This window comes from Paracoccus sp. pheM1, assembly GCF_018499825.1.
Lineage (GTDB): Bacteria > Pseudomonadota > Alphaproteobacteria > Rhodobacterales > Rhodobacteraceae > Paracoccus > Paracoccus versutus.
The window spans coordinates 2,106,571-2,161,959 of record NZ_JAGXCX010000001.1 but is presented as its reverse complement, the minus strand read 5'-3'; the positions used below and the strand labels follow the sequence as shown (position 1 = coordinate 2,161,959).

General features: G+C 68.9%; 51 protein-coding genes (2 of these 51 cut by a window edge). 16 read left to right on the top strand and 35 right to left on the bottom strand.

All coding sequences use genetic code 11. The annotated features are described in order from the left end of the window. From KF941_RS11010 to KF941_RS10985, 6 genes are all read right to left on the bottom strand, one after another. Window positions 1–131 carry the beginning of an RNA pyrophosphohydrolase gene (locus tag KF941_RS11010; RefSeq protein WP_214273335.1) on the bottom strand. It extends 361 nt beyond the left edge of the window, so 131 of the gene's 492 nt are visible here — the first part of the coding sequence; the start codon lies at window positions 129–131; the stop codon falls past the left edge of the window. Further along, the gene (locus tag KF941_RS11005) at window positions 128–1,543 is read right to left on the bottom strand and encodes a S41 family peptidase (RefSeq protein WP_072461102.1); all 1,416 of its coding nucleotides are present in this window, start codon (window positions 1,541–1,543) and stop codon (window positions 128–130) included. Before KF941_RS11005 ends, KF941_RS11010 begins: the two co-directional genes overlap by 4 nt. Continuing rightward, window positions 1,540–2,775 carry a peptidoglycan DD-metalloendopeptidase family protein gene (locus KF941_RS11000; protein ID WP_036752022.1) on the bottom strand — a complete coding sequence of 412 codons (1,236 nt, stop codon included), beginning with the start codon at window positions 2,773–2,775 and terminating at the stop codon, window positions 1,540–1,542. Before KF941_RS11000 ends, KF941_RS11005 begins: the two co-directional genes overlap by 4 nt. Next, window positions 2,772–4,295, bottom strand: a complete 1,524-nt coding sequence (gene gpmI / locus KF941_RS10995) for a 2,3-bisphosphoglycerate-independent phosphoglycerate mutase (protein WP_214273334.1) — start codon at window positions 4,293–4,295, stop codon at window positions 2,772–2,774. The genes KF941_RS11000 and gpmI overlap by 4 nt, the downstream gene beginning before the upstream one ends. 209 nt (window positions 4,296–4,504) lie before the next feature. Further along, a complete protein-coding gene (gene rlmN / locus KF941_RS10990) occupies window positions 4,505–5,701 on the bottom strand; it encodes a 23S rRNA (adenine(2503)-C(2))-methyltransferase RlmN (RefSeq protein WP_072461099.1) in 1,197 nt (398 codons plus the stop codon). 110 nt (window positions 5,702–5,811) lie between these two features. Continuing rightward, window positions 5,812–6,339 carry an invasion associated locus B family protein gene (locus KF941_RS10985; protein ID WP_036752013.1) on the bottom strand — a complete coding sequence of 176 codons (528 nt, stop codon included), beginning with the start codon at window positions 6,337–6,339 and terminating at the stop codon, window positions 5,812–5,814. A 151-nt stretch (window positions 6,340–6,490) separates the two neighbouring features. Between KF941_RS10985 and KF941_RS10980 the strand changes: the two genes are divergently transcribed. After that, window positions 6,491–7,477, top strand: a complete 987-nt coding sequence (locus KF941_RS10980; RefSeq protein ID WP_214273333.1) for an asparaginase — start codon at window positions 6,491–6,493, stop codon at window positions 7,475–7,477. A 219-nt stretch (window positions 7,478–7,696) separates the two neighbouring features. On the opposite strand, the gene KF941_RS10975 is transcribed toward KF941_RS10980, so the two are convergent. The 4 genes from KF941_RS10975 to fsa all read right to left on the bottom strand — a co-directional run bounded on the left by KF941_RS10975 (window position 7,697) and on the right by fsa (window position 10,880). Continuing rightward, window positions 7,697–8,455: a TSUP family transporter gene (locus KF941_RS10975; RefSeq protein ID WP_036752007.1), complete on the bottom strand. Its 759-nt coding sequence runs from the start codon at window positions 8,453–8,455 to the stop codon at window positions 7,697–7,699. A gap of 126 nt (window positions 8,456–8,581) precedes the next feature. Further along, window positions 8,582–9,520 carry a tyrosine recombinase XerC gene (locus KF941_RS10970; protein WP_214273332.1) on the bottom strand — a complete coding sequence of 313 codons (939 nt, stop codon included), beginning with the start codon at window positions 9,518–9,520 and terminating at the stop codon, window positions 8,582–8,584. Continuing rightward, entirely contained in the window at window positions 9,517–10,227 is a 711-nt protein-coding gene (locus tag KF941_RS10965; protein WP_214273331.1) for a DUF484 family protein, read from the bottom strand. Before KF941_RS10965 ends, KF941_RS10970 begins: the two co-directional genes overlap by 4 nt. Further along, window positions 10,227–10,880: a fructose-6-phosphate aldolase gene (gene fsa, locus KF941_RS10960; protein ID WP_036751998.1), complete on the bottom strand. Its 654-nt coding sequence runs from the start codon at window positions 10,878–10,880 to the stop codon at window positions 10,227–10,229. Before fsa ends, KF941_RS10965 begins: the two co-directional genes overlap by 1 nt. Before the next feature lie 251 nt (window positions 10,881–11,131). Here fsa and KF941_RS10955 point away from each other — a divergent pair, with 251 nt between their 5' ends. Further along, complete coding sequence (locus KF941_RS10955) at window positions 11,132–13,333, top strand: primosomal protein N' (RefSeq protein WP_214273330.1); 2,202 nt, start codon at window positions 11,132–11,134, stop codon at window positions 13,331–13,333. A 655-nt stretch (window positions 13,334–13,988) separates the two neighbouring features. Here the strand turns inward: KF941_RS10955 and katG are convergent. The 11 genes from katG to KF941_RS10900 all read right to left on the bottom strand — a co-directional run bounded on the left by katG (window position 13,989) and on the right by KF941_RS10900 (window position 25,395). Then, window positions 13,989–16,160, bottom strand: coding sequence for a catalase/peroxidase HPI (gene katG, locus KF941_RS10950; protein ID WP_214273329.1), 2,172 nt, complete (start codon window positions 16,158–16,160; stop codon window positions 13,989–13,991). A 254-nt stretch (window positions 16,161–16,414) separates the two neighbouring features. Beyond that, the gene (locus tag KF941_RS10945) at window positions 16,415–16,681 is read right to left on the bottom strand and encodes a hypothetical protein (RefSeq protein WP_036751990.1); all 267 of its coding nucleotides are present in this window, start codon (window positions 16,679–16,681) and stop codon (window positions 16,415–16,417) included. Then, window positions 16,638–18,092 (bottom strand): nitrite reductase, encoded by a 1,455-nt coding sequence (locus tag KF941_RS10940; RefSeq protein ID WP_214273328.1) that lies wholly within the window; start codon window positions 18,090–18,092, stop codon window positions 16,638–16,640. The genes KF941_RS10945 and KF941_RS10940 overlap by 44 nt, the downstream gene beginning before the upstream one ends. Beyond that, the gene (gene nirJ, locus KF941_RS10935) at window positions 18,067–19,290 is read right to left on the bottom strand and encodes a heme d1 biosynthesis radical SAM protein NirJ (protein WP_036751984.1); all 1,224 of its coding nucleotides are present in this window, start codon (window positions 19,288–19,290) and stop codon (window positions 18,067–18,069) included. The genes KF941_RS10940 and nirJ overlap by 26 nt, the downstream gene beginning before the upstream one ends. A gap of 12 nt (window positions 19,291–19,302) precedes the next feature. Continuing rightward, window positions 19,303–19,785 carry an AsnC family transcriptional regulator gene (locus tag KF941_RS10930; RefSeq protein ID WP_036751981.1) on the bottom strand — a complete coding sequence of 161 codons (483 nt, stop codon included), beginning with the start codon at window positions 19,783–19,785 and terminating at the stop codon, window positions 19,303–19,305. Beyond that, window positions 19,782–20,255, bottom strand: coding sequence for an AsnC family transcriptional regulator (locus tag KF941_RS10925; protein WP_214273327.1), 474 nt, complete (start codon window positions 20,253–20,255; stop codon window positions 19,782–19,784). Before KF941_RS10925 ends, KF941_RS10930 begins: the two co-directional genes overlap by 4 nt. After that, window positions 20,252–21,226 (bottom strand): AsnC family transcriptional regulator, encoded by a 975-nt coding sequence (locus KF941_RS10920; RefSeq protein WP_036751974.1) that lies wholly within the window; start codon window positions 21,224–21,226, stop codon window positions 20,252–20,254. The genes KF941_RS10925 and KF941_RS10920 overlap by 4 nt, the downstream gene beginning before the upstream one ends. Window position 21,227: 1 nt before the next feature. After that, window positions 21,228–22,379, bottom strand: coding sequence for a cytochrome D1 domain-containing protein (locus KF941_RS10915; protein WP_214273326.1), 1,152 nt, complete (start codon window positions 22,377–22,379; stop codon window positions 21,228–21,230). Further along, window positions 22,376–22,687, bottom strand: coding sequence for a cytochrome c (locus tag KF941_RS10910; RefSeq protein WP_036751969.1), 312 nt, complete (start codon window positions 22,685–22,687; stop codon window positions 22,376–22,378). The genes KF941_RS10915 and KF941_RS10910 overlap by 4 nt, the downstream gene beginning before the upstream one ends. Then, window positions 22,680–23,540: a uroporphyrinogen-III C-methyltransferase gene (gene cobA, locus KF941_RS10905; RefSeq protein WP_072461155.1), complete on the bottom strand. Its 861-nt coding sequence runs from the start codon at window positions 23,538–23,540 to the stop codon at window positions 22,680–22,682. Before cobA ends, KF941_RS10910 begins: the two co-directional genes overlap by 8 nt. Window positions 23,541–23,604: 64 nt before the next feature. Continuing rightward, on the bottom strand, window positions 23,605–25,395 hold the full coding sequence (locus KF941_RS10900; protein WP_072461088.1) for a nitrite reductase: 1,791 nt from the start codon (window positions 25,393–25,395) through the stop codon (window positions 23,605–23,607). Window positions 25,396–25,521: 126 nt separating this feature from the next. On the opposite strand from KF941_RS10900, the gene KF941_RS10895 reads away from it, so the two are divergent. The 8 genes from KF941_RS10895 to KF941_RS10860 all read left to right on the top strand — a co-directional run bounded on the left by KF941_RS10895 (window position 25,522) and on the right by KF941_RS10860 (window position 33,938). After that, entirely contained in the window at window positions 25,522–27,567 is a 2,046-nt protein-coding gene (locus KF941_RS10895) for a NosR/NirI family protein (RefSeq protein ID WP_214273325.1), read from the top strand. Further along, window positions 27,564–28,490: an FAD:protein FMN transferase gene (locus tag KF941_RS10890; protein ID WP_214273324.1), complete on the top strand. Its 927-nt coding sequence runs from the start codon at window positions 27,564–27,566 to the stop codon at window positions 28,488–28,490. Before KF941_RS10895 ends, KF941_RS10890 begins: the two co-directional genes overlap by 4 nt. 74 nt (window positions 28,491–28,564) lie before the next feature. Continuing rightward, window positions 28,565–29,017 (top strand): cytochrome c, encoded by a 453-nt coding sequence (locus KF941_RS10885; protein WP_036751962.1) that lies wholly within the window; start codon window positions 28,565–28,567, stop codon window positions 29,015–29,017. Window positions 29,018–29,029: 12 nt separating this feature from the next. Then, window positions 29,030–30,418: a cbb3-type cytochrome c oxidase subunit I gene (locus KF941_RS10880; protein ID WP_036751959.1), complete on the top strand. Its 1,389-nt coding sequence runs from the start codon at window positions 29,030–29,032 to the stop codon at window positions 30,416–30,418. A gap of 3 nt (window positions 30,419–30,421) precedes the next feature. Next, entirely contained in the window at window positions 30,422–31,234 is an 813-nt protein-coding gene (locus KF941_RS10875) for a CbbQ/NirQ/NorQ/GpvN family protein (RefSeq protein ID WP_036751956.1), read from the top strand. A 14-nt stretch (window positions 31,235–31,248) separates the two neighbouring features. Then, window positions 31,249–33,165, top strand: a complete 1,917-nt coding sequence (locus tag KF941_RS10870; RefSeq protein ID WP_214273323.1) for a nitric oxide reductase D protein — start codon at window positions 31,249–31,251, stop codon at window positions 33,163–33,165. Then, window positions 33,165–33,701, top strand: coding sequence for a cytochrome c oxidase subunit 3 (locus tag KF941_RS10865; protein ID WP_214273322.1), 537 nt, complete (start codon window positions 33,165–33,167; stop codon window positions 33,699–33,701). The genes KF941_RS10870 and KF941_RS10865 overlap by 1 nt, the downstream gene beginning before the upstream one ends. 3 nt (window positions 33,702–33,704) lie before the next feature. After that, window positions 33,705–33,938, top strand: a complete 234-nt coding sequence (locus tag KF941_RS10860) for a cytochrome C oxidase subunit IV family protein (RefSeq protein WP_036751948.1) — start codon at window positions 33,705–33,707, stop codon at window positions 33,936–33,938. Window positions 33,939–33,950: 12 nt separating this feature from the next. Here KF941_RS10860 and KF941_RS10855 read toward each other — a convergent pair whose 3' ends face one another. From KF941_RS10855 to KF941_RS10825, 7 genes are all read right to left on the bottom strand, one after another. Further along, a complete protein-coding gene (locus KF941_RS10855) occupies window positions 33,951–35,057 on the bottom strand; it encodes a helix-turn-helix transcriptional regulator (protein WP_214273321.1) in 1,107 nt (368 codons plus the stop codon). 198 nt (window positions 35,058–35,255) lie between these two features. Then, window positions 35,256–35,453, bottom strand: a complete 198-nt coding sequence (locus tag KF941_RS10850; RefSeq protein WP_214273320.1) for a hypothetical protein — start codon at window positions 35,451–35,453, stop codon at window positions 35,256–35,258. A gap of 571 nt (window positions 35,454–36,024) precedes the next feature. Continuing rightward, window positions 36,025–36,699 carry a Crp/Fnr family transcriptional regulator gene (locus KF941_RS10845; protein WP_036751943.1) on the bottom strand — a complete coding sequence of 225 codons (675 nt, stop codon included), beginning with the start codon at window positions 36,697–36,699 and terminating at the stop codon, window positions 36,025–36,027. Between the two features lie 93 nt (window positions 36,700–36,792). Next, entirely contained in the window at window positions 36,793–37,917 is a 1,125-nt protein-coding gene (gene nagA / locus KF941_RS10840; protein WP_214273319.1) for an N-acetylglucosamine-6-phosphate deacetylase, read from the bottom strand. Then, window positions 37,917–38,942 (bottom strand): SIS domain-containing protein, encoded by a 1,026-nt coding sequence (locus KF941_RS10835; protein ID WP_072461081.1) that lies wholly within the window; start codon window positions 38,940–38,942, stop codon window positions 37,917–37,919. Before KF941_RS10835 ends, nagA begins: the two co-directional genes overlap by 1 nt. Then, window positions 38,942–39,709 carry a GntR family transcriptional regulator gene (locus KF941_RS10830; RefSeq protein WP_214273318.1) on the bottom strand — a complete coding sequence of 256 codons (768 nt, stop codon included), beginning with the start codon at window positions 39,707–39,709 and terminating at the stop codon, window positions 38,942–38,944. Before KF941_RS10830 ends, KF941_RS10835 begins: the two co-directional genes overlap by 1 nt. Further along, the gene (locus tag KF941_RS10825) at window positions 39,709–40,542 is read right to left on the bottom strand and encodes a BadF/BadG/BcrA/BcrD ATPase family protein (protein ID WP_214273317.1); all 834 of its coding nucleotides are present in this window, start codon (window positions 40,540–40,542) and stop codon (window positions 39,709–39,711) included. The genes KF941_RS10830 and KF941_RS10825 overlap by 1 nt, the downstream gene beginning before the upstream one ends. Between KF941_RS10825 and KF941_RS10820 the strand changes: the two genes are divergently transcribed. From KF941_RS10820 to KF941_RS10795, 6 genes are all read left to right on the top strand, one after another. Next, window positions 40,541–40,699, top strand: coding sequence for a hypothetical protein (locus KF941_RS10820; RefSeq protein WP_214273316.1), 159 nt, complete (start codon window positions 40,541–40,543; stop codon window positions 40,697–40,699). The two genes, KF941_RS10825 and KF941_RS10820, sit on opposite strands and share 2 nt — an antisense overlap. Continuing rightward, window positions 40,696–41,574: an N-acetylmuramic acid 6-phosphate etherase gene (locus tag KF941_RS10815; protein WP_214273315.1), complete on the top strand. Its 879-nt coding sequence runs from the start codon at window positions 40,696–40,698 to the stop codon at window positions 41,572–41,574. Before KF941_RS10820 ends, KF941_RS10815 begins: the two co-directional genes overlap by 4 nt. A gap of 48 nt (window positions 41,575–41,622) precedes the next feature. Continuing rightward, the gene (locus KF941_RS10810; RefSeq protein ID WP_214273314.1) at window positions 41,623–42,882 is read left to right on the top strand and encodes an ABC transporter substrate-binding protein; all 1,260 of its coding nucleotides are present in this window, start codon (window positions 41,623–41,625) and stop codon (window positions 42,880–42,882) included. Between the two features lie 181 nt (window positions 42,883–43,063). Beyond that, window positions 43,064–43,981: a sugar ABC transporter permease gene (locus KF941_RS10805; RefSeq protein WP_036751925.1), complete on the top strand. Its 918-nt coding sequence runs from the start codon at window positions 43,064–43,066 to the stop codon at window positions 43,979–43,981. A gap of 10 nt (window positions 43,982–43,991) precedes the next feature. Then, window positions 43,992–44,831 carry a carbohydrate ABC transporter permease gene (locus tag KF941_RS10800; RefSeq protein WP_036751922.1) on the top strand — a complete coding sequence of 280 codons (840 nt, stop codon included), beginning with the start codon at window positions 43,992–43,994 and terminating at the stop codon, window positions 44,829–44,831. A 25-nt stretch (window positions 44,832–44,856) separates the two neighbouring features. Beyond that, entirely contained in the window at window positions 44,857–45,849 is a 993-nt protein-coding gene (locus tag KF941_RS10795) for an ATP-binding cassette domain-containing protein (protein ID WP_036751919.1), read from the top strand. Here the strand turns inward: KF941_RS10795 and KF941_RS10790 are convergent. The 7 genes from KF941_RS10790 to KF941_RS10760 all read right to left on the bottom strand — a co-directional run. After that, window positions 45,846–46,733 (bottom strand): cation diffusion facilitator family transporter, encoded by an 888-nt coding sequence (locus KF941_RS10790; protein ID WP_072461077.1) that lies wholly within the window; start codon window positions 46,731–46,733, stop codon window positions 45,846–45,848. The genes KF941_RS10795 and KF941_RS10790 overlap by 4 nt on opposite strands. 109 nt (window positions 46,734–46,842) lie before the next feature. After that, the gene (locus KF941_RS10785; protein ID WP_147304544.1) at window positions 46,843–47,100 is read right to left on the bottom strand and encodes a hypothetical protein; all 258 of its coding nucleotides are present in this window, start codon (window positions 47,098–47,100) and stop codon (window positions 46,843–46,845) included. Window positions 47,101–47,275: 175 nt separating this feature from the next. Beyond that, on the bottom strand, window positions 47,276–51,808 hold the full coding sequence (gltB, locus tag KF941_RS10780; protein WP_214273687.1) for a glutamate synthase large subunit: 4,533 nt from the start codon (window positions 51,806–51,808) through the stop codon (window positions 47,276–47,278). A 14-nt stretch (window positions 51,809–51,822) separates the two neighbouring features. Next, window positions 51,823–52,605: a hypothetical protein gene (locus KF941_RS10775; protein WP_240540282.1), complete on the bottom strand. Its 783-nt coding sequence runs from the start codon at window positions 52,603–52,605 to the stop codon at window positions 51,823–51,825. 9 nt (window positions 52,606–52,614) lie between these two features. Next, window positions 52,615–54,108 carry an NAD(P)-dependent oxidoreductase gene (locus tag KF941_RS10770; RefSeq protein WP_036751906.1) on the bottom strand — a complete coding sequence of 498 codons (1,494 nt, stop codon included), beginning with the start codon at window positions 54,106–54,108 and terminating at the stop codon, window positions 52,615–52,617. Window positions 54,109–54,258: 150 nt separating this feature from the next. Further along, the gene (locus KF941_RS10765; protein ID WP_175562306.1) at window positions 54,259–55,065 is read right to left on the bottom strand and encodes an undecaprenyl-diphosphate phosphatase; all 807 of its coding nucleotides are present in this window, start codon (window positions 55,063–55,065) and stop codon (window positions 54,259–54,261) included. Continuing rightward, window positions 55,062–55,389, bottom strand: the 3' end of a protein-coding gene (locus KF941_RS10760) for a complex I NDUFA9 subunit family protein (RefSeq protein WP_114535040.1). 665 nt of this gene lie beyond the right edge of the window; only the last 328 of its 993 coding nucleotides appear in the window; its start codon lies off the right edge, out of view; it ends in the stop codon at window positions 55,062–55,064. Before KF941_RS10760 ends, KF941_RS10765 begins: the two co-directional genes overlap by 4 nt.

The following is a 55,389-nucleotide window of genomic DNA, read 5'->3' as shown; positions in this document are numbered from 1 at the left end:
GGCATCTGCCAGGCCGGGCCGGGGTTGTCGATGCGCTGCCCGGCAAAGACCAGCCCGGCCGGGTTGATCAGCACCACCCCCGCGCAGGGGCGATAGGGCAGGCCCGAGGGGCCCAGCAGGTCCGCGCTCATTCCGCCTGCGCCCCCTGGGCCGCATCCTCGCCGGTGACGGCGGGCTTCGCGGCATCGGGCACGGCCTGGGCGTGATAGTCCACCGCCGCCAGGCCCTTGAGGATGTCCACCGCATAGGCCAGCTGGTAATCCTCCTCGCGCAGCTTGGCGGTGGCCTCGACCTGCTTGGCCTCTTCCTCGATCTGCTTGCGCTCTTCGTCGCTGATCGAATCGTTGTTCAGCGCGCCGCGCAGGTCGGCTTCCGAGTTCAGGAATTTCGAATCGGTCCGCGGCTGGCCGGCCTCTTCCTCGTCCTGGGGCTTGGGCGCGGGCTGTTCGACGATGATGTCGGGCTGGATGCCCAGCGACTGGATCGACCGGCCCGAGGGCGTGTAGTAGCGCGCCGTGGTCAGCCGGATGGCGCTGTCCGAGGTCACCGGCATCACCGTCTGCACCGAGCCCTTGCCGAAGCTCTTGGTGCCCACGACGATGGCGCGGCGATGGTCCTGCAGCGCGCCGGTGACGATCTCCGAGGCCGAGGCGGACCCGCCGTTGATCAGCGTCACCATGGGCTTGCCCTGCGCCAGGTCGCCGGGCTTGGCGTTCCAGCGCTCGCTTTCCTCGGGCTTGCGGCCGCGGGTCGAGACGATCTCGCCCTTGTCGAGGAAGGCGTCCGAGACCTCGATGGCCTGGTTCAGCAGCCCGCCCGGATTGTTGCGCAGGTCCAGCACGAAGCCCGTCACCTTGTCGATGCCGCCGGCCTCCTTGATCGCCTTGTCCATCTCGGTCTTCAGGGTCGAGAAGGTCTCGTCGTTGAAGGTGGTGACGCGCAGCACCACGGCATGGCCCTCGATGCGGGTCTTGACCACGGTCAGCTTGATCGTGTCGCGGGTGATGGTCAGGTCGAAGGGCTCCTTCTCGCCCTCGCGCAGGATGGTGATCTTGATCTCGGACCCGACGGGGCCGCGCATCTTCTCGACCGCCTCGTCCAGGTTCATGCCCATCAGCGATTCGCCGTTCACATGGGTGATGTAGTCGCCGGCCTTGACCCCGGCCTCGGCCGCCGGCGTGTCGTCGATGGGCGAGATCACCTTGACCAGCCCGTCCTCCTGCCCGACCTCGATCCCCAGCCCGCCGAAGCTGCCGCGGGTCTGGGTCTGCATGTCGTCGTAATCCTTGGCCGACAGGAACGAGCTGTGCGGGTCGAGCGAGGTCAGCATGCCGTTGATCGCCGCCTCGATCAGCTTCTTGTCGTCCACCTGCTCGACGTAATCGGCGCGCACCCGTTCGAACACGTTGCCGAACAGGTCCAGCTGCTCATAGACCGAGGCGTTCCTGCCCGATTCCTGCGCGACCAGCGGGCCGGCGAATTGGGTGGCGACGGTGATGCCCGCAAGCGTCCCGATCGCCCCTGCCAGAAGATAATGTTTCATTCAGCTCCGTCCTGCCCGGTTGCGTTGCGGCTTGTCCCGTCCGCGGCCTCTCCGACAATGGGATTCATCACGAACCACTCTGCCGGGTCCAGTGTTTCCTTGCCCTTGCGAAGTTCAACATACAGTGTCTCGCTCTGTCCAGCACCGCCCCCGGCCGCGGCATCGGCGACGAATTCGGCGCCGAACTCCTGCGCGGGCGGCTCTTGCCCGCCCATCAGCCCCACCGGCTCTCCTGCCGTCAGGACGTCGCCCGTCTCGCCGAAGACCTGCGCCAGACCGGCGAATATCATCAGATACCCCCGCGCGGGCTCAACGATCATCACATTGCCGTAATCAAGCAGCGGACCGCGATAGCGGATTGTCGCAGGCCAGGGCAACGTGACCAGCGCGGCGGGCGCGGTGGCGATGACCATGCCCGGCCGGCGCACCCCCGCGGCATCGGGCTCGTCATAGCGGCGCAGCACCCGGCCCAGGGCCGGCAGCGGCAGGCTGCCCTGCGCGCCTTCGAAATCGGCCATGGGCGCGCCCACGTCCTGCTCCATCCCGGCGATGCCCGAGGCGAAGGCGTCCAGCGTATCGGCCGATTCCACCAGCGCGGTCAGTTCCCTGGGATCCTCGCCGAAGCGCACCGGCAGGCTGGAGCGGTCCGTCACCGCCGAGGCCAGAAGCCGCCGCGCCTCCTGCACCTGCCCAAGCCCCTGCGCCAGCGTGTTCGCGGCGTTCAGCTGGATGGCGCGCACGGCGCGGATCTCCTCCAGCTTCTGCTGCATGTCGCGGGCCTCGGCCTCCAGCCCCGGCGCGACCGAGGACAGGATCATCCCCGCGCGGGCCGAGGATTCCGGCCCCGAGGGATGCAGCAGCAGCACGGTCTCGGGCGATTTCTGCATCGAGGTCATCACCCCCAGCACCCGGCCCAGCCGCTCGCGGCGGGCGTCGAACTCGGCCCGGATCTCCTGCTCGCGGATGCCGGCGCGGCGCAAACCCTCGCGCAGCGCGGCCATGCCCTGCTCATAGGCGCGGATCATCCGGGTCAGCGAGGCGACCTGGTCGTCCTCGGTCAGCGCCTCGTCCAGCTGGCCCACGGCGGCGCGCAGCATGTCGGCGGCCTCGGCCGCCTCCTGCGCGGCCAGGTCCAGGGGCGAATCGTCCTGCGCGGGCGTCGCCGGCTGCGCCGGGGCCATCGAGCCGATGGCAAGGGCCACCAGCACCGGCAAGAACAGCCTGGCTCTCATGCCCGCCCGATCAGCGAGGTGCCGGTCATCTCGGGCGGCAGGTCCAGGCCCATCAGGTCCAGCACCGTCGGCGCCACGTCGGCCAGCCGGCCGTTCCGCAGGCTCGCGCCCTCGGGCCCGCCGAAGACGATCACCGGAACCGGGTTGGTGGTGTGGGCGGTATGCGGGCCGCCGGTCTCGGGGTCGATGGTGGTTTCGCAATTGCCGTGGTCGGCGATGACCACCGCGGCGCCGCCGGCCTTTTCCAGCGCCGCCAGCATCATGCCCAGCCCCTTGTCCACCGCCTCGCAGGCGCGGATGGCGGCGGGCAGGCTGCCGGTATGCCCCACCATGTCCGGGTTGGCATAGTTCACCACGATCAGGTCGTAGCCCGCCTCGATGGTCTCGACCAGTTTTGCGCTGACCTCGGGCGCGGCCATCTCGGGCGCCAGGTCATAGGTCGCGACCTTGGGGCTGGCCGGCATGAAACGGTCCTCGCCCGGCTCGGGGGTTTCCTTGCCGCCGTTCAGGAAGAAGGTGACATGGGGATATTTCTCGGTCTCGGCCAGGCGGAACTGACGCAGACCCTTGGCCGCGACCCAGGCGCCCAGGGTGTTGACCACCTGCCGCTTGGGATAGGCGGCCTGCATGTATTCGTCATGGCTGGCCGAGTAATCGACCATGCCCAGAAGCGCCGCCCATTGCGGCCGCCTGCCGGTGTCGAAGGCGGCGAAATCCGGCTGGCCGATGGCGGCCAGGATCTCGCGCGCGCGGTCGGCGCGGAAATTGAGGCAGAAGAAGCCGTCGCCATCCCGCGCGCCGGCATAGCCCTCGATCACCGTGGGCTGGATGAACTCGTCCGTCTCGTCGCGGGCATAGGCATCGGCCACGGCCTGGGCCGCATCCGGCGCGGGCAGCCCCTCGCCGCGCACCATGGCGCCGTAGGCGCGTGCGACGCGCTCCCAGCGGTTGTCGCGGTCCATGGCGTAATAGCGGCCGATGACGGTGCCGATGCGGGCGGCCTCGGGCAGGGCGCGCTGAAGCTCGGTAACGAAGCCCGCGGCCGATGTCGGTGCCACGTCGCGGCCGTCGGTGACGGCATGGACCACCACCGGCACGCCCTTGTCGGCCACGGCGCGGGCGGCGGCGATGACGTGCTGGAGATGGCCATGCACGCCGCCGTCCGAGACGACGCCCATCAGATGCGCCGTGCCGCCGCTGGCCTTGAGCTTGCGGATGAACTCACCCAGCGCGGCATTCTCGTAGAAGCTGCCGTCCTCGATCGCCAGGTCGATCTGGCCCAGGTCCATGGCGACGACGCGGCCGGCGCCGATATTGGTATGCCCGACCTCGGAATTGCCCATCTGCCCCTTGGGCAGGCCGACGTCCGGGCCGAAGGTCACCAGCGTCCCATGCGGGCAGTTGCGCATCAACCGGTCGAAATTCGGCGTCCTGGCCTGGTCGGGCGCGCTCTGTTCGGGGCGCGAGGAAATGCCCCAGCCATCGAGGATGCAAAGGACGACGGGTTTCGGACAGCTCATGCGTCACCTCTTTCGCGGGTCGCGATGCTTCTACGACTGCGGGGCGCGCGGGGCAAGGTCGCCGCGGATCTTGCCGGATTCGTGAAGCGCCCCGCCTTTCGGTGCTGTTGCATGGGTATTTATGCAACGAAGAAGCCCGCAGCCGGCCCAAGACTTCTTCGTTGTTCAAATACCCATGCGGCCGGGCCGCAGGCGCAAGACATGGCGTCTTAGGCGCGGGCCTCGGCCGCGATCTGGGCGGCGGATTTGCGGCCGCGCTCGGTCGCGGATTTCAGCTGGCCGCAGGCGGCCATGATGTCCTCGCCGCGCGGGGTGCGGATGGGCGAGGCATAGCCGGCCTTGTGGACGATGTCGGCGAAGGCCTCGATCCGCTCCCAGCTGGAGCGGCGATAGGGCGAGCCGGGCCATTCGTTGAACGGGATCAGGTTCACCTTGGCCGGGATGCCGCGGATCAGCCGGACCAGCCGGCGCGCATCCTCGTCGCTGTCGTTCACCCCGTCCAGCATCACATATTCGAAGGTGATGCGTTCCGAGTTCGACAGCCGCGGATAGTCGCGCAGCGCGTTGAGCAGCGTCTCGATGTTCCACTTCTTGTTCACGGGCACCAGCCTGTCGCGGGTCTCGTCGGTGGTGGCGTGGAAGCTGACGGCCAGAAGGCAGCCGATCTCTTCGGCGGTCTTGGCGATTTCGGGGACGATGCCGCTGGTCGACAGCGTGATGCGGCGGCGCGACAGGCTGATGCCCTCGCCATCCATCACCACCTTCATCGCGTCGCGGACATTGTCGAAGTTGTACAGCGGCTCGCCCATGCCCATCAGCACCACGTTCGAGACCAGCCGCGTCTCGTCCTTGGGCGCGCCGGGCTTCGGCCATTCGCCCAGGTCGTCGCGGGCGACCAGCACCTGGCCCACGATCTCGCCCGCGGTCAGGTTGCGCACCAGCTTCTGCGTGCCGGTATGGCAGAAGGAACAGGTCAGCGTGCAGCCCACCTGGCTGGAGATGCAAAGCGTGCCGCGGTTTTCCTCGGGGATGTAGACGGTCTCGACCTCGTGCCCGCCATTGATGCGCAACAGGTATTTGCGGGTGCCGTCGGCGCTGATCTGGCGGGTGACGATCTCGGGCAGCGCGATCTCGAATCTCTCGGCCAGCAGGGCGCGGTAGTCCTTGGCCAGGTTGGTCATCTGCGCGAAGTCGCGCACGCCCCAGTGATAGATCCATTGCCAGATCTGGCCCACGCGCATCTTGGCCTGCCGTTCCGGGGTGCCGGCCTCGATCAGCGCCTCGTGCAGCTGCGCGCGGGTCAGGCCGACGAGGTTGCGGCGCGCCGTCTCGGGCAGCTTGCGCGGGATGGTCAGCAGATCCTGGGTGATCGGGGCGGCGGGCGTGACTGGCGACGGGGCGTTCATGGCTGGCGGGTCCGGGCGGCGAAAGGGGCAATGGGCCTATATAGGGCAAGGCGGCCCAAAAGAAAACAGGGGCTCGCGCCCCTGTCCGCCGCGGTTCCCGCAGCTGTAGCTTATTTGCAGGCGGCCTGGGCCTTGTTCGTCGCGGCGGTAATGCCCGACAGGCTGAAGGTGTCCTTGGTCACGGTGCCCCGCGCCGAGCGCCCGGTCACCACCGCGGTCGAGCCCGCACGCAGCGCCGAGACCAGCTTGGCGTCGTCGGCCGGCGAGCCGGTCCATGCGCTTTCGCCCTCGGTGAACAGCTTGAAGACATTGCCGCCGATATTCACCTCGACCGCCGAATCGGGCGCGAAGGGATAGCCGCCCGAGAACGAGACCTCGCCCGACTGGCCGGGGCGATAGGCGACGTAAAGCCGGATGTCGCCGCGCGTCACTTCCTTGGGCTTGCCGCTGGAATCCAGGTTCTGGGTGGATTTCGGGGCCGACACTGCCCAGCATTCCTTGGGGCTGGTCGCCGAGAAGACGGTCCAGTCGCCCTCGGTCCCGATCACATTCGTCGAGTCCTGGGCCAGGACCGGCGAAGACGCGGCGATCGCAATTGCGGCGGCTGCCGCTGCGGCGCGCGGCGCGAATTTCAACATGCTCTGGCCTCCTGCCATGGTCCGGTTCGATCCGGCTTGTTGCCGATGATGGTGGTGTTTTCAACCATCTGGCGGCAAGATAATGCGAAAAGGAAGGCGTGAAAAACCCCCGTTTGCGGAAAATCGCGCGATTGTCAGAGGAAAAACAGCCATGACCGCAGCCAGACTCATCGAATTGTGGCGGGGCGGGATGCGCGAAAGCACCCATCTGGGCCATGTGGTGATCGCGGATGCGAACGGCATCGTCGAGGCCTGGGGCAATCCGGGGGCGGTGATCTATCCGCGCTCGTCCTGCAAGATGATCCAGGCGCTGCCGCTGGTCGAAAGCGGCGCGGCCGACCAGGCGGGGCTGGGTAGCGAGCATCTGGCGCTGGCCTGCGCCAGCCACAGCGGCGGGCGCATCCATACCGAGCGGGTCGCGGCCTGGCTGTCGGGCCTGGGCCTCGATGACAGCGACCTGCGCTGCGGCGCGCATCTGCCGGCCGACCCGGCCGAGCGCAAGCGGCTGGTCTGCTCGGACGAGAGCCCCTGCCAGGTCCACAACAACTGCTCTGGCAAGCATGCCGGCTTCCTGACGCTCAAGCGGCACATGAACGCGGGGCCGGAATATGTCGAGATCGACCACCCCGTGCAGCGCGCCGTGCGCCGCGCCTTCGAGGAGGTGACGGGCGAGGTCGCCACCGGCTGGGGCATCGACGGTTGCTCGGCGCCGAATTTCGCCTGCACGGTCGAGGGGCTGGCCCATGCCATGGCCGGATTTGCGCAACCGGCGGCCGGCAAGCGCGGCCAGGCGCAGCGGCGCCTGGTCGAGGCGATGCTGGCCCATCCCGAACTGGTCGCCGGCGAGGGGCGGGCCTGCACCGAACTGATGCGCGCCATGAACGGCCGTGCCGCGGTCAAGACCGGGGCCGAGGCGGTCTTCGTCGGCATCGTCCCCGAACGCGGGCTGGGGGTCGCGCTGAAGATCGCGGATGGCGGCACCCGCGGCGCCGAGGCCGCGATCACCGCGCTGATGGTGCATCTGGGCCTGTTGGAGGAAGCCCACCCGGTGGTGCAGAAATACCTGACCGCGCCCTTGCGCAACTGGCGCGGGTTGGCGACGGGCGAATTGCGCCGGGCGGAAGGGTTCCCGAGCTGATCCGGGCGCGGCTCTGGCGCGCTGTCTTCCCGAGCTGATCGGGGGCTTTGCCCCCGCGCGTTCCGCGCTCCCCCAGGATATTTCGACACGGAAGAAGCCAGGCGCCGGGCATTGCCTTTTTCCGAGGCCTTTTTCCGGGTTTCTTCCGTGGGCAAATATCCTGCGGGGGAAGCCCGTCGGGCTTGCCCGGCGGGCGTGGGGGCGCAAAGCCCCCATCCTTCAAAGAAGCTGCCAGATCAGCCGCAGCGCCAGCAGGGTCGAGGTCGCGACCAGCAGCGGCTTGATGACCCGCGCGCCGATCCGCATCGCCAGCCTTGCGCCCAGCAGGGCGCCGGCGATCTGCGCCACGGCCATGACGGCGCCGACCAGCCAGAGCGGCTTTCCTACCGCCGCAAAGGCGACCAGCCCGCCCAGGTTCGAGGCGAAGTTCAGCAGTTTCGTATGCGCCGTCGCCTTGAGGATGCCGTAGCCCGCCAGCATGACGAAGCCCAGCATGAAGAACGATCCCGTGCCTGGCCCGACCAGCCCGTCATAGAAGGCGACGAGGGGCACGACCGAGGCGGTGAAGGCGGCTGGGGTGATGCGGCGCATGCGGTCGGTATCGTCCAGTCCCGGCCTGAGGGCGAAGAAGGCGGCGATGCCGATCAGCACCACCGGCAGGCCGTAGCGCAGCGCCTGCGCCGGGATCCAGCTTACCAGCAGTGCGCCGCAGAGCCCCGCCGCGAAGGCGACCGCGGCCGCCCCGCTTTGCCCGCGCAGGTCCACGAGCCCGCTACGGGCATAGGAGATCGCCGCCGTCGCCGCGCCGAAGACACCCTGCACCTTGTTCGTCGCCAGCGCCTGCGCCGGGGGCAGGCCGGCCAGCATCAGGGCGGGGACGGTGATCAGCCCGCCTCCGCCGGCGATGGCATCGACGAAGCCGGCGGCGAAGGCGGCACCGGCCAGCAGCAGCACGAGATCGAGGGAAAGTTCGAACATGCCGCCCCTTTGGGATGCCGCACGGGAAATGTAAAGCCGGCTCGGGTGGTGCGGCGGGATGCGCATTTGGGCATGCGGAAGCCGTTTGCGCCGGCGGCTTGAGTATTCGGGAAACGGTGAAGCCGCTCAGGCGCGGGGATGGGCGGCGCGATAGACCGCCAGCAGATGCGCGTCGTCCACGCCGGTATAGACCTGGGTCGTGGACAGGCTGGCATGGCCCAGCAGTTCCTGGATCGTGCGCAGGTCGCCGCCCGCCGCCAGAAGATGGGTGGCGAAGGAATGGCGCAGCGCATGCGGCGTCGCCGTCGGCGGCAGGCCCAGCACCTGGCGCGCCTGGCGCATCGCGGCCGCGACCAGCGTCGGGTTGAGCCGGCCGCCGCGGGCGCCGCGGAAGAGCGGTTCCTTGGCTTGCAGCGAATAGGGGCAGAGCCGCAGGTACTCGGCGATGGCCTCGCGCGCGATGGGCAGGACCGGCACCTGTCTTTCGCGCCCGCCCTTGCCGCGGATGGTCAGCGCCTCGCGCAGGGGCCAGTCGGCGCCGTTCAGTCCCAGCGCCTCGGAGATGCGCAGCCCGCAGCCCCAGAGCAGCGTCAGCACCGCTGCGTCGCGGGCGGCGATCCAGGCCTCGGGATGGGCGCCGGCGGTGATCTTCAGCACATCCTGCGCCTGTTGGGGCGCCAGCGGGCGGGGCAGCGAGCGGGTGTATTTCGGGCTGCGCGAGGCCAGCGCCCTGGAGGCGTCGAAGCCGTGCCGGTCGGCCATCCAGCGGATGAAACTGCGCGTGGCCGAGAGCCTTCGCGCCAGCGAGCGGGCCGAAAGGCCGCGGCCGCGCTCGGCGGCGGCGAAGGCGCGCATGTCGGTTTGCGTCAGCCCGGCCAGCGTCGCCGGCAGTGCGGGCGTGCCGTGATAGCCGCCGAGGAACGAGAGGAAGGTCAGCAGGTCCGCCTGATAGGCACGGATCGTGTGGTCCGAACGGTCGCGCGTCGCGCGCTCGCTGTCGAGCCAGCGCGCGAGGTTGTCGGCCATGGCCGGGGCCAGCGCCAAAGGCTCGGCCCCGCCGGTCATTTCCTGAGCCAGGAGATCAGCGCCAGCCGGAACGCCTGGCCGAAGAAGCGCAGCAGATCCGTGCCCTGGGCCGGGTTGAAGCGCCCGACATCGGCCGAGCCCATCAGCAGCAGCGCCGGGAAGCGGCCGGGGCCGAGGTCGATGGGCAGAAGCGCCTCGGACCGGATCGGCGCGCGGGCGTCGCCATGGAAGGGCAGGGTCTCGCGCACGACGCCGCGCAGCACGATGTCGTCGCCGCGCGGCATCCGCCGCCCGCCCGAGATCAGCCGCGCCACCGTGCCGGCGGGGGCGATCACCAGCGGGCTGCCGTCCTCTGGCTCGGGCACCTCGCCGCCCGATTCCATCACCAGCCGCAGGGTTTCCACCCGCAGGATCGGCGCGACGGCGATGTCGAGGTTTTCCAGGAACTCCTCGAAATCCGTCGGCTCCAGCAGCGACAGCACGGCGCGGTGGATGGTGTTCATCCCCGACTGGTTGTCATAGGCGGCCGAGATCACCGATTCATGCGCCGCCTCGAGCCGGTCGAGCCGCGCCTCCAGCGCCTGCATGGCGCGGCCGCGGATGTCGATGACGTTCTCGCCCACCTCGGCCTCGCGCGCGCCGATCAGCGCGCGCATCAGGTCGCGGTCGGAGAGGATCAGCTCGGGCTGCGCCAGCAGCCGGGCGCGGATGTCCTCGGTCAGTTCGGCCGCAGTCTGCTCGGTCATCAGACGATCTTCTGCCCGGTCTTGGCCCAGTCGGCGTTGAACTGTTCCAGGCCCCGGTCGGTCAGCACGTGATTCGCCATCGCCTTGATGACGGCGGGCGGCGCGGTGATCACGTCGGCGCCGATGCGGGCGGCGTCGGTGATGTGGTTCACCGAGCGGATCGAGGCGGCCAGGATTTCGGTCTGGAAGTCGTAATTGTCATAGATCTCGCGGATCTGGGCGATCAGCTCCATGCCGTCGAAGTTGATGTCGTCGAGCCGGCCGATGAAGGGGCTGATGAAGGTGGCGCCGGCCTTGGCGGCCAGGATCGCCTGCGCGGCGCTGAAGCACAGCGTCACGTTGACCTTGTGGCCCTGCGAGGACAGTGCCTTGCAGGCTTTCAGCCCGTCCCAGGTCAGCGGCACCTTGACGGTGATGTTCGGGGCGATCTTCACCAGGTGCTCGCCCTCGCGGATCATGTCCTCGGCCTTGGCGGCGACGACCTCGGCGCTGACCGGACCCTCGACGATGTCGCAGATCTCCTTGGTGACTTCCAGGATGTCGCGGCCCGATTTCAGGATCAGCGACGGGTTGGTGGTGACGCCGTCCACCATGCCAAGGTCGTTCAGCTCGCGGATGGCGGCGACGTCGGCGGTATCGACAAAGAATTTCATGCGGGGAAGCCCTTCTTGCGGTTTTGCCGTGGGTTTAGCGCATAACAGCCCGCGCGTGAAGTCCGGGCCGCGCGGCTTGCGGGGCAGAGGTCTTGCATGCCACTATCCCCGCCGCATGCAACCGGAGAATGACTTGGAAGCCTTTCAGCCCGATCTCGTCGCCCTGTTGCCGGCCCTGGCCGCCGGACCGTTGCTGGTGGGCAACTGGCCGCTGCTGCTGCTGATCGGCTGGGCCTCGCTGCCGGTCTGAGATGTCCCCGCCGCTTTTCTATCCCCATGGCGCGCGCATCGCGGTGCTGACGCAAGAGGTGGTCGGGGTCCTGGACTATCTCGCGCCCGAGGGCGGCGTGCGGCTGGGCCAGCTGGTGGTGGTGCCGCTGGGTCCGCGCCGGGTGATGGGTGCGGTCTGGGGACCGGGTGTCGGCGATTTCGATGCGGCGCGGCTGCGGCCGGTGGCGCGGCTGGTCGATGCGCCGCCGCTGGCGCCGGGGATGATCGAGTTCCTGACCCGCATGGGCGAATACACGCTGACGCCGCTGCCCTCGCTTCTGCGCATGGCGACGCGGGCGCCGGACCTGGACCAGCCGCCCTCGGCCCGGCGCATCATCCATCGCGCCGGGCCGGTGCCCGCGCGCATGACCGATGCCCGCGCCGCCGTGCTGCGGGTGATCGAGGATCACGGCGGCGCCGGCTTTGCGCCCGGCGAGCTGGCGCAGCTGGCCGGGGTCAGTCCGGGTGTGGTGCAGGGGCTGGTCAAGGCCGGCACGCTGGCCGAGGTGCTGGCGCCGCGCGACACCCCCTATCCGCAGCTGGACCCCGCCTTGCCGGGCAAGCCGCTGGCCGCCGACCAGGCCGAGGCGGCCGAGGCCCTGCGCGACGCCTTGCGCAGCCGCGCCTATGGCACCACGCTGCTGCGCGGCGTCACCGGCTCGGGCAAGACCGAGGTCTATCTGGAAGCCGTGGCGGAATGCCTGCGCCAGGGCCGGCAGGCGCTGGTCCTGCTGCCCGAGATCGCGCTTTCGGCCGAGTTCCTGGACCGGGTCGAGGCGCGTTTCGGCGCCCGGCCCGGCGAATGGCATTCCGGCATCACCCGCAGCGAGCGGCGGCGGCTCTGGACCATGGCGGCGCAGAACCATGTCGGGCTGGTGGTCGGCGCGCGCTCGGCGCTGTTCCTGCCCTTTGCCGACCTGGGCCTGATCGTCGTCGATGAGGAGCACGATTCCAGCTACAAGCAAGAGGATGTCGTCTATTACAGCGCCCGCGACATGGCGGTGCTGCGCGCCAGCGTCGAGCAGGCGCAGGTGGTGCTGGCTTCGGCCACACCCTCGGTCGAAAGCTGGGTGAATGCGGCCACCGGCAAATATCGCCGCCTGGACCTGCGCGCCCGCTACGGCACGGCGGACCTGCCCGAGATGGGCACCATCGACCTGCGCCAGCAAGAGATGGAAAAGGGCCGCTGGATCAGCCCGCGCCTGGCCGCCGAGATCGCGGCGCGCCGCGACAGGGGCGAGCAGTCGCTCTTGTTCCTGAACCGGCGCGGCTATGCGCCGATCACCGCCTGCCGCGCCTGCGGCCAGCAGATCGGCTGCGACCATTGCGACGCCCGCATGGTCGAGCATCGCTTCCAGAACCGCCTGGTCTGCCACCAATGCGGGGCGACCAAGCCGATCCCGGTGGCCTGCCCCAGTTGCGGGGTCGAGGGCAAGATGACCGCCATTGGGCCGGGGGTGGAACGGCTGGCCGAGGAAGTGGCCGAGCGCTTCCCCGAGGCGCGGTCGACGGTGCTGTCCTCGGACCTGTTCCATTCGGCGCGGGCCTTGAAGGAGGCGATCGCCGAGATCGGCGCGGGCGGCACCGACATCATCATCGGCACGCAGATCGTCGCCAAGGGCCACAATTTCCCGCGCCTGACGCTGGTCGGCGTGATCGACGCCGACCTGGGCCTGCAAGGCGCCGACCTGCGCGCGGCCGAGCGCAGCTTCCAGCTGATGCGGCAGGTCGCCGGCCGCGCCGGGCGCGAGGGCGGCGATGCGCGGGGGCTGGCGCTGTTGCAGACCTACCAGCCCGACCACCCGGTGATCCGCGCCATCCTGTCGGGCGAGGACGAGGCGTTCTGGGATGCCGAGGCGGCGGCGCGCCAGGCGGCGGGGATGCCGCCCTTCGGCCGGCTGGCGGGGATCATCCTGTCGCATCCCGACCAGCCCGTGGTCGAGGATTACGCCCGCGAGCTGGCCCGCCGCGCCGAGCCCCTGCGCACCATCGGCGCCGAGCTTTTCGGTCCCGCGCCCGCGCCCATCGCCCGCATCCGCGCGCGCTATCGGGTGCGGATGCTGATCCGGGCGCCGCGGCAGGCACCCTTGCAAGGCGCGATCTCGCAATGGCTGAGCCTGGCGCCGAAGCCGCCCACAAACCTGCGGCTGGCGGTGGACATCGACCCGCAAAGCTTTCTGTAAGCGCAAGCCGCGCCCCGGCCCTGCGGCGGCTCGCATGACCAGCGCAAGCGGCTGGCCGACAAAGCGCCCGCCCGCATCTTCTTCGCATGGCTGGGTCTGGCGCCGAAGCACCCAGCCAATCTGCGGCTGGCGGTGGACATCGATCCGCAAAGCTTTCTGCAAGCGCAAGCCGCGCCCCGGCCCTGCGGCGGTTTCGCATGACCAGAGCAAGCGGCTGGCCGATGCAGCGCCCGCCCGCATCTTCTTCGCATGGCTGGGTCTGGCGCCGAAGCACCCAGCCAATCTGCGGCTGGCGGTGGACATCGATCCGCAAAGCTTTCTGCAAGCGCAAGCCGCGCCCCGGCCCTGCGGCGGCTCGCATGACCGGCGCAAGCGGCTGGCCGATGCAGCGCCCCGCCCGCATCTTCTTCGTTCTGCAAATACTCCCCGCGAGCTTTCCTGCAGCGCCGAGATCGCGGATCGGGGCCCGGCCGCGAAAGACCGGCGAGCCTGCATGATCTCCGGCTCCAGATGGGTCGGACCGGGCGGGCGCGGGGGTCGCACCGATCGCGGCATGAAAAATCCCCAGGGACCGTTGGTCCCTGGGGCTGCAATCGTTACCACTACCGAACCCCTGGGCAAGCGTCGCCGGGCGCCGCCCAGGGGTTTAGTCCGGTTACGACCGCAGATCGAAGCGGTCGGCCTCCATCACCTTCACCCAGGCGGCGATGAAATCGGCGACGAACTTGCCGCCGTTGTCGTCCTGGGCATAGACCTCGGCATAGGAGCGCAGGATCGAGTTCGAGCCGAACACCAGATCCAGCCGCGTCGCCGTCCATTTCACCACGCCGGTCTTGCGGTCGCGGATCTCGTAGTGGTCGCCGGCCTTGGCCCAGGTATTGGCCATGTCGGTCAGGTTCACGAAGAAATCCGTGGTCAGCGCGCCTTCGCGGTCGGTGAAGACGCCGTGGCGCGTGCCGCCGTGATTGGTGCCCATGGCCCGCATGCCGCCGACCAGGACCACCATCTCGGGTGCGGTCAGCCCCATCAGCTGGGTGCGGTCCAGCATCAGCTCTTCGGGGGCGACGATATAGTCCTTTTTCAGCCAGTTGCGATAGCCGTCGTGGATCGGCTCCAGCACCGCGAAGCTGTCGGCATCGGTCATCGCATCCGTGGCGTCGCCGCGGCCGGGCGAGAAGGGCACCTCGACCTCATAGCCCGCCGCCTTGGCCGCCAGTTCCACGCCGACATTGCCGGCCAGGACGATGGTGTCGGCGAGGCTGGCGCCGAACTCGGCCGCCAGCGGCTCCAGCACCGCCAGCACACGGGCCAGCCGGTCGGGTTCGTTGCCGTCCCAGTCCTTTTGCGGGGCCAGGCGGATGCGCGCGCCATTGGCGCCGCCGCGATTGTCCGAGCCGCGGAAGGTGCGCGCCGAGTCCCAGGCGGTCGCCACCATCTCGGCCACCGTCAGCCCGCTTTCGGCGATGCGCGCCTTCAGGCCCGCGATGTTCCATTCGCGGTTGCCGGCGGGCACCGGATCCTGCCAGATCAGGTCTTCGGTCGGCGCCTCGGGGCCGATATAGCGCACCTTCGGCCCCATGTCGCGATGGGTCAGCTTGAACCAGGCCCGCGCAAAGACTTCCGAGAAATAGTCCGGGTCGTTGTAGAAGCGCAGCGAGATCTCGCGATAGATCGGGTCCATCTTCATCGCCATGTCGGCATCCGTCATGATCGGGTTGTAGCGGATCGAGGGATCCTCGACATCGGCCGGCTTGTCTTCTTCCTTGATGTTGACCGGCTCCCACTGCCAGGCGCCGGCGGGGGATTTCCGCAGCTCCCAGTCATAGGTGAAGAGCAGGTAGAAGAAGCCGTTGTCCCATTGGGTCGGATGGGTGGTCCAGGCGCCCTCGATGCCCGAGGTCATGGTATAGCGGCCCTTGCCCGACTTGTTGGAATTGGCCCAGCCCAGGCCCTGTTCGCAGACATCGGCCGCTTCCGGGTCGGCGCCCAGCAGCTCGACCTTGCCGTTGCCGTGGCATTTGCCGACGGTGTGGCCGCCGGCGGTCAGCGCCACGGTTTCCTCGTCGTTCATCGCCATGCGGGCGAAGGTTTCGCGCACCAGGGCGGCGGTCTTCAGCGGGTCGGGCTGGCCGTTCGGCCCTTCGGGGTTGACATAGATCAGCCCCATCTGCACCGCGGCCAGCGGGTTTTCCATCGAGGTCGCGTCATCGGCATTGCCCATGCGCTCGTCCTGGGGCGCCAGCCATTCCTTTTCCGCGCCCCAGTAGGTGTCCTTCTCGGGGTGCCAGATGTCGTCGCGGCCAAAGGCGAAGCCATAGGTCTTGAGGCCCATGTTCTCATAGGCGACGGTGCCGGCCAGGATGATCAGGTCGGCCCAGCTCAGGCGGTTGCCGTATTTCTTCTTGATCGGCCACAGGATGCGGCGCGCCTTGTCCAGGCTGACGTTGTCGGGCCACGAGTTGATCGGGGCGAAGCGCTGGTTGCCGGTGCCGCCGCCGCCGCGGCCGTCGGCGATGCGATAGGTGCCGGCGGCGTGCCAGGACATGCGGATGAAGAGCCCGCCGTAATGGCCCCAGTCGGCCGGCCACCAGTCCTGGCTGTCGGTCATCAGCGCATGCAGGTCGCGCTTGACCGCGTCGAAGTCGAGATTGCGCACCTCGTTGCGATAGGTGAAGTCCTGGAGCGGGTTGGTCTTGCGGTCATGCTGGTGCAGGATGTCCAGGTTCAGCGCATTCGGCCACCAATCCATGTTCGAGGTTCCCATGGCGGTGTTGCCGCCATGCATGACGGGGCATTTGCCCGTCGAGGGAATATCGTTGCCGTCCATGCTAGCTCTCCTTTGCTGGGCCGCGCCGCGGGGCGGCGCTGGTTGACCGGTGCGGATCGCGGCCTTCTTGTGGCTGCGACGGATGGCTCTTTCGAATCTACGCACCTTCTGGAGACAGGTTCTAGCAGCTTCCGAAATTGTTGGAATTTATAAGTTTTAATAGTTTTAATAACTTTTTATTATGTATGGTGCCGCAGTTTCGCGCCCCCTTGCGCCGGCCGGGCGCAGGGGGGCCGCCTTTCCGGTGAAAAGGGTCAGTCGCGCGGCCGGGCGCGGTCCATCAGGCTGCGGATCCAGCGCCCCGAGGCCCAGCCCGCCGGCACGCCCAGAAGCAGCGCGGCGCCGGCGGCCTGCATCGGCGGCAGCACCGGCAGGCCGATCCAGCTGGCCAGAAGCGACAGCATGAACAGGTTGATCCAGACCGCCGCCGCCGCGAAGGGATAGAACAGCAGCGCCAGTTTCCAGGCCGGCCAGCCGTCAGTGGCTGGTTCCGTCCTCGAAGGTGATCTTGTTCCAGACATTGTATTTCCCCGAAGGCTTGCGCATCGGCAGCCGTTTCACCTCGTCCAGCGTCCCGGCATCATAGACCACGACCGCGCCCTCGTCCTCCCACAACGAGACCAGGACATGGCTGCCGTCGCGGGTGAATTCGCTATGGGCGAAGGTCTGGCCGGGAAAGGGCGCCAGCGTCTTGACGATTTCCAGCGTCTCCTTGTCGATGACATGCATCTCGTCCTTGTGCGGGCCGAAGAAGACGTCCGCCCAGACATAGGGGCTGGCGGCATGGCCGCGCAGGAAGAAGCCGGGGCCGTCGGTCTTGATCTGCTTGACCAGGCTCCAGTCCTGCATGTCGATGACCGAGATCACCCCCTCGCCCAGATGCGGGGTGGCCATGACGCGGCGGCCCCCCCGTTCCCACGTGATGCCCGAGCCCAGGTGCGGCATCCCCGGCAAAGGCAGTTCCGCCACCTTGTGCCCGTCGTCCAGGTCGATCACCACGCCCTTGTCGCCCGCCCGGTTGGCGCCGATCAGCTGGCGGTAGTCGGGCGAGAAGAAGAAATCGTCCAGCGGCTCGTCGATCGGGATGCGGCGGATGGCCAGGTCGGCGGTCGCCACCTCCCAGATCTCGGGTGCGTCCTTCAGCGCCAGCACGAAGCTGCGGCGCTGCGGCGCCTGGTAGACGGCGCTGACCCGGCTGGGGGTGCCGCCGACCTCGGTCTCGATCAGCCGCAGCGGATTCAGGTCGGCGTCCAGGATGGTCAGGCTTTCGGGCAGGTAGTTCGCGACCGCGATGCGCTGGCCGTCCGGGCTGATGGCGATGTTGCGGCTGTTCAGCGCGGCGCGGATGCGGCCGACCTCGGCCAGCGACCAGATGTCGTATTTCTGCACCCAGCCGTCGCGCGACATGATGTAGACGAAGCGCCCGTCGGGGCTGAACTTCGGCCCGCCATGCACGGCGAAGGGGGTGGCGAAGCGGTCCAGGACCTCGAACGTGTCGCCGTCCAGCACGCTGACGTGATGGTCGCCGGTCTCCACCACCAGGGTGATGTTCAGCGGATCGGCGGCAAAGACCGGCTTGTCCGCCGGGCGGTAGTCGGCATTCATCTCGCGGCTGGCGGCGATCTGCTGGGCGTCCCAATGCGGACGGTGGTCCAGCGGCGCGGTGACATAGCCGACCAGCGCCGCGATGGCCTCGGGCGACAGCCGGTCGGCAAAGCCCTCCATCTGGGTCGAGACCCGGCCCTGGGCGATCACCGCGTCGATGCCCTTCACCCGCCCCAGCGTCTCGGGGATCAGCGCCGGGCCGGTGCCGCCCAGCCGGTCCTCGCCATGGCAGGCGGCGCAATGTTCGGCATAGTCGGCGGCGGGGTCGGCCTGCGCCATCAGCGGCAGGGCAAGCAGCAGGCTAAAGGAAACGATGGGCCGGATCATGGCTTTTTCCCCGGAAAGGCGTGACGGCAAGGCGGCCCTGGTCGGCGCCCTCGGCGCCGATCTCGGAGCCCGAGAGATAGCAGGCCGGATCTTCGGCCCATGGGTCGCCGGTCAGTTGCAGCGCGCGGATGCGGGTATTGCCGCCGCAGACCGCCTGATAGGCGCAGGCGCCGCAGCGCCCCTTCAGCGGCCGCGGCCGGGTGCGCAGCGTGGCCAGGATCGGGTCGTCCCCGGTCCAGATCGCGGAAAACGGCCGTTCCTTGACCGAGCCAAGCGTATAGTCCGACCAATAGGTATCGGGATGGACGCGGCCCTGCGGGTCGATGTTGCCGACCCCGAGCCCCGAGGAATTGCCGCCCCAGGCCTCCAGATGCGCGCGCAGATGCGCGACGGCGGCGGGCGCAAAGCGCGTCTCGGCCCAACGCAGGAAATAGACCGCATCGGCGTCGTTGTTGCCGGTGACGACCTCCAGCGGCTCGCCTTGCTCGACCGCCTGCCAGGCGCGGGCGATCAGCAGGTCCATGGCGCGGCGGGTGCGGGCATGCTCGGTATCCTCGCCCCGGTGCTTGTCGCCGCGACCGGCATAGACCAGATGCGACAGGTAGAACTTGTCCACGCCCTCGTCGCGGCACAGGTCCAGCATGGCGGGCAGGTGATGGGCATTGCCCTCGGTGATGGTGAAGCGCAGGCCCACCTTGACGCCCTGCGCCTTGCAGGCGCGCACGCCGGCCAGCGCCTGGTCGAAGGCGCCCTCGACGCCGCGGAACCAGTCGTTCACCGCGCCGATCCCGTCCAGCGAGATGCCGACATAGTCGAAGCCCAGCCCGGCCAGCCGGTCCACGTTCTGCGCATTGATCTTGGTGCCGTTGGTGGACAGCGACAGGTGGCGGAAATCCAGCCGCCGCGCCTCGGCCGCCAGTTCCCAGAAGTCGAAGCGCGACATCGGCTCGCCCCCCGACAGGATCAGCGCCGGGATGCGGAAATCCGACAGATCCCGCAGCACCGCCATGGCCTGGTCATGCGAAAGCTCGCCCGGAAACGGCCGGTCGGCCGAGACGGTATAGCAATGGCGGCATTTCAGGTTGCAGCTGCGCGTCAGGTTCCAGATCACCACCGGGCGGACCGCATCCGGCCGGCTGCGGCGGCGCGGCGGCGAGGGGTCCAGAAGCTGCTGCATGTATTGGGTCAGGCGGAACATGGTTTGCCTTTCTTAGCCGTCCTTCAGGCGCAGGCCGGTCTTTTTCAGGATCCGGGTGGAATAGAGGATGTCGTCGGCCCGGCAGGCGGCGCCCAGCAGCGCGCGGACCTGGGCGCGCTTTTGCTCGACCTCGGCGCGGCTCTGGCCGTGCAGCATGGCGAACAGGTTGTAGCGCCAGACCGGCGCGCGCGGCCGCAGGTAGCAATGCGTCACGAAATCCAGCGCGCCCACCTTTTCGCCAAGGCCGGCTGCCTGCGCGTCCTCGACGTCCCAGACGCTCATGCCGTTCGCGGTCATTCCCAGCGCGTAGTGGTTGGGCGCGATGGCGATGCGGCGGATCACGCCGCGCGCATGCAAGACCGACAGCCGGGTGATGACCTGCGTTTCGGTGAGGCCCAGGTCGGCGGCGATCCGGGCATAGGGCGCCTCGACCAGCGGCAGCCCGGCTTGCGTCGCGGCGATCAGCCGGCGGTCGGTATCGTCCAGGACCGTCATGCCGCCACCCGAAAGCCGATGAAAAACTCCTGCAGCTTGGGAAAGCGCCAGACGGTCAGCCCGGTCTCGGCCTCGATCTGCCCGGCGGTCTCGGCGATGGCTTCGGGCGTGGCGGTGGCCAGCACGAACCACATGTTCAGCGCATGGTCGCGGGCATAGTTATGCGCCACCTCGGGATGGGCGTTGACCAGATCGGCGATGCGGTCGAAATCCGCCTGCGGCGCGGAAAGCGCGCAAAGGCAGAAGGCCCCGCCCATCGCCGCGGCGTCGTAGAACGGGCCGAAGCGGGTGATGGCGCCGATCGCGCGCAGGCGTTCGAGCCGTTCGATCAGTTCGGCGCCGGTCAGGCCAAGCGCCGCGCCGGCATCGTCGAAGGGGCGGGGGGTCAGTGGAAACCCCTCTTGCAGGCTGTTCAGGATGGCGCGGTCGGTATCGTCCAGCGCCTCGGGGGGCAGGGTCTGGCGGCTCATGCGGCAACCTCGGCGATGACGGCGCCCCGCTGGCGAAAGCAGCGGGTCGAGAACAGGATGCGATGCGGCACGCCTTGCAGTTCGGGCAGGGCACGGGCCTGGACCAGCACCTCCATCGCCTCGGCGCGCGAGCGGGCGTGGATCATGCAGAACAGCGGCCAGCTCCACAGCCCCGGCACGCAGCGGCGCTGATAGCACAGCGTCACGCCGGGAACCCCGGCCAGCGCCGTGCCGGCGGCCTCGACCGCGGCTTCGGGCAGGCGCCAGACCACCATGGCGTTCTGGGTCCAGCCGAGTGCGCGATGGCGCACGATCACGCCGACGCGGGTCAGGATGCGGGCCTCGGCCAGCGCGCGGATGCGCGAGATCACCTCGGCCTCGCTGCGGTGCAGCGCCTGTCCCAGCGCGACGAAGGGGCGCGGCACCAGCGCCAGCCCGGTGGTCAGCGCCTGCATCAGCGCCTTGTCGCGCGGGCGCAGCGCGGCCAGGTCGGCGGGCCGGTCCAGCGCCATGGCGCGGCGCGGGCCGAGCAGCGGAAAGCCCAGGTCGATGTTGAAGGCCCGCACCAGCGGCAGCGACAAGGGCAGCAGCCCCGTCGCCGTCTCGATCCGGGCCAGGCTTTCCTCCAGCGCGGCGGCATCGGGGGCGGTGGCGACGAACCACAGGTTCCAGTCGCTGCCCTCGCGCAGATAGGCGTGGTTGACGCCGGGCTCGGCCCCGACCAGCGCCGCGACCTTGTCGATGCGCCGCACCGGCACGCGCAGCGCGGCGAGCGTCGAGGCGCCGGCGGTGTTCGGCCGGCAGGTGGCGCCGATGCGGGCGATCAGCCCCTCGTCGCGCAGGCGGGTCAGGCGGGCGATCACCTCGGCCTCGCTGGTGTCGAGGCGGTGGGCGATGGCGGCGAAGGGCCGGGTCTCCAGCGGCAGGTCGCGCTGGAAACCGTCCAGCAGGCGCAGGTCCAGATCATCCATGTCATAACCCCGTGCGATGGGCGCGATCGGTGAAGAAGATGCCCGAGGGCGCGCGGGCCTCGATCTCGCCCAGAACCTCGCGGGTGCGGGTGTCGCGGATCTCGACCCGGTTCTCGTCGCGGACCGACAGCCAGACCTCGCGCCCGCGGGGGGCGAATTCCATGTGCAGCACGCCCTTGCCGGGGGTCAGCGTGTCCAGAACCTCGTGGGTCAGCACGTCCACCACCTGCAGCTTGTCGTTGTCGGGCGGGGCGAAGTTCACCCAGACCTCGCGCTGGTCGGGGCGGGCCAGGGCAAAGACCGGCTGGCCGGCCAGCTCGGTGCGGCCGATCTCGGCCAGCCCGTCGGCATCGACCCAAAGCAGCTGGTGCAGCCCCACGGCAGGCAGGGCGAAAAGCCCGTCGGCCAGGGTCCAGCCTTGCAGATGCGGCATCTTGTAGACCGGCAGGTCGGGCTGGTCCTTGCCGTAGTCGGGCAGGAAGCGCGTGATCTTGGGCGGGTCTTGCCACAGGTCGACCTGCGTCAGTCCCTTTTCGCCGAAGAGCCCGACGATATAGTGCCGCCCGTCGCCGGTCAGCAGCGCGTCATAGGGGTTGGCGCCGATGCCTTCCAGCGTCGTCACCGCAGGCTGCGTGGGATCGGCGGAATGGTCGAGGATCCAGACCTCGCCCGTGTCCCAGGTCGCCACCACGAAGCGCGAGCCGGGCGCATCGGCGATGCCCACGGTCTTGGAGCCCATCGGCACGTCCGCCACCAGCTCCAGCGTCTCGGCGTCGAAGACCTTGACGCCGCCCGGCTCGTAATTCGCGACCGCGACCAGACGGCCGTCGTCCGAGATGGCGCCGCCGATGGAATTGCCGGCCTGCACCACGCGGCGGACCACCTGCCGGGTCAGGATGTCGACTTTGGTCAGCCCGCCGTCGCGGCCGAAGACATAGGCGAAGCGTTCGTCGGGGGAATAGACCAGGCTCGCGTGGGACAGGTCGCCCAGCCCCTCGATCCGGCCGAGCGCGGCGCGCTCGCTGCGGTCCACGACCAGCAGCGAGCCGGCCTCGCGCTCGACCACCAGGCCCAGGTCGCCGGTGCCGCGCAACTCGTCGGCCAGCGCCGGGCTGGCGATCATCAGGGCGGCCAGGAATGGCTTGAGCATCATTGCGTCTCCGTCGTCAGAAGGTAATCGGCGATCCAGCGCGCCTCGTCCTCGGTCAGCAGCGGGCGCCAGCCGGGCATGGCGGTGCCGGGCATGCCGTCCAGGATCACGCCGCTCAGATCCTCGGCATCGCGCCCGGCCAGCGCCTGGGCGGTGATCGGCCGGCCGAGCCCGCCGGTCAGCCGCAAGCCGTGGCACGATCCGCAATCCTGCCGCACCAGATGGCGCAGCTGGTCCTGCCGCGCGGCATCGGGCGGGCCCGCCGCAGCGGTCCCGGCCAGCAGCACCAGCAGGAGCGCCAGCCTAGCCATGCGCCACCAGCCGCCATTCCGGGCGGTAAAGCCCCTGCGGCAGGGCGCAATCCTCGGCCATTGCCGCGACATGGCCGACGATGAACAGCACCGGCGCCGGCAGCGGCTCGCGCGCCAGGGCGGCGGCGATGCCCGACAGCGTGGCGCGCAGCCGCCGTTCCTGCGGGGTGCTGGCCTGCGACACGGCCAGCACCGGCAGGTCGGCCGGCATGCCGTGGCGGATCAGCTGGGCCGCGATCTCGGCCATGTTCGCCGCGCCCATGTAGACGGCCAGCGTGGTCTGCGGATCGGCCAGCGAGGCCCAGTCGAGGTCCAGCGCCGCGTCCCGCGCCCGGTGGCCGGTGACATGGCGCAGCCCGGTCGCCAGCCCGCGATGCGTCAGCGGAAACCGGGCCGAGGCCGCCGCGCCCTGCGCCGCGGTGATGCCGGGCACATAGTCGCAGGGGATGCCGGCGCGGGTCACGGCCTCGAACTCCTCGCCGCCGCGGCCGAAGATGGTCGGATCGCCGCCCTTGAGCCGCGCCACGGCCAGGCCGGACAGGGCCAGCTCGACCAGAAGCGCGTTGATCTCATCCTGCGGCACGGGATGGAAGCCCGCCGCCTTGCCCACCGGGATGCGCCGGACATGGGCGGGGATGCAGGCCATCACCTCGTCCGAGACCAGCCGGTCATGCACCACCACATCCGCCTGCTGCAAAAGCCGCAGCGCCCGCAGCGTCAGCAACTCGGCGTCGCCCGGACCGGCGCCGATCAGATCGACCCTGCCCATCCGTGCCTTGCCCGCTGCCGCATCGTTCAAGTTGCGCGCGGCCATGCCTGGCGCCGCGCCGCCCGTCACCGTCTTGCCGGCCATGTCGAACCCCATTGAAATACTGCCGGGGCGGGGGCGCGAACGCCCCCACCTGGGTTGTGACCGCTCAATAGGTGTCGGTCATGGTGTTGTAGACGTTGAACTTGCCGGTGGGCGTCACCAGCCGCTCGTCCTTGATGACGTGCTTCAGCTCCAGCGTCTTGTCGTCCACCACGACCAGCGCCGATTCCTGGTCCTTGCCGTTCCAGACGCTGAACCAGACCTCGGTGCCGTCCTTGTTGAACTCGCCCTGCACGACGCGGGGCTGGCCCTCGGTGATGCCGGCCCATTCGGCGATGGGCAGGGTGGTGAACTCGGGGTCCGAGTCGTCGCCCGTCATCGCCTTGGTGTCGAAGACCGCGACCGAGCCCGAGATCTCGGCCTCGGGGTTCAGGGTCGCATCGACATAGAGGTATTGCGAATTCGGGTGCGTCTTGATGAACAGCGAGCCGCCCCCCAGTGCCGGGAAGCTGTCCAGGATCTTCCAGGCATTGTCGGGATGGCCCTCGGGATCGGTGCCGATCAGCGCCACCGAATCGTCGCCCATGTGCGAAGTCGCCCAGACCGGCCCGAAGGTCGGGTGGACGAAGTTCGCGCCGCGGCCCGGATGCGGGGTCTGGCCGCCGGTATCCTCGATCGCGACCAGCTTGCCTTCCTTGGTGTCGATCACCACCAGCTTGTTGCGGGCGTTCGCCGCGGTGATGAAGTAGCGGTGCGAACCGTCCAGGCCGCCGTCGTGCAGGAAGCGCTCGGCGCTGATCTCGGTGGTCTTGAGGTTGTCGAGGTCGGTATAGTCCACCAGCAGGATCTTGCCCGTTTCCTTGACGTTCACGATGAACTCGGGCCGGTAGTGGCTGGCCAGGATCGCGGCGACGCGCGGCTCGGGGTGATATTCCTGCTCGTCATAGGTCATGCCGCGCGTGGACTGGATCTTTCTCGGCTCCAGCGTCTCGCCGTCCATGATGACGTATTGCGGCGGCCAATAGGCCCCGGCGATGGCGTATTTGTCCTCCCAGCCCTCCATCTTCGAGGTCTCGATGGAACGCGCCTCCGAGCCGATCTTGATCTCGGCGACGGTGGTGGGCTCCTTCATCCACAGGTCGATCATGTTGACCTTGCCGTCGCGGCCGATCACGAACAGATAGCGGCCCGAGGCGGACAGCCGGCTGATATGGACCGCATAACCCGTATCGAGGACCGACTTGATCTCGTAGGTGGCGCCGTCGATCAGCGCGATCTGGCCGGCGTCGCGCAGGGTGACGCTGAACAGGTTTTCCAGATCCCAGTCGTTTTCCTGCTGGGTGGGGCGGTCTTCGGGCGCGACATGCACCTTCCAGGATTCGCGCATCTCCTTCATGCCGAATTCCGGCGGCGCGGCCGGGTCAAGAAGCAGGTAGTTTGCCATCAGGTCGACCTGCTCGGCCGAAAGGTCGCCCGAGGTGCCCCAGTTCGGCATCCCCGCGGGCGAGCCGTAGGTGATGAAGCTTTGCAGGTAGTCGAAGCCCAGCTCGCGGGTCAGGTCGGGGGTCAGCGCCTTGCCGGTCGCGCCCTTGCGCAGGACGCCGTGGCAACCGGCGCAGCGTTCGAAATAGATCTTGTTGGCCTCGTTATACTGGGCATCGGACAGGGCGGGGACGCCCTCGGGGGCGCCCGGCGCCGCGACGTCCTGCTGCGCAAGGTTGTCCAGCGAGGGCTCGTAGCGGTTGTCGGTGCGGGTCTTGTGGTCCTCCAGCGCGGCGGCTGGATCCTTTGGCGGGGCGGCCTGTTCCTGTGCGGAGGCCGCAAGCGGCCCAAGGACAAGGGCCAGGGCTGCCGAGGCCAGAAGGCCGGGTCTGGCGAATGGAGTCCTTTGTCTCATCTGGCTTTCCTATTTGCTGGCGCGCGTTCCCGTCGTTCCTGTGCGGAATTTGCGCGCAAGGCTTTGACCATTGTTAAGGCCGGGCTGCGGCATTCGCGCGATCAGCAGGAAAACCCTGGGATGCGGATGGCGATGCCCGTCAAATATCTTGTTGCACCCTGCCGCCTGCTGCCGGCGCTTCTGGCGCTGGTCCTGCTGATTCTGCCCGCCTGGGCCGAACCGCCCGCCGCCCCCGACGCGCGGCTGGCGCAGGCGCTGTTCGGCGCCGACGGGCCGGTGGTCCTGGACCGCCGCGAAACCCCGGTGCCGGGCTGGAGCGTCAGCCGCGACGGCCGGGCGCTGGGCATGATCGGCTCGACCTGGGAGATCGCGGCGACCACCGGCTATTCCGGCAAGCCGCTGGACGTGCTGGTCGCGGTCACGCCCAAGGGGGTCATCGCCGGCGCCAGGCTGGTGCGCCAGACCGAGCCGGTGCTGAGCCTCGGGATCTCGCAGGCGCATATCGCCGCCTATGTGGACGGGTTCCGCGGCGTCGACCTGTCGCAGGGCCAAGGGCGGGATCGCGGGCTGCCGCCGGTGATCTCGCGCGCGACGGTCTCGACCGGGGTGATTCGCGACGGCATCCTGCGCAGCGGCCGGGTGCTGGCGCAGGCGCAGGGGCTGGGCGGCGGCGGCATCGACCGCGTGGGCTACCGCCCCGCCACCTGGGCCGAACTGCTGGCCGAGGGGGCATTCGGCCATGCCTCGGTCTCGATGGCCGAGGCGGCGCGGGCCTTTGCCGGCGCCAAGGTGCCGGTCGAGCCATCGGAGGCGCCGTTCCTCGACCTTTATGCCGGGCTGATCGACCCGCCGACCGTCGGGCGCAACCTCTTGGGCGCGCAGGACTTCACCGCCGCCGTGGGCGCCTTGCAGCCGGGACAGGCGCTGGTGGCGGTGCTGTCGCGCGGCCTCTACAGCCCGCGCGGCACGGAATGGCGCCGCTCGGGCCGGTTCGAGCGCATCGCTTTCGAACAGGGCGCGCTGCGGATCGAGCCGGGCGACGGCGATTTCGTCATGGCCGAGACGCTGGCGCTGGCCGACGCACCGGCCTTCAAGGAAATCAGCCTGTTCCGGCTGAACATCGACCCCGCCGCCGGCGGCATCGACCCGCGCCGGCCCTTCGACCTGGTGGTGACGGCGACCCGGCCGCTGGCCGCGGGGGGCGAAGGCACGCTGCCCATCCGCGCCACCATCCGCCTGCCCGCGGCCTATGCCGTCGCCGAGGCCCCCGCCGTCCCGCTGTGGCAGGAGTTCTGGCAAAAGAAGATCCCCGGCATCGCCATCGTCGGCGCCATGCTGTTCGTGCTGGCGCTGATCCTGTTCGGGCAAGAGGCGCTGGTGCGCCGGCCGATGCTGTGGCGGCGCGTGCGGCTGGGCTTTCTGGCCACCACGCTTTTCGTGCTGGGCTGGGGGCTGAACGGCCAGCTTTCGGTGGTGCAGGTGGTGGCCTTCCTGAACGCGCTGCTGTCCGGCTTTCGCTGGGAGACCTTCCTGATCGAGCCGATCATCTTCCTGATCTGGTCCGCCGTCGCTCTGGGGCTGCTGTTCTGGGGCCGCGGCGTGTTCTGCGGCTGGCTGTGCCCCTTCGGCGCGCTGCAAGAGCTGATGAACGCCGCCGCCCAGCGGCTGGGGGTGCGGCAGATTGCCGTGCCCCAGGCCCTGCACGAGCGGTTATGGGTCATCAAGTATACGCTGTTCGTCGCCATCGTCGCGCTGAGCTTCTACAGCATGGAGCAGGCGCTGATCCTGGCCGAGGTCGAGCCGTTCAAGACCGCGATCTCGATGCGCTTCCTGCGCGCCTGGCCCTTCGTGCTGTTCGCGCTTGCGGTGCTGGCGGGCGGGCTGTTCATCGAGCGGTTCTATTGCCGCTACCTGTGTCCCCTGGGCGCGGGGCTGGCGATCCCGGCGAAGCTGAAGATCTTCGACTGGCTCAAGCGCCGCCCGCAATGCGGCCGCGAATGCCGGCTGTGCGAGACGAAATGCACCGTCGGCGCCATCGACCCGCTGGGCCGGATCAACCCCAACGAATGCGTGCTGTGCCTGCGCTGCCAGGTGGTGATGAACGACCCCGGCACCTGCCCGGTGCTCAAGCGCCGCGCCCGCAGCCCCGCCCCGACCGGAGATGCGCCATGAACCGCCGTCGCTTCCTGCTGCTGACCGCCTGCGCCGCGCTGCCCGGCATGGCAGGCGCCGCACCCGCCGCGCCTTCCCAGGAATGGCGGGGCCGCGCCATGGGTGCCGATGTCACCCTGCGGCTGCATGGCGCAGGCCCGGCGCAGGCGCGCGGCTTCTTTGCCGAGGCGGCGCGGCTGCTGGCCCAGGTCGAAAACCTGTTCTCGCTGCATCGCGATTCGGACCTGGCGCGGCTGAACCGCGACGGGCGGCTGCGCTTTCCCGCCGCCGGCATGGTCGAGCTGCTGGCCCTGTCCGACCGGCTGCATCGCGCCACCGGCGGCGCTTTCGACCCGACCGTGCAGCCGCTGTGGCTGGCGCGGGCGCAGGGCGGGGACGAGGCCGCGGCCCGTGCCCTGGCCGGCTGGGATTCGGTCGCCTGGTCGCGGGCCGAGGTGCGGCTGGCCCGCCCCGGCATGGCGCTGACCTTCAACGGCCTGGCGCAGGGCTGGGCCGCCGACAGGCTGGCCGGGGCGGCCGCGCGCCACGGCCTGACCGACCTGCTGATCGACGCGGGCGAGATGCGGGCCTTGGGTGCGCGGGGCTGGCGGGTGGGGCTGGCCGATGCCGCAGGGCGCGAACACCGCCGCATCCGGCTGGGCGACCGGGCGTTGGCGACCTCGTCGCCCGGCGGCACGCTGATCGGTCCGCGCGGCCTGCCGCATATCCTGGCGCCGGACGGCGGGGCGCCGCCTTGGGACACGATCTCGGTCAGCGCCGACAGCGCCGCCCTGGCCGACGGGCTTTCGACCGCGCTTTGCCTGATGCCGCCCGAGGCCGCCTGCGCGGCGCTGGCGCGCCTGCCGGGCTGCCGGATCGAGCTGGCGATCCCCGCGCCGCATGCGGAATTTCCCGGCAAGACCTCAAGCTTTTGCCTCGCTTGACTTTCATCAATGATCGACTCACGCTTGCCGGACAGTGAGGTCGTATCGAAAACAACAGATAGGGGACCCGCGTCATGAGCGAAATCATGACCAAGAACATGGCCCGGAACGTCTTCTACGGCGGGTCCATATTCTTCATCCTGATCTTTGGCGCGTTAACCGTGCATAGCCATATCTATGCCCGCACCAAGGCAGTGGATGAAAGCCAGCTCACCCCCTCGGTCGCCGAGGGCAAGCATATCTGGGAACGCAACGCCTGCATTGACTGCCATACCATCCTGGGCGAGGGCGCCTATTTCGCCCCCGAGCTTGGCAATGTGATGAAACGCTGGGGCGTGCAGGATGATCCCGAATCCGCCTTCGAGACGCTGAAGGGCTGGATGGAATCCATGCCCACCGGAATCGAGGGCCGCCGCCAGATGCCCCGCTTCGATCTGACGGACGAGGAATTCCGGGCGCTGTCGGATTTCCTGCTGTGGACCGGCACGATCAACACCCAGAACTGGCCACCGAACGACGCGGGCTGAGGGGGAAAACCGATGAGATACCATTCGCAACGCATCGCCTATGCCTATTTCCTGGTGGCCATGGCGCTTTTCGCCGTTCAGGTGATTTTCGGCCTGATCATGGGCTGGATCTATGTCAGCCCGAATTTCCTGTCCGAATTGCTGCCCTTTAATATCGCGCGGATGCTGCATACCAACAGCCTGGTCGTCTGGCTGCTCTTGGGCTTTTTCGGCGCGACCTATTACATCCTGCCCGAAGAGGCCGAGCGCGAAATCCATTCGCCGATGCTGGCCTATATCCAGCTGGGCATTTTCGTGCTGGGCACGCTGGGCGTTGTCGTGACCTATCTGTTCGACCTTTTCCATGGCCATTGGCTTTTGGGCAAGGAGGGGCGCGAGTTCCTGGAGCAACCGAAATGGGTCAAGGTCGGCATCGCCGTGGCCGCGGTGATCTTCATGTACAACGTCAGCATGACCGCGCTGAAGGGCCGGCGGACGGCGGTCACGAACGTGCTGCTGATGGGCCTGTGGGGGCTGGTGCTGCTGTGGCTCTTTGCCTTCTACAACCCGGCGAACCTGGTCCTCGACAAGCAATACTGGTGGTGGGTGATCCACCTGTGGGTCGAGGGCGTGTGGGAACTGATCATGGCCGCCATCCTCGCCTTCCTGATGCTCAAGCTGACCGGCGTGGACCGCGAGGTGGTCGAGAAATGGCTTTACGTCATCGTCGCCACGGCGCTGTTCTCGGGCATCCTGGGCACCGGGCACCATTACTACTGGATCGGCCTGCCGGCCTATTGGCAGTGGATCGGCTCGATCTTCTCGAGCTTCGAGATCGTGCCCTTCTTCGCGATGATGTCCTTTGCCTTCGTCATGGTCTGGAAGGGCCGGCGCGACCACCCGAACAAGGCGGCGCTGGTCTGGAGCCTGGGCTGCACCGTGCTGGCCTTCTTCGGGGCCGGGGTCTGGGGCTTCCTGCACACGCTGCACGGGGTGAACTACTATACCCACGGCACGCAGATCACCGCCGCGCATGGCCACCTGGCCTTCTATGGCGCCTATGTCTGCCTGGTGCTGGCGCTGGTGACCTATTGCATGCCGCTGATGAAGAACCGCGACCCCTACAACCAGGTGCTGAACATGGCCTCGTTCTGGCTGATGTCCTCGGGCATGGTGTTCATGACGGTGACGCTGACCTTCGCCGGCACGGTGCAGACCCATCTGCAGCGCGTCGAGGGCGGGTTCTTCATGGACGTGCAGGACGGGCTGGCGCTGTTTTACTGGATGCGCTTCGGCTCGGGCGTCGCGGTGGTGCTGGGCGCGCTGCTCTTCATCTATGCGGTGCTGTTCCCGCGCCGCGAGGTGGTCACAGCCGGCCCGGTGCAGGCGCACAAGGACGGCCATCTGGAGGCTGCGGAGTAAGCCATGAACGCCTATGCGAAACCCGAACGGAACGGGGCGGCCGACGCCCCCTTCTACCTGCCGCAGGGCGACGAGGTCGCGGTCTTCGAGGCCGCCGCCGCGAACGACCTGCCGGTGCTGCTGAAAGGCCCGACCGGCTGCGGCAAGACGCGCTTCGTCGCCCATATGGCGGCGCGGCTGGGCCGGCCGCTTTACACCGTGGCCTGCCATGACGACCTGTCGGCGGCCGACCTGATCGGCCGCTACCTGCTCAAGGGCGGCGAGACGGTCTGGACCGACGGTCCCCTGACCCGCGCCGTGCGCGAGGGCGCGATCTGCTATCTCGACGAGGTGGTCGAGGCGCGCAAGGACGTGACCGTCGTTCTGCACCCGCTGACCGACGACCGCCGCATCCTGCCCATCGACCGCACCGGCGAGGAAATCGAGGCGGCGCCCGGCTTCATGCTGGTCGCCTCCTACAACCCCGGCTACCAGAACATCCTCAAGACGCTGAAGCCTTCGACCCGGCAGCGCTTCGTGGCCATGGAGTTCGACTTTCCCGAACCCCGGCGCGAGGCCGAGATCGTGGCCCGCGAAAGCGGCCTCGACCGCGACCGCACCCTGGGGCTGGTGCGGCTGGCGGGCAAGATCCGCGGCCTCAAGGGCCAGGATCTGGAAGAGGGGGTCTCGACCCGGCTGGTGGTCTATGCCGCCAGCCTGGTCGCGCGGGGCATGTCCCTGGACCGCGCCATCGAGGCGGCGATGATCGAGCCCCTGACCGACGATGCCGAGGTCAAGCGCGGGTTGCGCGACCTGGCCGCGGCGATCTTCGGCTAAGGGAGGACGCCATCATGGGCCTGGACCTGGAACCCTGGGAACCCGAGGAAACCGTCGGCAAGCTCTGGCACGTCTGGGCCAGCAGCTTCGGCGCGCCGGAGGCGTTCGAGGATCAGGCGGTGGCGCTTTCCGAGGTCTCGGGGCGGCTCGCGGTGCTGTTCCGGGCCCTGGGCGGCGGCGCGGGGGTCGAGATCCGGCCCGCCGCCGCCCAGGCATCGCATCATCGCATCGGCTGGCTTCGCCGGCTGGGCACCCCGGCCGAGATGGTGCCGCGCGCAAGTTTCGACGGCGAGATCCTGCGCCTGCCGGAACGGCTGACGGCGCTGCCCTCGCGCCAGGCGAACGGGGCGCTTTACCTGTGGCTGGCGGCCTGCGCCGCGCATGGCAACCCGGTGCCGCCGCAGGACGATCCGCTGTGCCGCGACCTGGCGCGGCTGGGCGCGGCGCGCCGGGCCGTCGCGGCGACGCTGGAGGATGCGCCGGGCCTGGCCGGGCTTTACGACGATCTGGCCAGGCTGGTGCTGTCCCTGCGCCCCGACCCGCCGCTGCCCCCGGCCGAGGCGGTGGTCGAGGCGCTGGCGCGCCATCTTCTGGGCGATCCCGCGCCGCTGCCGCCCCTGGCCCGCGACTGGCTGGCCGAGCTGGACGATCCGCAGGCCAGGGCGCCGCGCGACTATCACCCGATGCGGCCGGTGCCGCTTTGGCCCGACCTGGCCCTGCCCGAGACGACGCTGGCCGCGGCGCCGGGCGATGCGCCCGACGGCATCGCCGCCGATCCGGCCAGCGCGCGCATGTTCCGCGCCCGCCGCCGGCAGAGCGACCAGCCGCAGCGCCGCGACAGCCTGATCCTGCACAAGTTCGAGGCCCTGCTGAGCTGGGCCGACCTGATGAACCTCAACCGGCATGTCGACGATGACGATCAGGACGACGCGAAGAAGGCGGCCGAGGATCAGGAAGAACTGGGCCTTGGCCAGGTGTCGAAGGCACCGGCGACGCGTTTGCGGCTGCATCTCGATCTTGCGCCCGAGGATGCGGATCTTGAGGCGGTCGCCGGCATCCGCACCTATCCCGAATGGGATGCGCGGCGCGGCCGCTACCTTGCCGATCATGTGCGCGTGCTGGAAAACCGCGCGCCCGAGCATGACGAGGCGCTGACCCCGGACCCCCGTGCGCAAACCCGCATCCGCGCCGTGCGCCGCCAGTTCGAGGCGCTGCGTCCCGGCCGCGTCACCACCACCGGCCACCGCGACGGCGAGGAACTGGACGCCGAGCTGACCGTCCGCGCCGCCGCCGACCTGCGCGCCACCGGCCAGGGCAGCGACCGCATCTGGCGCCAGTCCCGGCCGCTTGCGCGCAACCTTGCGGTGTCGATCCTGCTCGACGTGTCGCGTTCCACCGAAAGCGCGGTGACGGGCCGCGCGGTGATCGAGATCGAGCGCGAGGCGCTGGCGGCGTTGGCCTGGGGGCTGGATGCCTGCGGCGACCGTTTCGCGGTCAACGCCTTTTCCTCGCTGAAGCGCGACCGGGTGTTCCTGACCGCCTGCAAGGAGTTCGACGAGCCGATGGGCGCCGCGGTCGAACGGCGCATCGCCGGGCTGCGGCCGCGCTTCTATACAAGGCTCGGCGCCGGCATCCGCCATGCCTCGGCCGGGCTGGCGCAGCAGGCCAGCAGCCGGCGGCTTTTGCTGGTCATCACCGACGGCAAGCCCAACGACCTCGACCATTACGAGGGTCGCCACGGCATCGAGGACAGCGCCATGGCGGTGCGCGAGGCGCGGCGCGCCGGCCATGCCGTGCATGGCATCACCGTGGACCGCGACGCGAAAAGCTGGTTTCCCCGCATCTTCGGCCAGGGCGGCTTTTCGCTGATCCCGCATCCCGACCGGCTGCTGGCGGCCCTGCCGGTGATCTATCGCCAGCTGGTGGCGTGATGCGGGTCCAGGATCTGCCGGGCGAGCCGATCATGTGGGTGCTGATCGCCTCGGAACTGCTGGTCTTTGCCGCCGGCATCACCGCCATGGCCGGGGTGCGGCTGACCGACCCGGCCGGCTTTGCCGCGGCGCAGGCGCAGCTGCATGGCTGGATGGCGGCGCTGAACACGGCGATCCTGGTCAGCTCGGGCTTCTGCGCCGCCCTGGCCGAGCGCGCCTGCCACCGCGGCGACGGCCGCCGCGCGCGCATCGGGCTGGCGCTGGCCGCCCTGGGGGGCGCGGCCTTCCTGGCGGTGAAGGCGGTGGAATATGCCGGCGACCTGCGCGCGGGCCTGGGGATGGAGAGCCATCCGTTCTTCACCTTCTACTACCTGCTGACCGGCTTTCACGCCGCGCATGTGCTGTTCGGCATCGGCGTGCTGGCGCTGGTCGCGATCCGGCTGCGCCCCGAAGAGGTGCAGGCGGGCGCGGCCTTCTGGCACATGGTCGACCTGGTCTGGGTGCTGATCCTGCCGCCGGTCTATCTGCTGGGCTAGGGGATGGAATTGACGCGCATCTGGCTGACCCTGCTGGCGCTGACCGCCGCGACCACGGCGCTGGCCTTCGTGCCCGGCCCTGCCGCGGCGGCGGCGCTGCTGGCGGTGGCGTTCCTCAAGGCCCGCGCGATCCTGGGCGGCTTCCTGCATCTCGGCCGGGGCTCGGGCTGGCGCGCGGCCTTTACCGTGCCGCTGGCGATCTGGCTGGCGCTGGTCTGGGGGCTGCACGTCATATGACGACCCTGCCGGTCAGCGACCCGGTTCGTTCCGGTTCTGCCGCGGATGGCCATGCGCCAGGTTGACGAGCTGGGTCTGGCTGTTGACCCCGGTCTTGACGAACAGCGCCTTTTGCTGGGTTCGCACCGTCTCGTGCGACAGCCCGGCCGCCTCGGCGATCTGCCTGAGGTTGAAGCCCTGCAGCAACCCGCCCAGCACCCTGCCTTCCGCGGCGGTCAGGTCATGGGCCAGGCGCAGCCGGTCGCGCTTTTGTTCAAGGTCCAGCCCGTGCAGCCCCGGATCGACCACCAGCATCACGCAGGGGCCAAGCAGCAGTTCCGACAATTCGTCGCGGCCGATGCGGACCATGGTGATCGTGGCCTGCGCCGTCCTGAACTCTGCCAGCTTGCGCCCGGCGTGGTTGCGCGACAGCATCTCGCCCAGGCAGTCGTCGGCGGCCTGATCGACCAGCCCGACCGTGCCAAAGGGCGATTGCCGGACCGCCTGCCAGACCCTGTCCGAGAGTTGCGCGGCCGGCGACACCGGCAGGATCTTGCGATCCGCGCCGACGATCATCACCCCAAGGTCCAGCGATTGCGACAGCACCGCGGGCAGTTCCGCCAGCGCGCCCAGCCCCGAGCCGCGGCGGCACCAGGCCATGGCCCGGTGCAGGTGTGCGGAAATCCGGTTGAAGGTTTGCGACCATGCCTCGATCAGCGCGGACTGGCCCAGCGGGGCCATGATCGTCAGTGTCGCCGTGCCCGAACGCCGCGCATCCAGCAGCAGCCCCGCCGCCGTGTCCAGCCCCAGCGGCCTGAGGAAACCGTCGTGAAATTCGGTGCGCAGCAATTCGTCATGCGGCACCAGCCGATGCGCCGGCATGGACTGGCGTGACTGGGCCGCCATCGCCCGCTCCATCCAGGGGTTGCGGTGGGTATAGTAGTCCACATATTCCGCCAGCGCCTTTTCCGGCGCGCTGTTGTGCAGGATGGAGCAGCTGCCGTCGGCGCCCTGGTAGAACATCGCCCCCATGCCGCCCGGCGTTGCGCGCTCGATCTCGGCCAGGAAGTCGCGCCAGCTGCGCTCGCCCAGAAGGATCGCATAGATCAGGTCGGTCAGCCGTTCCTCGATGCCGTTCATGGACCGCCTGAAATGCCCCGCCTGCCTCTTGCTTTGCAGCCCTTGCCGCGGGCAGGGGGCGGGCCTTGTCCGGCCCGTGCATCCGACCCGGACGGGAATGCCGGGGTCGATGTTATTTCCGGATCCGCCCAGGTCAAGCGCCGATACCGGGCAAGGCCATGTTTTGGCCGCATTTTCAACAGCGCCGCGCCCCGCCGGCTACGCGGGGCAGCTGGCCATCCACCCGTCCGGGGCATAGGCACAGGACTGATTCGCGGTCTGCCTTGCCTCGGCGGGAAGGCGGCGGGTGTCCTGCAAGGCGGCCGGGATGCCGGCGACGCATTCGGCGTCCCCGGCCGCCCTGGCCTCGGCCAGGCAGGTCTCCAGCACCGCCATGCCCTGTTCGCGCCGCACCATGCCATCTTGGCCGAGACATGGACCGAGCTGCCGCCTTGTGCGCCCAGGGCAAGCAGCCGGTCGGAATAGTCGTGAAGCCGGCTGCTTGCCGCGCGGCATTGCGGCCGCTGGTCGCATTTCCCGGTGCCGGGCCGGGATGCGCCTGCCGAGGCCGCTGCGGGCGTGTCCAGCGTGGCGGTTGCGCCTTGGATCGGCGATCCCGTGGCGGCGGGCGCAGCCTCGGCCGCCGAACGGCGCTGGGCGGCATCGTTCGGGCTGGCGGTCGCGACCTGAAGCCCGGCGTCGCGATAGGCATCCCCGCCGAAGGCCGCTGCCGGCAGGCCCACGGCCGCCGTCATCATCTCGCTCTGGTTCACCTGGTCGGTGGTCGCGGGGTCCGGCCCGGAGGTGTCGCAGGCCGACAACAGCATCAAGGGCGCCAAGGCACTGGCAAGAGCAAAGCCGCGGTGCGTTTCAACCTTTCCATGGAAAGCAATGCACCGTCGCTATCGCGCAACCGCCGGCGGACCTTCACCCGATGGGGCGAGGGCCGGCGCGGCGCGCGGTGATTTCCAATGCCGGGGGCGGCGGGTCAGTCCATGGCCAGCATGCGCAATTCGGCGATGTCGGCGATGGTGGCCTTGTCGGCCTCGACCTCGACGCCATGCTGGCGCAGCCGGGCGAAGGCGCGCGACAGGCTTTCGGGCTGCATGCCCAGGTGCCCGGCGATCAGGCGCTTGTTATAGGGCAGCCGGACCTCGGCCGGGCCGGCCACGGCATCCGACAGGTCGGCCAGGAACTGCGCCACCCGCTGCACCCCGGTATGGGCCTTGAGCTTTTCGATCTGGTCCACCAGCCCTTGCAGATGCACGAAGGTCGAGGCGAGCAGGCCGATGGCGAATTCCTGGTTCTCCAGCAGAAGCTGGCGCAGCCGCGCCCCGTCGATCTGCAGGACCGTGCAGTCCGACACCGCCTCGGCCGAGACGGGATAGGGCGTGCCGCGCAGCGCCATCGCCTCGGCGAAGCTGCGGTTGCGGCCCAGGATCGCCACCACCGCCTCGGACCCGCCGGGGGTCAGCCGCGACAGCTTGATGAAGCCGTTCAGCACGATGAACACCGCCCGCGCCGGATCGCCTTGCAGGAAGATGGTCTCGCCCTCGCGATAGCTGCGGCGCTGGGCGTCCTTCAGCAGCTTGTCGCGCACTTCGGGGGCCAGCCCGTTCAGCAGAACGGATTTCTTCACCGCCTCGGGCAGGGGGGCGTTCATCGCAGCCTCATCCTTGGTTTCGCGCGGGGCCGAGTGTCGCACGAGCGGCGGGCGAGGAAAAGACCGTGCGTTCCACTCGGCATTTGCCGGCCATCAGGGCGACAGCCAATGCTCGCGCAAGGCGAAATCGCAGTCCAGCAGCACCAGCTCGGCCGGCCGGCCGGGTGCCAGCGTGCCATGACGGTCCTGCAAGCCCAGCAGTTCCGCGGGAATGGCCGAGGCCATGCGCAGCGCGCGTTCGGGCGCGATGCCGACCTGGCGGACCAGCACGGCGACGGCCTGCGGCAGCGTCAGGTCGGCGCCGGCCAGCGTGCCGTCGGCCAGCGTCAGCCGCCCGTCGCGGCGCAGCACCTTGCGGCCGCCCAGTTCCATCTCGGTCAGATCGGTGCCGGCGAAGGCCATGCAGTCGCTGACCAGGAAGATGCCCTCGGGCCGCGCCCCCAGCGCCAGTTGCATCACCGCCGGATGGACGTGGATGCCGTCGGCGATCAGCCCGGCGCCCGCCTCGCCGGCCAGCACCGCGCCCACCAGCCCCGGCGCGCGGTTGCCGATCTGGCTCATGGCATTGAACAGATGCGTGGCGCAGCGGGCACCGGCGGCAAAGCCGGCCTGCGCCTGTTCGAAACTGCAGTCGCTGTGGCCCAGGCTGACCACCGCGCCGGCCCCGGCAAGGGCGGCGATCTGCTGCGGGCTTGCCGCCTCGGGTGCCAGCGTCACCATCAGCGCCGGCAATTGCCGCGCGGCCTCGCACAGCCGGGCCAGGTCGTCCTCGGCCATCGGCCGGATCAGCGCCGGGTCGTGCGCGCCCTTGCGGCGCGGGTCGAGATGCGGCCCCTCCAGATGCAGACCCAGGAAGCCCGGCACCTGCGCCTTGGCCGCCGCGATCCCCAGTGCGATGACATGGGCGGTGGCCGCGGGCGTGTCGGTGATCAGCGTCGGCAGCACCCCGGCGGTGCCAAGCGCGCGATGCGCGGCGCAGATGCGGCGCAGTCCGTCCAGATCGGTCGTGCCGTCCAGCATCAGCCCGCCGCCGCCGTTCACCTGCAGGTCCAGGAAGGCCGGGGCCAGGATGCCCGTGACCGCCCGCCGCCCCTCGGCCGGGGCCTCGGGCTCGGGCAGGATGGCGGCGATCTCGCCTGCCTCGATCACCAGCGCATGACCGTCGAGGAAACGCGCGCCGTCGAAGATGCGGGCGCCGGTCAGGACCTCGCGCGCCATCACACCGTCTCCGTCACCTTGCGCAGATGCGGCGGCGTGTCGGGGTCGAAGCCGCGCCGCCGCGCCAAGCCCTCGATGAAGGCGTAGAAGCCGGCGATGGTGACAAGCGGCGCCACCAGCGGATGCAGGCCGGGGACCGAGGGCAGGGTGACGGCGCCGCCGACCTCGGTGCCGGTGACGAAGACATCCGCGCCTTGCGCCGCCAGCCGCTCGGCCGTGGCCTTCAGCTGGGGCAGGGCGGCGTCCTCGATCCCCAGCGCCAGCACCGGAAAGCCGGCCTGCACGATGGCGGCGGGGCCGTGCAGCACCTCGGCGGCCGAATAGGCCTCGGCATGGATGCCCGAGGTTTCCTTGAACTTCAGCGCCGCTTCGCAGGCGATGGCGAAGCTGGGGCCGCGGCCGAGGACAAAGGCCGACGATGCCCGCGCCAGCCGCGCCGACAGCGGCGACCAGTCCAGCGCCACGGCCTGCGCCAGCCCTTCGGGCAGGGCGGCGACGGCGTCCTGCAAGGCGTGATCCTGCCGCCATTCCGCCAGCAGCGACAGGCCGGCCAGCACCGAGCAGACGAAGGTCTTGGTGGCGGCGACGCTTTTCTCCTCGCCCGCCTGCAGGGGCAGGCAATGGGCCGAAACCTGCGCCATCGGGCTGTCGGGGACATTGGTGATGGCGATGGACAGCGCGCCGCCCTGGCCCGAGGCGCGCATCATCTCGACCCCGTCCGGGCTGCGGCCGGATTGCGAGATGCCGATGCAGGCCGCCTTGCCCAGCCGCAGGGGCCGGCGATAGATCGAGGCGATGGAGGGCCCGACCGAGGCGACCGGCACGCCCGCCTCCAGCTCGATGGCGTATTTCAGATAGGTCGCGGCATGGTCGGACGACCCCCGCGCCACCGTCACCACCAGGTCGGGATCCTTGCGGCGCAGGGCGCTGGCGGCATCCAGCACCGCGTCGCGCGAACGGTCAAGGAAACGGGCGGCGGCTTCGGGGATCTCGGCCACTTCGCGCGCCATATGCGTCTGGCTCATCACGGGTTCCTTTCGCCTTCCGGGGCAAGTTTCAGTTCCACGGCGAAGTCATAGGCATCGCCGCGATAGAGCGAGCGGGTGAACTCGACCACCTTGCCCGAGGGCAGGTAGGAGATGCGTTCGATCCGCAGCCCGGCCACGCCGGGGCTGACGCCCAGCAGATCGGCGTCCTTGGCGTTCAGGTTCGCGGCCGAGATGCGCTGCACCGCCCGCACCGGCCGCAGCCCGCGGCCTTGCAGCACCGCGTAAAGCGAGGCATCGACGCCTTCGGGATCGGGCAGGATCGCCTGCGACAGCGAGGCGCGCTCGATGGCCAGCGGCACCCCGTCCGAGCTGCGCACCCGTTCCAGCCGCGCCACCTTTTCGCCGACGCCCAGCCCCAGCGCCATCACCTCTTCGGGGGCGGGGGCGTGCAGGCCGCGCGCGATCCAGCGGCTTTCGACGCTGCGGCCGCGCCGGGCCATGTCCTCGGTAAAGGATGTCAGCAGCGACAGCGCCTGTTCCAGCTTTTCGACCCTGGGCGCGACGAAGGTGCCCGAGCCGCGCCTTTGCACCAGCTGCCCCGAGGCGACCAGCTCCGCCACCCCCTTGCGCACGGTGACGCGCGACAGGCCGGTCATCGCCGCCAGTTCGCGTTCCGACGGCAGGCTGTCGCCCGGCTGCAGCCGCCCCGAGGCGATGGCCTCGGCGATCAGCCGGTGCAATTGCAGGTAAAGCGGGCCGCCGCCGGTTTCCTCGAAAGCCTCGGGGGTGAACAGCTCGCCCATCACGCCTCCTGCCGGGCCAGGTGCAGCGCGCCGTCGAGGCCCGAGCCCCTGGGCGGCTGGATGGGCCACAGCCCCTGCAGGCGGTCGGCGTAATGCGCGCCAAGCCCGCCCAGGAACACCACCGGCAGGTGGCGGCCGGCCTGCAAGGTGTCGATCATGGCGCGGATCTCGGCCACGGCCGCGGCAAAGATGCGCTCGCCCGCCGGGTCGGTGCCGGCGGTGATGCGCGGCGCGAATGCGGCGAATTCGGCGGGCCGGGCGCGGAAGCCGAAGGAGATCACCCCCTCGATCCCGCCCAGCTCGTCCAGGACGGCTTGCAGCAGCGGGCTCATCGGTGCGAAGCCGTCCTCGGCGCGCAGGGCCTCGGACAGAAGCGCCCGGCCCAGCACCGCGCCGCTGCCCTCGTCGCCCAGGACGAAGCCGCGCCCGCCATATTGCCGCATCTCGCCGCCGATCTGGACCGCAAAGACCGAGCCGGTGCCCATCGCGGCGACGATGCCGTCCCCGCCCCCCAGCGCGCCGGTGGCGGCGGTGACGGCATCGGTGACGATGCGCGTGCGGCGAAAGGGCAGCATGGCCTGCAGGCCGCGGGCGGCGGCGGTGACATTGGCGCCGGCCAGGCCCAGCACGGCGGTCAGCTCGTCCAGGTGGCCCCGCCCGGCGTCCTGAAGCGCGGCGCGGGCGGCGGCGAGGATATTGGCGCCGGCCCCCTCGGTCTCGACCGAGATATTCGCCGGCCCCGCCGCGCCCCGGCCGATGATCCGGCCCGAGCCGTCCGCGACGGCGGCGCGGCAGCCGGTCCCTCCTCCGTCTATGCCCAGGAAATATGACATGGCGACTCCCTTTGCAGGCAAGATACCAAAACAATACCAAATGGGAAGGGCTAATTTGAATTTCCCCAAGAAACGCCGATTTTCGGCCCGTTTGAAGAAGGGGGTTTACAAGTGGTATTGTTTTGGCATTATCAACGGAACAGGGGGAATCACATGACCGCATCCGGCACCGAGGCAAGGCATCCGGCATCGACAGGGCTTCACGCGCGCCCCGGCGGCGACGTGCTGCGCATCCTGCTGGAGGCGCAGGTCGCGGCGCTGGCTGCGTTGCAGCCCGCCTTGCCGGCGCTGGAACGCGCGGCCGAGGCCGCAGCAGAGACGCTGCGCCGGGGCGGCAAGCTCGGCTATGCCGGGGCCGGTTCCTCGGGGCTGATGGCGCTGGCCGATTGCCTGGAACTGGCCGGCACCTTCGGCATCGCGCCCGAGCGCACGCCGATGATGTTCGCCGGCGGGACCGAGGCGCTTTTGCACCTGCAAGGCAGCGTCGAGGACGAGCCGCGGCTTGCGCTGGCCGACCTGGACCGTTCCGGGCTGGCGGCGGGGGATGTGCTCTTGTGCCTCTCGGCCTCGGGGCGCACGCCCTATGCGCTGGCGATCTGCGCGGCGGCGCAGGAGCGGGGCGTGACCGTGGCCGGCCTAGCCAATGTGGCGGGCTCGGCCCTGCTGGAACGCGCCGACATCCCGGTGCTGATCGAGACCGGGGCCGAGGTGGTTTCCGGCTCGACCCGCATGGGGGCGGCCACGGCGCAGAAGGTGGCGCTGAACATGCTGTCGGTGCTGGTGGCGATCCGGCTGGGCCATGTCCATGACGGCTACATGGTCAACCTGGTGGCCGACAACATCAAGCTGGTGGACCGCGCCGCCCGCATCGTCGCCGCCGTGGCGGGGGTCGGGCGCGACGCGGCCGAGACGGCGCTGTCGCGCAGCGGCGGCGCGGTGAAGCCCGCGATCCTGGTCGCGCGCGGCATGGCGCCTGATATGGCCCAGGCGCGGCTGGCCGAAGCCGGGGGCCTGCTGGCCCCGCTGATCTGATTGCAACCGGAGGGTCCGCGAGAGACCCGATGCCGAAGGGAGAAGACCATGACCAAGACCATCCGCCTGGCGCTGCTGGCCAGCACATTGCTGACCGGCGCCGCCTGGGCCCAGGACGTGACGCTGACCATCGAGAGCTGGCGCAACGACGACCTTGCCATCTGGCAGGAAAAGATCATCCCGGCCTTCGAATCGGCCAATCCCGGCATCAAGATCAATTTCGCGCCCTCGGCGCCGCCGGAATACAACGCGGTGCTGAACTCCAAGCTGGATGCGGGCTCGGCCGGCGACCTGATCACCTGCCGGCCCTTCGACGCCTCGCTGGAGCTGTTCAAGAAGGGCAAGCTGGCCGACCTGAGCGACCTGGCGGCGATGGCGAATTTCTCGGACGTGGCGAAATCGGCCTGGCAGACCGATGACGGCGCCCAGACCTTCTGCGTGCCGATGGCCTCGGTGATCCACGGCTTCATCTACAACAAGACCGCCTTCGAGGAACTGGGGCTGACACCGCCGAAGACCGAGGCCGAGTTCTTTGCCCTGCTCGACAAGATCAAGGAGGACGGCAGCTATATCCCGATGGCCATGGGCACCGCGGACCAGTGGGAGGCCGCGACCATGGGCTACCAGAACATCGGCCCGAACTACTGGAAGGGCGAGGAGGGCCGCAAGGCGCTGATCGAGGGCACGCAAAAGCTGACCGACGAAGGCTGGGTCGCGCCCTTCCGCCAGCTGGCGAAATGGAAGGACTACCTGGGCGACGGGTTCGAGGCGCAGACCTATCCCGACAGCCAGAACCTGTTCACGCTGGGCCGCGCCGCGATCTATCCGGCCGGGTCGTGGGAGATCGGCGTCTTCGGCCCGCAGATCGGCGGCGCCTTCGAGATGGGCGCCTTTCCGCCCCCCGTCCCGGCCGAGGGCGACACCTGCCATATCAGCGACCATACCGACATCGCGCTGGGCATGAACGCGGCGACGCAGCACCCGGAAGAGGCGCGGAAGTTCCTGGAATGGGTCGGTTCGTCCGAGTTCGCCACGCTTTACGCCAATGCGCTGCCGGGCTTCTTCTCGCTGAATTCGGCGCCGGTCGAGATGGAGGATGCGCTGGCCAAGGAATTCGTCTCCTGGCGCGAGAGCTGCGAGCCCACCATCCGCTCGACCTACCAGATCCTGTCGCGGGGCACGCCGAACCTGGAGAACGAGACCTGGACCGCCTCGGCCAATGTCATCACCGGCACCGAGACGCCCGAGGCCGCGGCCGAGCGGCTGCAACAGGGCCTGGCCTCGTGGTACGCGCCGCAGCAGAACTGAGCCTCGGCCGGGCCTGACGGCCGGAAGTGAATGTGGCCGGGCCTGGCGGCCCGAGGTGAAATGTGGCCGGGCCTGGTGGCCCGAGGTGAAATGTTGCCGGGCCTGGCGGCCCGGCGGTGGCGGGGGGCTTTCCGCCCCCCGCACCCCCCGAGGGTATTTTTCAACGGAGAAGGAGGGCGTCATGGCGCAGCGGAAAGCGTTTCGCTGGCATATCGCGGTGTTTCTTGCGCCCGCGGTGCTGGTCTATACCGCCATCATGATCGTGCCGCTGTTCGGGACGCTGAACCTGTCGCTGTTCAACACCGGCGAGGAGGGCCGCGTCTTCGTCGGCCTGCGGAATTTCGCCACGCTGTTCGGCGATCCGCGCTGGTCGGCGAGTTTCTGGAACGCGCTGGGCAACAACGCCTGGTTCTTCCTGGTCCATATGCTGGTGCAGAATCCGGTCGGCGTGGCGCTGGCGGCGCTGCTGAGTTCGCCGCGGCTGCGGGGGGCGGCCTTCTATCGCACCGCGATCTTCATCCCGACCATCCTGAGCTTCGTCATCGTCGGCTTCGTCTGGAAGCTGATCCTGTCGCCGATCTGGGGCATTGCGCCCGGCATGCTGGACGCCGTCGGGCTGAAGAGCCTGTTCGCGCCCTGGCTGGGCCGCGAGGGCACGGCGCTGACCACCCTGGCGCTGATCTCGGTCTGGCAATTCGTCGGCATTCCGATGATGCTGATCTATGCCGCGCTGCTGTCGATCCCCGACGAGGTGATCGAGGCGGCCGAGATGGACGGCGTCACCGGCTGGTCGCAGTTCTGGAAGATCAAGCTGCCGCTGATCCTGCCCTCGATCGGCATCATCTCGATCCTGACCTTCGTCGGCAATTTCAACGCCTTCGACCTGATCTACGTCACGCAAGGCGCCTTGGCGGGGCCGAATTTCTCGACCGACATCCTGGGGACGTTCCTTTACCGGACCTTCTTCGGCTTCCAGCTGCAGATCGGCGACCCGCACATGGGCGCGACCATCGCCACCGCCATGTTCGGCATCATCCTGCTGGGCGTCGGCTTCTACCTGTTCGCCATCCAGCGCCGGCTGCGCCGCTATCAGTTCTGAGGGGAGAGCCATGAGCCAAGCCCGCCATTCCACCGCCCGCAGCCTGGCTGCCCATGCGGTGCTGATCCTCTATACCGTGATCGCGCTGTTTCCGGTCTTCGTCGTGGTCATCAACAGCTTCAAGAACCGCCGCGCGATATTCGCCGATCCGCTGGCCGTGCCCACGGCGGAAAGCTTCGACCTGGTCGGCTATCGCACGGTGCTGGCGCAGGGGGATTTCCTGCTTTACTTCCAGAACTCGCTGGTCGTGACCGTGGCCAGCCTGTTCTTCGTGCTGCTGTTCGGCGCCATGGCGGCCTTCGCCCTGTCGGAATACCGCTTTCGCGGCAACATGCTGATGGGGCTTTACCTGGCCTTGGGGATCATGATCCCGATCCGGCTGGGCACCGTCGCCATCCTGCAGATGATGGTGGCCTCGGGGCTGGTCAATACGCTGACGGCGCTGGTGCTGGTCTATACCGCGCAAGGGTTGCCGCTGGCGGTGTTCATCCTGTCCGAGTTCATGCGCGGCGTCTCGGACGACCTGAAGAACGCCGGCCGCATCGACGGGCTGTCGGAATACACCATCTTCTTCCGGCTGGTGCTGCCCTTGGTGCGGCCGGCCATGGCCACCGTCGCCGTCTTTACCATGATCCCGATCTGGAACGACCTGTGGTTCCCGCTGATCCTGGCGCCCAGCGAGGCGACCAAGACCGTCACCCTGGGCAGCCAGGTCTTCATCGGCCAGTTCGTCACCAACTGGAATGCGGTGCTGGCGGCGCTGAGCCTCGCCATCCTGCCGGTGCTGGTGCTCTACTTGGTGTTCTCGCGCCAGCTGATCCGCGGCATCACCGCCGGCGCCGTCAAATGATCCGTCTTGCAGCAAGGAGACCCCGATGGGAGCCCTGACCCTTACCCAAGTCACCAAGTCCTTCGGCACCACCCAGGTCATCAAGGGCGTGGACCTGGCGGTCGAGGATGGCGAGTTCTGCGTCTTCGTCGGCCCCTCGGGCTGCGGCAAGTCCACGCTTCTGCGCATGATCGCCGGGCTCGAGGACGTGACCTCGGGCGACGTGGCCATCGACGGCGCGCGGGTGAACGACCTGGCCCCGGCCCGGCGCGAGATCGCCATGGTGTTCCAGAGCTATGCGCTTTACCCGCACCTGACCGTGCGCGACAACATGGGGTTGGCGTTGAAGCAGGCCGGCACGCCCAGGGCGCAGATCGAGGCGGCGACCGGCAAGGCGGCCGAGATGCTGGCGCTGGCGCATCTGCTGGAGCGGCGCCCGGCCGAGCTGTCGGGCGGCCAGCGCCAGCGCGTCGCCATCGGCCGCGCCATCGTGCGGCGCCCGAAGCTGTTCCTGTTCGACGAGCCGCTGTCGAACCTCGACGCCGCGCTGCGCGTGCAGACCCGGATCGAGATTGCCCGGCTGCATCGCGAACTGGGCGCGACGATGATCTATGTGACCCACGACCAGGTCGAGGCGATGACGCTGGCCGACAAGATCGTCGTATTGCGCGGCGGCGTGGTCGAGCAGGTGGGCCGGCCGATGGACCTTTACAACGATCCCGACAACACCTTCGTCGCCGGCTTCATCGGCAGCCCGCAGATGAATTTCCTGGACGCCGGCAAGCTGGGCCTGCGCTCGGCCCGGCTGGGCATCCGCCCCGAGCATCTGGTGCCGGGCGGCGGCCAGATCGGCGGCCGCGTCAGCCATGTCGAGAAGCTGGGCGGCGAGACGCTGGTCTATGTCGCATCCGAGGACCACGGCCTTTTGACCGTGCGGCTCTTCGGCGAGCAGGACTATGCCGTGGACGAGGTGGTCGGGCTGGGCTTCGAGCCGAACCGCGCCTTTCACTTCGACGCCGAGGGGCGGCGGCTGCGCTAGATCACCACGACGCCGGAATGCTTGGCCTTGTGTTCCGGCTCGACATGGATGGTGATGAACGCGCCGGGCAGCTTGCGCTTGAGCGCCTGTTCGATGCGGTCGCAGATGTCATGGGCGGCATCGACCGTGGTCTGGCCGTCCACCACCAGGTGGAAGTCGATGAAGGTGCGCGGCCCGGCATGGCGGGTGCGCAGGTCATGCGCCTCGATGGCGCCGATGGCGGTGTCCGAGATGGTGGCGCGGATCTCGGCCAGCGTGTCCTCGGAAACCGCCTCGTCCATCAGGCCCGAGAGCGAGCTGGCCATGACCTTCCAACCCGACCACAGGATGTTCAGCGCGACCAGCGCCGCCAGCGCCGGGTCCAGCACCGCCCAGCCGGTGAGGACCGCCAGCGTCACGCCCGCCACCACGCCCACGGACGAGATCACGTCCGACAGGAGGTGCCGTCCGTCGGCGACCAGCGCCGGCGATTTCAGCCGCCCGCCGCGGCTGATCAGCACCCAGCACCACAGCGCGTTCAGCACGCTGGCCAAACCGTTGACCAGAAGCCCTTCGAGCGGCGCATCCAGCATGCGCGGGTTCTGGAAACCGTGCCATGCCTCGCGCAGGATCAGCAGCGCGGCGACGATGATCATCACCCCCTCCAGCACGGCGCTGAAGAACTCGGCCTTGTGATGGCCATAGGGGTGGCCGCGGTCGGCGGGCTTGGCCGCGACCCGGATCGCAATCAGCGCAGCGACGGCGGTGGCGACGTTTACCGTGCTTTCCAGCGCATCCGACAGCAGCGCGACCGAGCCGGTCAGCCACCAGGCAAGCGCCTTCAGCGCCAGAACGACCAGCCCGACGAGGATGCTGCCGAAGGCGATCTTTTCGGTCGCAGACATGGGCGCTTCCTTTTCCGAATCCGTCGCGCCGGGGTTTTATCCGGGTTGGCGGCCAGGGCCAACCGGCCTTGCGGGAAAGTTGCGTGCTGCGGGAAAGGGGGCGCCCCGGTCAGGCCCGGAAGGTGCGTGCCGCCGGGTTGCCCGAACGGGGACGCGCAGCCCCGGCATAAAGATCCGAGGATTTTTCCAGCTGGCCGCGCTGGATCTGATGCGGTTCGGCCGGGATCCTTCTGGCCGCCCATGCGTCGGCGGCGAAAAGGGCGCAGACGCCCGCGCCCAGGAAGCCGAGGGCCGAGACCCACCAGGGCAAGCCCAGGATCATCGACAGGATTGCGGCTCCCAGGCTGGCCAGCACGCTTGTGAACATGATCCCCGTCGGCTCCACCAACTGAACAGTATAGTTCACATAGCATGCCCGAAGCGCGATTCAACGGAAGTGTTTCGGGTGGAGCGGCATTTGTCCGGGTGGCCGGGGGTGCCGGTGGCCGGGATGGTCCCTGGCGCAGCTAAAGGAAAGGGGGCCCGCAGGCCCCCGATCCGTCCTATTCCGCCGGCACCGCCGCCAGATCCTCGACCGGGGCGATGGGATACTGCAGATGCGGCAGCATCTCCCTGGGGCAGACTTGCAGGAAGTTCGCCTTTTCGTCCTCCCAGTTCTGCAGGATCTCTTCGGCCCGGCGCGAGTGGGTCTCTTGGTGGTGCCGCTCGATCAGGTCGCGCAGCTGCTCTTCCCAATGCGCCTGCGTTACCGGGCACAGGACCAGCGTCTCGGCGTTGATATAGTCGCGCGCCAGCCCCTCGGGGTCGTAGAGATAGGCCATGCCCCCGGTCATGCCGGCACCGAAGTTCGCGCCGATCCGGCCCAGGATCACCGCGACGCCGCCGGTCATGTATTCGCAGCCGTTCGAGCCGCAGCCCTCGATCACCACCTTGGCGCCCGAGTTCCTGACCGCGAAGCGTTCGCCCGCGCGGCCGGCGGCGAAGAGATGGCCGTCGGTCGCGCCGTAAAGCACCGTATTGCCGATGAGGGTGTTCTCGGCCGCCTTCAGCGGGCTGCCCATCGGCGGGCGCACGACGATGGTGCCGCCGGACAGGCCCTTGCCGACATAGTCGTTGGCATCGCCCGAGACCTCGATCTTCAGCCCCGGCGCAGCGAATGCGCCCAGCGACTGGCCCGCGCTGCCGGTCAGCCGCACGGTCAGGTGATCGGGTTGCAGCTTGTTGCGCATGCCGAAGGTCTGCACGATCATCGACGAGGTGCGCGTGCCCACCGTCCGCTGCGTGTTCCTGACCGCATAGGAAAGCTGCATCTTCTCGCCGTCCGAGAAGAAGCGGCCGGCATCGCGGATGATCTCGGCGTCCAGCGTGTCGGGCACCGCGTTGCGCGGCTTCGAACGGTCGTAGACGATCTTTTCCGAGCCATCGACGGTGATGAGCAGCGGGTTCAGGTCCAGGTCGTCCAGCGACTTGTCGCCGCGGCTGACCTGGGTCAGCAGGTCGGCGCGGCCGATCACCTCGTCCAGCGAACGCGCGCCGATGCTGGCCAGGATCTCGCGCACCTCGGTGGCGTAGAAGGTGATCAGGTTCACCACCTTGTCGGCCGAACCGTTGAACATGGCGCGCAGCTTTTCGTCCTGGGTGCAGACGCCGACCGGGCAGGTGTTCGACTGGCACTGGCGCACCATGATGCAGCCCATGGCGATCAGCGCGGCGGTGCCGATGCCGTATTCCTCGGCCCCCATCATCGCCGCCATGACGATGTCGCGCCCGGTGCGCAGGCCGCCGTCGGTGCGCAGCGTCACCCGGTCGCGCAGGCGGTTCATCGCCAGCACCTGATGCGCCTCGGTCAGGCCCATCTCCCAGGGCAGGCCGGCGAACTTGATCGAGGTGGCCGGCGAGGCCCCGGTGCCGCCGTTGTGCCCCGAGATCAGGATCACGTCGGCCTTGGCCTTGGCCACGCCCGCCGCAATGGTGCCGACGCCCGAGCTTGCCACCAGCTTCACCGTGATCTTGGCGCGCGGGTTGATCTGCTTGAGGTCATAGATCAGCTGCGCCAGATCCTCGATCGAATAGATGTCGTGGTGCGGCGGCGGCGAGATCAGCGTCACGCCCTTGGTCGAATGCCGCAGCCGGGCGATCAGGTCCGTCACCTTCATGCCGGGCAGCTGGCCGCCCTCGCCGGGCTTGGCGCCCTGGGCGACCTTGATCTCCAGCTCCTCGCAGGCGTTCAGGTATTCTGCGGTGACGCCGAACCGGCCCGAGGCGACCTGCTTGATCTTGGCGCAGGGGTTGTCGCCATTGGGCAGCGGGTGGCTGTGGGCCGGGTCTTCGCCGCCCTCGCCCGAGTCGGATTTCGCGCCGATGCGGTTCATGGCGATGTTCAGCGTCATATGCGCCTCGGGCGACAGCGCGCCCAGCGACATGCCCGGCGTCACGAAGCGCTTGCGGATCGAGGTGATCGATTCCACCTCTTCCAGCGGCACCGGCTTGCCCAGCGGCTTGATGTCCAAGAGGTCGCGGATATGGATCGGCGGGTTCGCCCGCATGGTGGCGGTGAACTGCTTCCAGATGTCGTAGGACGCCTTTTCGCAGGCCAGCTGCAACAGCCGCATGGTATTGGCTTCCCAGGCGTGCTTCTCGCCCGAGCGGCGCGCCTTGTAGAAGCCGCCCACCGGCAGCAGATCGACCAGGGCCGCGCGGAAGCCCTTGGCATGGGCCTCTTCCAGCTTGGCTTGCAGCCCGTGCAGGCCGATGCCCGAGATGCGCGACTGCATGCCGGGGAAATATTCCGCCACCATGGCGCGGGAAAGCCCCACCGCCTCGAAGTTCAGCCCGCCGCGATACGAGGACAGGACCGAGATCCCCATCTTGGCCATGATCTTCAGCAGGCCCGCGTCGATGGCCTCGCGATAGCGGGTCATGATGTCGATCAGGTTGCCGTCCAGCAGCCCGCGCTCGATCCGCTCGGCCAGGGTGTCCTGCGCCAGATAGGGGTTCACCGTGGTCGCGCCGCAGCCGATCAGCACCGCGAAATCATGCGGGTCCACGCATTCCGAGGCGCGCACGTTCAGCGAGCAGAAGGTCCGCAGCCCCTTGCGCGTCAGCCAGCTATGCACCGCGCTGGTCGCCAGGATCATCGGCACGCCGACGCGGCTGGCCGAGATGCCCTCGTCGGTCAGGATGATATGGCCGTTGCCGGACCGCACGGCATCCTCGGCCTCGGCGCGGATGCGCGCCAGCGCCTCGCCCAGGGCATCGGCGCCGCCATCGACCGGGAAGGTGCAGTCGATCTGCGTCGCCTGGTCGCGGAACATGCGGGTCAGCTCCTCGAACTCGCCATTGGCGAGGAAGGGGCTTTCCAGCATGGTGATCTCGGCATGGGTCGAGCTTTCCTCAAGCACGTTCTTGAGGTTGCCGAAGCGGGTGCGCAGGCTCATCACCCGGCTTTCGCGCAGGCTGTCGATGGGCGGGTTCGTCACCTGGCTGAAGTTCTGCCGGAAGTAATGCGACAGCGGCCGGAATTGGCGCGACAGCACCGCGGGCGGCGTGTCGTCGCCCATCGAGGCCAGCGCCTCCTTGGCGTCCTCGGCCATCGGGACCAGCATCTGCTCGACCAGCTCGACCGTATAGCCGACGGCGATCTGGCGGCGGTGCAGTTCCTCGCCGACATGCAGCGGGGTCTCGGGCAGCTTTGCCATCAGCTCCGAGGGCTGGACGACCTTTTCCACCCAGTCGCCAAAGGGCTGGCTGGCCGCCAGGTGGTCCTTGATCTCGCGGTCGTGGTAAAGCTTGCCCTCGGCCATGTCGACGGCGATCATCTGGCCCGGACCCAGCGCGCCCTTTTCGCGCACGGCGGTCTCGTTCACCGGGACCATGCCGGCCTCGGAGCCCGCGATCAGCAGGTTGTCGCCGGTCACGACATAGCGCAGCGGCCGCAGCCCGTTGCGGTCCAGGCCGCCGCAGACCCAGCGCCCGTCGGTCATCGCCAGCGCCGCCGGCCCGTCCCAGGGCTCCATGATCGAGTTGCAATAGGCATACATGTCCGCCCAGGCCTTGGGCATGTCGGTGGTGGCCTTGGACCAGGCCTCCGGCACCAGGATGGTCTTGGTCATCGGCGCATTGCGCCCCGAGCGCACCAGCACCTCGAACACCGCGTCCAGCGCCGCGGAATCGGACGAGCCGCCGGGGATGATCGGCTTGATGTCCTCGGCCATCTCGCCGAAGGTCCGCGAGGCCATGCGGATCTCGTGGCTGCGCATCCAGTTCGAGTTGCCCTTGAGCGTGTTGATCTCGCCGTTATGGGCCAGCATGCGGAAGGGCTGCGCCAGCCACCATTGCGGGAAGGTGTTGGTGGAATAGCGCTGGTGATAGATGGCAAAGGCGGATTCGAAGCGCTCGTCCTTGAGGTCGGGATAGAACTCGGCCACCTGTTCGGCCAGCATCATGCCCTTGTAGATGATGCTGCGGCAGGACAGCGTGCAGATATACATGCCCGCGATCTGCGCCGCCACCGCCGCCTTCTCGATCCGGCGGCGGATGATGTAAAGCTCGCGCTCGAACTGCTCGTCGTCGATGTCCTTGTCGCAGCGGATCAGGATCTGCTCGATCTCGGGGCGGGTGGCGTTGGCCTTTTCGCCCAGGACCGAGGTGTTCACCGGCACGTGGCGCCAGCCGTAGATGTAATGGCCCATGCGCAGCACTTCGGATTCCACGATGGTCCGGCAACGCTCCTGCGCGGCGAAATCGGTGCGCGGCAGGAAGACCTGGCCCACGGCGATCAGCTTGTCGTGGTCGGGCTCGTGCCCGGTGCGGCGCACCTGGTCGTAGAAGAAGGGCACCGGGATCTGCACATGGATGCCGGCGCCGTCGCCGGTCTTGCCGTCGGCGTCCACGGCGCCGCGGTGCCAGATCGCCTTCAGCGCGGTGATGCCGCTTTCCACCACCTTGCGGCTGGCCTTGCCGTCGATGCTGACGACCAGCCCGACCCCGCAGGACGAATGCTCGTCCTCGGCACGGTAGAGCGAATGTTCCGCCATCCAGTCGCGGCGGGCCTGTTCCTGCTGTTCCCAGCTCATCTGTTCACAGTCCTTCACGTCCGTGCCTCCTTCGTAAGCTGCCACAGGATGTCGGCGCCCTGGCCGCCCACCATCTGCAGGTCGCAATCATATTCCGGCTTGGTCGAGCCGAAGCCGGGCTGTCCGGGGAACGAGAACGTCACCGGGCTGTCGTTGGTCTGCTGCACGGCGCCGGTCCAGTCCTCGGAGGTCTCGACCCCGCCGTAGAACCGCCCCTGCGCGCGGCTGATGAATTGCTGGCCGCGGCGCTGGATCAGCACCTGGCCGGATTCGCCATAGGTGGTCAGCTCGAAGCGCGTGACCTCCAGCGTCACGCCGTCGATCTGCACCTTTTCGCCGGTCAGCTCGTCATGGCCGACATGGCGCAGCCGCTCGCCGCTGTTCGAGTGGGTCCAGAAATCGAAATCGTCGCGCCCGGTCTCCAGCAGCGTGCTGAACGAGGCGTGGTCCTGCGCCTCGTCCTCCAGCAGGTCGGTCAGGCCGCTGCGCAGGTCGGTGCTTTCCATCCAGCGCGTCTCGCGGTCGATGCGCGACTGGAAGGTCGGGCCCTCGGGGGTGAAATAGGTCACCCGCTGGTCCCCCGGCGCATCCGAGCCGCAGCGATAGTGCTGCGAGACGCTGCAGCCGCGGTTCTGCACCGTGATCTCCAGCTTGCAGCCGGAAGGCGGGGTGAAATTCGCCGCCGCGGCGGGCAGGGCCGGAAGCGTCAGCATGGCTGCCATTCCTGTCGCCAGCACCATGCCGCGCGCCATCGGCGCGGCGCCGGGTGCGCGGCTGGGGCGTGGTTGTCGTGCCATGGCCGCCCCCTATTCGGCCGCGACGCGGGCGGCACCCGACAGGTAGCCGGCGATGCTGTCGGCGGCCTCGCGGCCGTCGCGGATCGCCCAGACCACCAGGCTGGCGCCGCGCACGATGTCGCCCACGGCAAAGACGCCGGGCAGGCTGGTCTGGTGCGTCTGGTAATCGGCCTTGATCGTGCCCCAGCGCGTGACCTCCAGCCCATCGACGCCCCAAAGCCGCGGCAGTTCCTCGGGCTCGAAACCCAGCGCCTTGATGACCAGCTCGGCCGGCTCGTCGTAATCGGCGCCCTCGATCAGTTCCGGCGACTGCCGGCCCGAGACATCGGGCTGGCCCAGCCGCATCCGCTGCACCCGCACGGCGCTGATGGTCGGGATCTCGCCGGTGTCGTCGACGTCGCGTTCCTGCGCGACCATCGCCTCGCCGGTGACATGGCCGGTAAAGGCGCCGGGGGCGGACAGCCAGACGAACTCGACGCCTTCTTCCTCGGCGTTCTGCACCTCGCGCTGGCTGCCGGGCATGTTGGCCCGGTCGCGGCGGTAAAGGCATTTCACCGATTGCGCGCCCTGGCGGATCGCCGTCCTGACGCAATCCATCGCGGTGTCGCCGCCGCCGATGACCACGACGCGCTTGCCCTTGGCGTTCAGCTCGCCATCCTCGTAATCGGGGATCTCGTCGCCCAGGTCCACCCGGTTCGAGGCGGTCAGGTAATCCAGCGCCCGCACCACGCCCTTGGCGGCGGCATTGTCGATGTCCAGGTCGCGGGTCTTGTAGACGCCGGTCGCGATCAGCACCGCGTCATGCTTGCCGCGGATGGCGTCGAAGCTGATGTCCTCGCCGACATTGACGTTCAGCACGAAGTCCACGCCGCCCTGGGCCAGCTGCTCCGTGCGCCGCTCGACCACCTGCTTTTCCAGCTTGAAGCCGGGGATGCCATAGATCATCAGCCCGCCGGCGCGGTCGTGGCGGTCATAGACCGTGACCTGGAAGCCCATGCGGCGCAGCCGGTCGGCGGCGGCAAGCCCGCCGGGCCCGGCACCGATGATGCCGATGGATTCCGGCCGTTCCTGCATCGGCACGACCGGGGTGATCCAGCCCTGTTCCCAAGCGGTGTCGGTGATGTATTTCTCGATGGCGCCGATGGTGACGGTGCCGTGGCCGGACTGTTCGATGACGCAATTGCCCTCGCACAGCCGGTCCTGCGGGCAGATGCGGCCGCAGATCTCGGGGAAGGTGTTGGTTTCCTGGCTGCGCAGATAGGCTTCCTGCGTGCGGCCCTCGGCGGTCAGGCGCAGCCAGTCGGGGATGTTGTTGTGCAGCGGGCAATGGCTCTGGCAATAGGGCACGCCGCATTGGCTGCAGCGGCTGGCCTGTTCCTTGGCCTTGGCTTCGGCGAACTCGCGATAGATCTCGTGGAAATCTTCCGAGCGGGATGCCGCGTCACGCTTTTCGGGCATCTCGCGCCCGATGGTGACGAATTTGAGCATCTTCTGCGTGGCCATGGCTGCGCGTCCTTCGATGACGAGGGTGTTCACAGCCTGATAAGACAGGCTGCCGTCAAAGAAAAGTCAGCACAGTTGACATAATTAACGATTCTTCCGATCCACCTTCACTTTTTCATGCTGCAAATGCGAAAAATGGGTCAGCATTATTTACCATCCTGCCTGCAAAGCCAGCAGAACCACGGCCCCGACCACGATTCGCCACCAGGCGAAGAAGCCGTAGCCATAGGTCGAGACATAGTTCAGCAGCCCCCGCACCACGACCACGGCGGCCAGGAAGGCGCAGACGAAGCCCAGCACGATGTTCCCGGTCGCCGCTGCGTCCAGGATGTCGCGGTTCTTGTAGAGGTCATAGACGAAAGCGCCCAGCATCGTCGGCATGGACAGGAAAAAGCTGAATTCCGCGGCAGAACGCTTGTCCGCGCCCAGAAGCAGGGCACCGACGATGGTCGCCCCCGAACGCGAGACACCGGGAATCATCGCCAGGCACTGGATGAAGCCGATCTTCAGCGCCATGGGCAGCGGGAAATCCTCGGCCGAGAAATGGCGCGGCCGGGTCGCCATCCGGTCCACGAACAGCAGCACCACCCCGCCGACGATCAGCATGATGGCGATCAGGGCCGGGGTTTCGAACAGCACTTCCTTGATGATGCGATGCGCCAGCACGCCGATCACCACCGCGGGCAGGAAGGCCAGCAGCACCGCCAGGATGAAGCGCCGCGCGCGCGGGTCATGCGGCGCGCTGGTGAAGATCCGCCACAGCCGCCCGGAATAGACGCCCAGGATGGCCATGATGGCGCCCAGCTGGATCAGCACCTCGAAGGCGCGGCCAGGCGAATCGAAGCCCAGGAAATGCCCGGCCAGCAGCACGTGGCCGGTCGAGGACACGGGAATGAACTCGGTCAGCCCCTCCAGCAGACCAAGGGCGGCGGCAACGAGGGTGTTGTGGTCCATCAGCCGTTGCGCAGGTTCTTCGCCGAGGCGGTGATCGCCTCATATTGCCCCGAGGACCGGAAGCGCCACAGGTATTGCGCGATGATCGCGGGGGCGGCGGTCGGCTCGATCCCCAGGTCGGCAAAGGTCTTGACCTGTTCCGAGACCCGGTTGGGCCGGCGCAGCAGCCGGGCCTGGTCGCGGGTCATGATGCGGTTGGTCAGAAGCCCGCCGCTGACGGTCTGCACCGTGTCCAGCACCGATCCCATCACCCCGCCCAGCCAATGCGGCAGGCCGACGATGGCGCGGCGGCGGCCGGTCGCGACCAGCACCTGCTGCGCCACCTCG

What these genes read in the sequence shown, in the direction of transcription:
- KF941_RS10970 (WP_214273332.1), bottom strand. Translation starts at nt 9,520, where the DNA reads ATGACCGGCGGGGCCGAGCCTTTGGCGCTGGCCCCGGCCATGGCCGAC.
- KF941_RS10925 (WP_214273327.1), bottom strand. Translation starts at nt 20,255, where the DNA reads ATGAGCCGCCAGACCCTGCCCCCCGAGGCGCTGGACGATACCGACCGC.
- gpmI (WP_214273334.1), bottom strand. Translation starts at nt 4,295, where the DNA reads ATGAGCTGTCCGAAACCCGTCGTCCTTTGCATCCTCGATGGCTGGGGC.
- KF941_RS10860 (WP_036751948.1), top strand. Translation starts at nt 33,705, where the DNA reads ATGGAATTGACGCGCATCTGGCTGACCCTGCTGGCGCTGACCGCCGCG.
- gltB (WP_214273687.1), bottom strand. Translation starts at nt 51,808, where the DNA reads ATGAGCTGGGAACAGCAGGAACAGGCCCGCCGCGACTGGATGGCGGAA.
- KF941_RS10955 (WP_214273330.1), top strand. Translation starts at nt 11,132, where the DNA reads ATGTCCCCGCCGCTTTTCTATCCCCATGGCGCGCGCATCGCGGTGCTG.
- KF941_RS10915 (WP_214273326.1), bottom strand. Translation starts at nt 22,379, where the DNA reads ATGATGCTCAAGCCATTCCTGGCCGCCCTGATGATCGCCAGCCCGGCG.
- KF941_RS10885 (WP_036751962.1), top strand. Translation starts at nt 28,565, where the DNA reads ATGAGCGAAATCATGACCAAGAACATGGCCCGGAACGTCTTCTACGGC.
- KF941_RS10825 (WP_214273317.1), bottom strand. Translation starts at nt 40,542, where the DNA reads ATGTCATATTTCCTGGGCATAGACGGAGGAGGGACCGGCTGCCGCGCC.
- KF941_RS10880 (WP_036751959.1), top strand. Translation starts at nt 29,030, where the DNA reads ATGAGATACCATTCGCAACGCATCGCCTATGCCTATTTCCTGGTGGCC.
- KF941_RS10910 (WP_036751969.1), bottom strand. Translation starts at nt 22,687, where the DNA reads ATGGCTAGGCTGGCGCTCCTGCTGGTGCTGCTGGCCGGGACCGCTGCG.
- KF941_RS10850 (WP_214273320.1), bottom strand. Translation starts at nt 35,453, where the DNA reads ATGGTGCGGCGCGAACAGGGCATGGCGGTGCTGGAGACCTGCCTGGCC.
- KF941_RS10985 (WP_036752013.1), bottom strand. Translation starts at nt 6,339, where the DNA reads ATGTTGAAATTCGCGCCGCGCGCCGCAGCGGCAGCCGCCGCAATTGCG.
- KF941_RS10895 (WP_214273325.1), top strand. Translation starts at nt 25,522, where the DNA reads ATGGCGATGCCCGTCAAATATCTTGTTGCACCCTGCCGCCTGCTGCCG.
- KF941_RS10875 (WP_036751956.1), top strand. Translation starts at nt 30,422, where the DNA reads ATGAACGCCTATGCGAAACCCGAACGGAACGGGGCGGCCGACGCCCCC.
- nagA (WP_214273319.1), bottom strand. Translation starts at nt 37,917, where the DNA reads ATGGCGCGCGAGGTCCTGACCGGCGCCCGCATCTTCGACGGCGCGCGT.
- KF941_RS10870 (WP_214273323.1), top strand. Translation starts at nt 31,249, where the DNA reads ATGGGCCTGGACCTGGAACCCTGGGAACCCGAGGAAACCGTCGGCAAG.
- KF941_RS10980 (WP_214273333.1), top strand. Translation starts at nt 6,491, where the DNA reads ATGACCGCAGCCAGACTCATCGAATTGTGGCGGGGCGGGATGCGCGAA.
- KF941_RS11005 (WP_072461102.1), bottom strand. Translation starts at nt 1,543, where the DNA reads ATGAAACATTATCTTCTGGCAGGGGCGATCGGGACGCTTGCGGGCATC.
- KF941_RS10775 (WP_240540282.1), bottom strand. Translation starts at nt 52,605, where the DNA reads ATGGCACGACAACCACGCCCCAGCCGCGCACCCGGCGCCGCGCCGATG.
- rlmN (WP_072461099.1), bottom strand. Translation starts at nt 5,701, where the DNA reads ATGAACGCCCCGTCGCCAGTCACGCCCGCCGCCCCGATCACCCAGGAT.
- KF941_RS10815 (WP_214273315.1), top strand. Translation starts at nt 40,696, where the DNA reads ATGACCGCATCCGGCACCGAGGCAAGGCATCCGGCATCGACAGGGCTT.
- KF941_RS10845 (WP_036751943.1), bottom strand. Translation starts at nt 36,699, where the DNA reads ATGAACGCCCCCCTGCCCGAGGCGGTGAAGAAATCCGTTCTGCTGAAC.
- KF941_RS10805 (WP_036751925.1), top strand. Translation starts at nt 43,064, where the DNA reads ATGGCGCAGCGGAAAGCGTTTCGCTGGCATATCGCGGTGTTTCTTGCG.
- KF941_RS10785 (WP_147304544.1), bottom strand. Translation starts at nt 47,100, where the DNA reads ATGTTCACAAGCGTGCTGGCCAGCCTGGGAGCCGCAATCCTGTCGATG.
- KF941_RS10940 (WP_214273328.1), bottom strand. Translation starts at nt 18,092, where the DNA reads ATGATCCGGCCCATCGTTTCCTTTAGCCTGCTGCTTGCCCTGCCGCTG.
- KF941_RS10975 (WP_036752007.1), bottom strand. Translation starts at nt 8,455, where the DNA reads ATGTTCGAACTTTCCCTCGATCTCGTGCTGCTGCTGGCCGGTGCCGCC.
- cobA (WP_072461155.1), bottom strand. Translation starts at nt 23,540, where the DNA reads ATGGCCGGCAAGACGGTGACGGGCGGCGCGGCGCCAGGCATGGCCGCG.
- KF941_RS10890 (WP_214273324.1), top strand. Translation starts at nt 27,564, where the DNA reads ATGAACCGCCGTCGCTTCCTGCTGCTGACCGCCTGCGCCGCGCTGCCC.
- KF941_RS10770 (WP_036751906.1), bottom strand. Translation starts at nt 54,108, where the DNA reads ATGGCCACGCAGAAGATGCTCAAATTCGTCACCATCGGGCGCGAGATG.
- KF941_RS10830 (WP_214273318.1), bottom strand. Translation starts at nt 39,709, where the DNA reads ATGGGCGAGCTGTTCACCCCCGAGGCTTTCGAGGAAACCGGCGGCGGC.
- KF941_RS11000 (WP_036752022.1), bottom strand. Translation starts at nt 2,775, where the DNA reads ATGAGAGCCAGGCTGTTCTTGCCGGTGCTGGTGGCCCTTGCCATCGGC.
- KF941_RS10945 (WP_036751990.1), bottom strand. Translation starts at nt 16,681, where the DNA reads ATGTCTGGAACAAGATCACCTTCGAGGACGGAACCAGCCACTGACGGC.
- KF941_RS10900 (WP_072461088.1), bottom strand. Translation starts at nt 25,395, where the DNA reads ATGAGACAAAGGACTCCATTCGCCAGACCCGGCCTTCTGGCCTCGGCA.
- KF941_RS10795 (WP_036751919.1), top strand. Translation starts at nt 44,857, where the DNA reads ATGGGAGCCCTGACCCTTACCCAAGTCACCAAGTCCTTCGGCACCACC.
- KF941_RS10790 (WP_072461077.1), bottom strand. Translation starts at nt 46,733, where the DNA reads ATGTCTGCGACCGAAAAGATCGCCTTCGGCAGCATCCTCGTCGGGCTG.
- katG (WP_214273329.1), bottom strand. Translation starts at nt 16,160, where the DNA reads ATGGACGGCAACGATATTCCCTCGACGGGCAAATGCCCCGTCATGCAT.
- KF941_RS10930 (WP_036751981.1), bottom strand. Translation starts at nt 19,785, where the DNA reads ATGACGGTCCTGGACGATACCGACCGCCGGCTGATCGCCGCGACGCAA.
- KF941_RS10855 (WP_214273321.1), bottom strand. Translation starts at nt 35,057, where the DNA reads ATGAACGGCATCGAGGAACGGCTGACCGACCTGATCTATGCGATCCTT.
- KF941_RS10835 (WP_072461081.1), bottom strand. Translation starts at nt 38,942, where the DNA reads ATGAGCCAGACGCATATGGCGCGCGAAGTGGCCGAGATCCCCGAAGCC.
- KF941_RS10965 (WP_214273331.1), bottom strand. Translation starts at nt 10,227, where the DNA reads ATGACCGAGCAGACTGCGGCCGAACTGACCGAGGACATCCGCGCCCGG.
- KF941_RS10920 (WP_036751974.1), bottom strand. Translation starts at nt 21,226, where the DNA reads ATGGATGATCTGGACCTGCGCCTGCTGGACGGTTTCCAGCGCGACCTG.
- KF941_RS10800 (WP_036751922.1), top strand. Translation starts at nt 43,992, where the DNA reads ATGAGCCAAGCCCGCCATTCCACCGCCCGCAGCCTGGCTGCCCATGCG.
- KF941_RS10865 (WP_214273322.1), top strand. Translation starts at nt 33,165, where the DNA reads ATGCGGGTCCAGGATCTGCCGGGCGAGCCGATCATGTGGGTGCTGATC.
- KF941_RS10810 (WP_214273314.1), top strand. Translation starts at nt 41,623, where the DNA reads ATGACCAAGACCATCCGCCTGGCGCTGCTGGCCAGCACATTGCTGACC.
- KF941_RS10820 (WP_214273316.1), top strand. Translation starts at nt 40,541, where the DNA reads ATGGCGACTCCCTTTGCAGGCAAGATACCAAAACAATACCAAATGGGA.
- fsa (WP_036751998.1), bottom strand. Translation starts at nt 10,880, where the DNA reads ATGAAATTCTTTGTCGATACCGCCGACGTCGCCGCCATCCGCGAGCTG.
- nirJ (WP_036751984.1), bottom strand. Translation starts at nt 19,290, where the DNA reads ATGTTCCGCCTGACCCAATACATGCAGCAGCTTCTGGACCCCTCGCCG.